The 57671-nt window shown below is 42.5% G+C and carries 58 protein-coding genes and 1 tRNA gene; 33 read left to right on the forward strand and 26 right to left on the reverse strand.

Going from position 1 to position 57671, the window contains the following annotated elements; translation table 11 throughout:
- Positions 1-279: hypothetical protein (locus QZT26_RS02535; RefSeq protein ID WP_295100373.1), on the forward strand; the 279-nt coding region annotated here is incomplete at its 5' end.
- Between the two features lie 24 nt (positions 280-303).
- Here QZT26_RS02535 and QZT26_RS02540 read toward each other — a convergent pair.
- The 7 genes from QZT26_RS02540 to QZT26_RS02570 form a co-directional block, all read right to left on the reverse strand.
- The gene (locus QZT26_RS02540; protein ID WP_099326992.1) at positions 304-483 is read right to left on the reverse strand and encodes a CsbD family protein; all 180 of its coding nucleotides are present in this window, start codon (positions 481-483) and stop codon (positions 304-306) included.
- A gap of 140 nt (positions 484-623) precedes the next feature.
- The gene (locus QZT26_RS02545; RefSeq protein ID WP_295100377.1) at positions 624-935 is read right to left on the reverse strand and encodes an antibiotic biosynthesis monooxygenase family protein; all 312 of its coding nucleotides are present in this window, start codon (positions 933-935) and stop codon (positions 624-626) included.
- Positions 936-1143: 208 nt separating this feature from the next.
- Complete coding sequence (locus tag QZT26_RS02550; protein WP_295100379.1) at positions 1144-3060, reverse strand: sigma 54-interacting transcriptional regulator; 1917 nt, start codon at positions 3058-3060, stop codon at positions 1144-1146.
- A 59-nt stretch (positions 3061-3119) separates the two neighbouring features.
- On the reverse strand, positions 3120-3479 hold the full coding sequence (locus QZT26_RS02555; protein WP_295100381.1) for a circadian clock KaiB family protein: 360 nt from the start codon (positions 3477-3479) through the stop codon (positions 3120-3122).
- A gap of 133 nt (positions 3480-3612) precedes the next feature.
- Entirely contained in the window at positions 3613-3945 is a 333-nt protein-coding gene (locus tag QZT26_RS02560; RefSeq protein ID WP_295100382.1) for a circadian clock KaiB family protein, read from the reverse strand.
- Complete coding sequence (gene kaiC / locus QZT26_RS02565) at positions 3942-5690, reverse strand: circadian clock protein KaiC (RefSeq protein WP_295100384.1); 1749 nt, start codon at positions 5688-5690, stop codon at positions 3942-3944. Before kaiC ends, QZT26_RS02560 begins: the two co-directional genes overlap by 4 nt.
- 38 nt (positions 5691-5728) lie before the next feature.
- Positions 5729-5980 carry a transposase gene (locus QZT26_RS02570; protein WP_295100386.1) on the reverse strand — a complete coding sequence of 84 codons (252 nt, stop codon included), beginning with the start codon at positions 5978-5980 and terminating at the stop codon, positions 5729-5731.
- A 1903-nt stretch (positions 5981-7883) separates the two neighbouring features.
- Here QZT26_RS02570 and QZT26_RS02575 point away from each other — a divergent pair.
- The 5 genes from QZT26_RS02575 (at position 7884) to QZT26_RS02595 (ending at position 12855) form a co-directional block, all read left to right on the forward strand.
- Positions 7884-9374, forward strand: coding sequence for a SulP family inorganic anion transporter (locus QZT26_RS02575; RefSeq protein WP_295100388.1), 1491 nt, complete (start codon positions 7884-7886; stop codon positions 9372-9374).
- 11 nt (positions 9375-9385) lie between these two features.
- Complete coding sequence (locus QZT26_RS02580; protein ID WP_295100390.1) at positions 9386-10237, forward strand: universal stress protein; 852 nt, start codon at positions 9386-9388, stop codon at positions 10235-10237.
- Between the two features lie 208 nt (positions 10238-10445).
- A complete protein-coding gene (locus QZT26_RS02585; RefSeq protein ID WP_295100391.1) occupies positions 10446-11765 on the forward strand; it encodes a TIGR04282 family arsenosugar biosynthesis glycosyltransferase in 1320 nt (439 codons plus the stop codon).
- Positions 11762-12604, forward strand: a complete 843-nt coding sequence (locus QZT26_RS02590; RefSeq protein WP_295100393.1) for a sterol desaturase family protein — start codon at positions 11762-11764, stop codon at positions 12602-12604. Before QZT26_RS02585 ends, QZT26_RS02590 begins: the two co-directional genes overlap by 4 nt.
- Positions 12605-12699: 95 nt before the next feature.
- On the forward strand, positions 12700-12855 hold the full coding sequence (locus tag QZT26_RS02595; RefSeq protein ID WP_157820413.1) for a hypothetical protein: 156 nt from the start codon (positions 12700-12702) through the stop codon (positions 12853-12855).
- Positions 12856-12885: 30 nt separating this feature from the next.
- On the opposite strand, the gene QZT26_RS02600 is transcribed toward QZT26_RS02595, so the two are convergent.
- Positions 12886-13824, reverse strand: a complete 939-nt coding sequence (locus QZT26_RS02600; protein ID WP_099324495.1) for a tetratricopeptide repeat protein — start codon at positions 13822-13824, stop codon at positions 12886-12888.
- A gap of 339 nt (positions 13825-14163) precedes the next feature.
- Here QZT26_RS02600 and QZT26_RS02605 point away from each other — a divergent pair, with 339 nt between their 5' ends.
- On the forward strand, positions 14164-15462 hold the full coding sequence (locus QZT26_RS02605; RefSeq protein ID WP_295100397.1) for an amino acid permease: 1299 nt from the start codon (positions 14164-14166) through the stop codon (positions 15460-15462).
- Between the two features lie 66 nt (positions 15463-15528).
- On the opposite strand, the gene QZT26_RS02610 is transcribed toward QZT26_RS02605, so the two are convergent.
- The 5 genes from QZT26_RS02610 to QZT26_RS02630 all read right to left on the reverse strand — a co-directional run bounded on the left by QZT26_RS02610 (position 15529) and on the right by QZT26_RS02630 (position 19329).
- On the reverse strand, positions 15529-15786 hold the full coding sequence (locus QZT26_RS02610) for a hypothetical protein (RefSeq protein WP_295100398.1): 258 nt from the start codon (positions 15784-15786) through the stop codon (positions 15529-15531).
- 116 nt (positions 15787-15902) lie between these two features.
- Complete coding sequence (locus QZT26_RS02615; RefSeq protein WP_169703559.1) at positions 15903-16475, reverse strand: peptidylprolyl isomerase; 573 nt, start codon at positions 16473-16475, stop codon at positions 15903-15905.
- 81 nt (positions 16476-16556) lie between these two features.
- Positions 16557-16916 (reverse strand): PilZ domain-containing protein, encoded by a 360-nt coding sequence (locus QZT26_RS02620; protein WP_099324492.1) that lies wholly within the window; start codon positions 16914-16916, stop codon positions 16557-16559.
- A gap of 139 nt (positions 16917-17055) precedes the next feature.
- Positions 17056-18258 carry an HD domain-containing protein gene (locus QZT26_RS02625; RefSeq protein ID WP_099324491.1) on the reverse strand — a complete coding sequence of 401 codons (1203 nt, stop codon included), beginning with the start codon at positions 18256-18258 and terminating at the stop codon, positions 17056-17058.
- Between the two features lie 69 nt (positions 18259-18327).
- Positions 18328-19329, reverse strand: coding sequence for a peptidylprolyl isomerase (locus QZT26_RS02630; protein ID WP_099324490.1), 1002 nt, complete (start codon positions 19327-19329; stop codon positions 18328-18330).
- Positions 19330-19835: 506 nt separating this feature from the next.
- On the opposite strand from QZT26_RS02630, the gene QZT26_RS02635 reads away from it, so the two are divergent.
- The 15 genes from QZT26_RS02635 to QZT26_RS02705 all read left to right on the forward strand — a co-directional run bounded on the left by QZT26_RS02635 (position 19836) and on the right by QZT26_RS02705 (position 33621).
- Positions 19836-21116 (forward strand): adenylosuccinate synthase, encoded by a 1281-nt coding sequence (locus QZT26_RS02635; RefSeq protein WP_164994586.1) that lies wholly within the window; start codon positions 19836-19838, stop codon positions 21114-21116.
- Entirely contained in the window at positions 21113-21829 is a 717-nt protein-coding gene (locus tag QZT26_RS02640) for an isoprenyl transferase (RefSeq protein WP_099324488.1), read from the forward strand. Before QZT26_RS02635 ends, QZT26_RS02640 begins: the two co-directional genes overlap by 4 nt.
- A complete protein-coding gene (locus QZT26_RS02645; RefSeq protein WP_295100401.1) occupies positions 21826-22671 on the forward strand; it encodes a phosphatidate cytidylyltransferase in 846 nt (281 codons plus the stop codon). Before QZT26_RS02640 ends, QZT26_RS02645 begins: the two co-directional genes overlap by 4 nt.
- Positions 22672-22673: 2 nt before the next feature.
- Complete coding sequence (locus QZT26_RS02650) at positions 22674-23666, forward strand: PhoH family protein (RefSeq protein WP_099324486.1); 993 nt, start codon at positions 22674-22676, stop codon at positions 23664-23666.
- A gap of 67 nt (positions 23667-23733) precedes the next feature.
- On the forward strand, positions 23734-24168 hold the full coding sequence (gene ybeY, locus QZT26_RS02655; protein ID WP_099324485.1) for an rRNA maturation RNase YbeY: 435 nt from the start codon (positions 23734-23736) through the stop codon (positions 24166-24168).
- A gap of 15 nt (positions 24169-24183) precedes the next feature.
- Entirely contained in the window at positions 24184-24957 is a 774-nt protein-coding gene (gene recO, locus QZT26_RS02660; RefSeq protein ID WP_099324484.1) for a DNA repair protein RecO, read from the forward strand.
- Entirely contained in the window at positions 24954-25880 is a 927-nt protein-coding gene (gene bamD / locus QZT26_RS02665) for an outer membrane protein assembly factor BamD (protein WP_164994583.1), read from the forward strand. The genes recO and bamD overlap by 4 nt, the downstream gene beginning before the upstream one ends.
- A gap of 46 nt (positions 25881-25926) precedes the next feature.
- On the forward strand, positions 25927-26451 hold the full coding sequence (locus QZT26_RS02670) for an LptE family protein (RefSeq protein ID WP_169703561.1): 525 nt from the start codon (positions 25927-25929) through the stop codon (positions 26449-26451).
- Positions 26452-26659: 208 nt separating this feature from the next.
- Entirely contained in the window at positions 26660-27544 is an 885-nt protein-coding gene (folP, locus tag QZT26_RS02675) for a dihydropteroate synthase (RefSeq protein WP_295100408.1), read from the forward strand.
- Positions 27537-28358 (forward strand): diadenylate cyclase CdaA, encoded by an 822-nt coding sequence (gene cdaA, locus QZT26_RS02680; protein WP_164994580.1) that lies wholly within the window; start codon positions 27537-27539, stop codon positions 28356-28358. The genes folP and cdaA overlap by 8 nt, the downstream gene beginning before the upstream one ends.
- Positions 28359-28360: 2 nt before the next feature.
- Positions 28361-29371: a CdaR family protein gene (locus QZT26_RS02685; protein WP_099324480.1), complete on the forward strand. Its 1011-nt coding sequence runs from the start codon at positions 28361-28363 to the stop codon at positions 29369-29371.
- On the forward strand, positions 29368-30117 hold the full coding sequence (locus QZT26_RS02690) for a pyridoxine 5'-phosphate synthase (protein WP_099324479.1): 750 nt from the start codon (positions 29368-29370) through the stop codon (positions 30115-30117). The genes QZT26_RS02685 and QZT26_RS02690 overlap by 4 nt, the downstream gene beginning before the upstream one ends.
- Before the next feature lie 130 nt (positions 30118-30247).
- Entirely contained in the window at positions 30248-31117 is an 870-nt protein-coding gene (gene dapA / locus QZT26_RS02695) for a 4-hydroxy-tetrahydrodipicolinate synthase (RefSeq protein WP_099324478.1), read from the forward strand.
- A gap of 11 nt (positions 31118-31128) precedes the next feature.
- A complete protein-coding gene (folE, locus tag QZT26_RS02700; protein WP_099324477.1) occupies positions 31129-31692 on the forward strand; it encodes a GTP cyclohydrolase I FolE in 564 nt (187 codons plus the stop codon).
- Between the two features lie 261 nt (positions 31693-31953).
- Positions 31954-33621 (forward strand): TolC family protein, encoded by a 1668-nt coding sequence (locus QZT26_RS02705; protein ID WP_169703562.1) that lies wholly within the window; start codon positions 31954-31956, stop codon positions 33619-33621.
- Between the two features lie 223 nt (positions 33622-33844).
- Here QZT26_RS02705 and QZT26_RS02710 read toward each other — a convergent pair.
- Positions 33845-33930 (reverse strand) — tRNA-Leu (locus QZT26_RS02710).
- 381 nt (positions 33931-34311) lie between these two features.
- Between QZT26_RS02710 and QZT26_RS02715 the strand changes: the two genes are divergently transcribed.
- The 9 genes from QZT26_RS02715 to QZT26_RS02755 all read left to right on the forward strand — a co-directional run bounded on the left by QZT26_RS02715 (position 34312) and on the right by QZT26_RS02755 (position 41833).
- Entirely contained in the window at positions 34312-35049 is a 738-nt protein-coding gene (locus tag QZT26_RS02715; protein ID WP_295100414.1) for a hypothetical protein, read from the forward strand.
- Between the two features lie 395 nt (positions 35050-35444).
- Positions 35445-35708, forward strand: coding sequence for a hypothetical protein (locus QZT26_RS02720; RefSeq protein WP_295100416.1), 264 nt, complete (start codon positions 35445-35447; stop codon positions 35706-35708).
- A 92-nt stretch (positions 35709-35800) separates the two neighbouring features.
- Entirely contained in the window at positions 35801-36199 is a 399-nt protein-coding gene (locus QZT26_RS02725; RefSeq protein WP_295100417.1) for a hypothetical protein, read from the forward strand.
- Complete coding sequence (locus tag QZT26_RS02730) at positions 36189-38249, forward strand: AAA family ATPase (protein ID WP_295100420.1); 2061 nt, start codon at positions 36189-36191, stop codon at positions 38247-38249. Before QZT26_RS02725 ends, QZT26_RS02730 begins: the two co-directional genes overlap by 11 nt.
- Entirely contained in the window at positions 38249-38593 is a 345-nt protein-coding gene (locus QZT26_RS02735) for a hypothetical protein (RefSeq protein ID WP_295100423.1), read from the forward strand. Before QZT26_RS02730 ends, QZT26_RS02735 begins: the two co-directional genes overlap by 1 nt.
- 37 nt (positions 38594-38630) lie before the next feature.
- On the forward strand, positions 38631-38816 hold the full coding sequence (locus QZT26_RS02740; RefSeq protein ID WP_295100425.1) for a helix-turn-helix domain-containing protein: 186 nt from the start codon (positions 38631-38633) through the stop codon (positions 38814-38816).
- Positions 38809-39255, forward strand: coding sequence for a helix-turn-helix domain-containing protein (locus tag QZT26_RS02745; protein ID WP_295100428.1), 447 nt, complete (start codon positions 38809-38811; stop codon positions 39253-39255). The genes QZT26_RS02740 and QZT26_RS02745 overlap by 8 nt, the downstream gene beginning before the upstream one ends.
- Positions 39252-40079, forward strand: coding sequence for a DNA adenine methylase (locus QZT26_RS02750; protein ID WP_295100429.1), 828 nt, complete (start codon positions 39252-39254; stop codon positions 40077-40079). Before QZT26_RS02745 ends, QZT26_RS02750 begins: the two co-directional genes overlap by 4 nt.
- Positions 40080-40648: 569 nt before the next feature.
- Entirely contained in the window at positions 40649-41833 is a 1185-nt protein-coding gene (locus tag QZT26_RS02755) for a site-specific integrase (RefSeq protein ID WP_295100431.1), read from the forward strand.
- Positions 41834-42013: 180 nt separating this feature from the next.
- Here the strand turns inward: QZT26_RS02755 and QZT26_RS02760 are convergent, their stop codons facing one another.
- Genes QZT26_RS02760 through ricT form a run of 3 tightly spaced genes read right to left on the reverse strand, consistent with a single transcriptional unit; the run spans position 42014 to position 45226 of the window.
- Positions 42014-42835, reverse strand: coding sequence for a M48 family metallopeptidase (locus tag QZT26_RS02760; RefSeq protein WP_295100433.1), 822 nt, complete (start codon positions 42833-42835; stop codon positions 42014-42016).
- Between the two features lie 17 nt (positions 42836-42852).
- Positions 42853-44415 carry a methionine--tRNA ligase gene (metG, locus tag QZT26_RS02765; RefSeq protein WP_230405741.1) on the reverse strand — a complete coding sequence of 521 codons (1563 nt, stop codon included), beginning with the start codon at positions 44413-44415 and terminating at the stop codon, positions 42853-42855.
- On the reverse strand, positions 44408-45226 hold the full coding sequence (gene ricT / locus QZT26_RS02770) for a regulatory iron-sulfur-containing complex subunit RicT (RefSeq protein WP_295100437.1): 819 nt from the start codon (positions 45224-45226) through the stop codon (positions 44408-44410). Before ricT ends, metG begins: the two co-directional genes overlap by 8 nt.
- A 667-nt stretch (positions 45227-45893) precedes the next feature.
- Here ricT and QZT26_RS02775 point away from each other — a divergent pair.
- Positions 45894-46439 carry an FxLYD domain-containing protein gene (locus tag QZT26_RS02775; RefSeq protein ID WP_295100439.1) on the forward strand — a complete coding sequence of 182 codons (546 nt, stop codon included), beginning with the start codon at positions 45894-45896 and terminating at the stop codon, positions 46437-46439.
- A gap of 118 nt (positions 46440-46557) precedes the next feature.
- Here QZT26_RS02775 and QZT26_RS02780 read toward each other — a convergent pair whose 3' ends face one another.
- Complete coding sequence (locus tag QZT26_RS02780) at positions 46558-47553, reverse strand: GDP-L-fucose synthase (RefSeq protein ID WP_295100440.1); 996 nt, start codon at positions 47551-47553, stop codon at positions 46558-46560.
- 134 nt (positions 47554-47687) lie between these two features.
- Positions 47688-48299, reverse strand: coding sequence for an adenylyl-sulfate kinase (gene cysC / locus QZT26_RS02785; protein WP_164994576.1), 612 nt, complete (start codon positions 48297-48299; stop codon positions 47688-47690).
- Between the two features lie 446 nt (positions 48300-48745).
- On the opposite strand from cysC, the gene msrA reads away from it, so the two are divergent.
- A complete protein-coding gene (gene msrA / locus QZT26_RS02790; RefSeq protein WP_099324467.1) occupies positions 48746-49378 on the forward strand; it encodes a peptide-methionine (S)-S-oxide reductase MsrA in 633 nt (210 codons plus the stop codon).
- A 43-nt stretch (positions 49379-49421) separates the two neighbouring features.
- On the opposite strand, the gene glmS is transcribed toward msrA, so the two are convergent.
- The 7 genes from glmS to plsX all read right to left on the reverse strand — a co-directional run bounded on the left by glmS (position 49422) and on the right by plsX (position 57148).
- Positions 49422-51248: a glutamine--fructose-6-phosphate transaminase (isomerizing) gene (glmS, locus tag QZT26_RS02795; RefSeq protein ID WP_295100444.1), complete on the reverse strand. Its 1827-nt coding sequence runs from the start codon at positions 51246-51248 to the stop codon at positions 49422-49424.
- A 20-nt stretch (positions 51249-51268) separates the two neighbouring features.
- Complete coding sequence (gene lpxD, locus QZT26_RS02800; RefSeq protein WP_099324465.1) at positions 51269-52276, reverse strand: UDP-3-O-(3-hydroxymyristoyl)glucosamine N-acyltransferase; 1008 nt, start codon at positions 52274-52276, stop codon at positions 51269-51271.
- 355 nt (positions 52277-52631) lie between these two features.
- On the reverse strand, positions 52632-53876 hold the full coding sequence (fabF, locus tag QZT26_RS02805) for a beta-ketoacyl-ACP synthase II (RefSeq protein WP_099324464.1): 1245 nt from the start codon (positions 53874-53876) through the stop codon (positions 52632-52634).
- Positions 53877-54110 (reverse strand): acyl carrier protein, encoded by a 234-nt coding sequence (acpP, locus tag QZT26_RS02810; protein ID WP_099324463.1) that lies wholly within the window; start codon positions 54108-54110, stop codon positions 53877-53879. It lies immediately after the preceding gene.
- A gap of 44 nt (positions 54111-54154) precedes the next feature.
- Positions 54155-55075 carry an ACP S-malonyltransferase gene (fabD, locus tag QZT26_RS02815; RefSeq protein ID WP_295100450.1) on the reverse strand — a complete coding sequence of 307 codons (921 nt, stop codon included), beginning with the start codon at positions 55073-55075 and terminating at the stop codon, positions 54155-54157.
- A 6-nt stretch (positions 55076-55081) separates the two neighbouring features.
- Entirely contained in the window at positions 55082-56077 is a 996-nt protein-coding gene (locus QZT26_RS02820; protein WP_099324461.1) for a beta-ketoacyl-ACP synthase III, read from the reverse strand.
- A 39-nt stretch (positions 56078-56116) separates the two neighbouring features.
- A complete protein-coding gene (gene plsX, locus QZT26_RS02825) occupies positions 56117-57148 on the reverse strand; it encodes a phosphate acyltransferase PlsX (protein ID WP_230405740.1) in 1032 nt (343 codons plus the stop codon).
- Positions 57149-57671 lie beyond the last annotated feature (523 nt).

Raw genomic sequence — 57671 nt, forward strand, 5'->3', positions numbered from 1 at the left:
GCCGCCTTAACCTTGGACGTAAGAACAGAACTATCGACATATTCCCCTACGCTTTCACGCGTTGAGGTACCTGCACAGCCTGGACTGCCGGCAATCCACCCAACCAAAAAAAGTACTGCAAAAAAACACTTGATCAAATTTGTTTTATCCATAATTTCTCCTCATGATAACAATATAAAGAACTTCGCTGAAATGATGGGTGTAATGCCTTCCCTTACCCTCCAGCGGTATAATGGTATCAACGTCTATCCGACCTCATCCGCGGCTTCAAAGGTGTGACGACGCATGATACGCGCCACACTCTTACTTCCCCATGACTTTCTTGACCTGGCCGATCTTTTCCTGAACTTTACCGGCTCTCTTTTCGTCTTTGCCTTCGGCTTCCAACCCGGGATTCTCACTGACTTTCCCGGCTATCTCCTTGATCTTGCCCTTCACTTTGTGAAACTTGCCTTCTACCTGGTCATTCGTACTGGATTTCATGGTATTCCTCCTTTTGTTTTCGGTTTGACTGCTGGCACTCTGCCCCCAGTCTTCCCCGTAATTAAACTGCTGGCTATGCAAAAATTCTCTTCCCCGGACACACGTCAATCTTCCGGCCAGGATCCCTTCGCCAATCCTACTCAGTCGCACGATCGTCCGATCTTCGGGTAAATCTCCTCCATCCCTTTCGGGTGAAAAACGGCGTGGAACATCATTTCATAAGGCTCTCTGAGAAGGCACATCGCTCCCAGGATCACCTTAAAACGTTCCGACTTCAGGTGGGCCATAAGGTTCTTCCGGGTATCCCATTCTTCAAGAAGAAAGAGTCGATTTTCATCCTCGATACTCTGGTAGAAGTCGCAGCTCTCGCATCCCTTCTCCATCCTTATGAAACCGGATAGTGACGCGATCGTCTGTGACAACTCCAGGCGCTTCTCTGAAAGGACATTCATTCGTATGCTTAAGAGGATCATAAGGATACTACTGGCAAATGGTCTGCCAATAGCCGATGGAAAATATGAAGTGTGGATTAATCCTTTAATAACAAGGGGGTTAGGTTAATAGTAGAGGACGGCAGAAAAGTATGAAATGATTCGTTTAGCCTCAATATTTGGCGGGACATCAACATGTTGAGGGATACCTTGTGGAGAGGTGGACAATCTAATTGGGTTCTTTTGTCTCCGGTCGGACTATCCCGAGTTTATGCATCCTCGCTCTTAAGGTACTCGGGTGGATGTCCAGAATCGTTGCGGCCCCGTCCTTTCCCTCGATGCGCCATCTGGTTTCAGAAAGGATTTTAAGAATTTGGTCTCGCTCCGTCTCTTCCAATGTCCTCACGGTGGATGAAAATGCGGGTGATGAAATCTCCAGTTTATCTGCAAGTTGCAAAACCGGCCCGGGGCACAAGATCACGGCTCGCTCAATGATGCTCTCCAGCTCCCGGACGTTCCCGGGCCATGGATAATCCTGCAGCGCCTTCATCGTCTCCTTCTGGATCGACGTGATCTGTTTGCCCAATTTCCTGGAGTATTGCTCTACGAAGGCGTGTACCATCAGTGGGATGTCTTCTTTCCGCTGCCGCAGTGGTGGGACAGTGATGGGGAAGACGTTGAGCCGATAGTAAAGGTCCTGCCGGAAACGGCCATTGCGGATCTCTTCCTCAAGGTTTCGATTGGTCGTTGCCACTATCCGTACATCAACTTTGATGGTATGGGGCGACCCCAGGCGCTCAAACTCGTTATGCTGAATCACCCGGAGTAGCTTTGCCTGCAACTCCAGCGGCAGCTCCCCGATCTCGTCCAGGCAAAGGGTGGAACCATTGGCGACCTCGAACCGGCCGATCCGCCGGGTATCAGCCCCGGTAAATGCCCCCTTCTCCCGACCGAATAATTCGCTCTCAATTAAATTGCCCGGCAGGGCAGCACAGTTGACCGTGATCATGGGGCGTTCCTTGCGGGGGCTCATGTCATGGATGGCGAAAGCGATCAACTCCTTCCCCGTACCGGTCTCACCAAGGATGAGGACAGTTGCGTTCGTGGGGGCAACTTGTTCCGCACGATAGAGAACATACTTGAGACTATCGCTTTGCCCAAGAATTTGGGCAAAGTGATGTCTCCTTTTGTTCTCGTGACGTAAGTAAATATTCTCGGCCTCGAGTCGGTCTTTCAATGTTTTTATTTCAGAAAGAGCCGTCCGAAGTTCGAGAGTCCGCCCCTCCACCTGCTGTTCGAGTTTGTCATGATCTTTTTGCCGTGCGTCTTCCATCTTCCTGCGCTCGGTGATGTCCACCATTACGACAACAATACCGATGGCACCTTTATGAGTAATAAGTAGGTTTGCGCTCAACAGAAAGGAATAAGTCTCGTTGTCCCCATGCTTGAAATTGACCTCAACCGCGTGAAGGAATTTCCCACTCATTGCAGAGAGAAGGATAAAGGGCGTCCCGTCTGGATAGAGGAGGTGAAATGCCTCGTCAAACACCTGCAAGAGTGGGCTTCTACCAAAGAGCCTACTGGTCGACTGACTTGCACGGAGTATACGGCCATGGGGGTCACAGAGAACAAATATTTCCGCAGCTTGATTGAGGATTTGAGTTGTCAGTTTTTCCTCCGCCAACATATCTTCATTGCGCTTTTGTTCCGTCAGGTCGGTAACCACCATGCACACCACAGCGGGCATATCTGTGTGCTGAAGGGTGCTTATGGAAAGTAAGGCAGGTGCAGCGTTTTCACCTCCGGTCTGTAAGGCCAGTTCCGCCTTACTGTTCCCCTTTAAACCCCGCTCAACCAATGCCTCAAATAATTGGCGGTCTGTTGATGAAATGTATTGGTAGATTGAAGATCCCATTACTTTTCCCAGAGATCTTTGGACGATATCTGCAAAACGTTGGTTACAGAAAAGGATCGTGCCGTCGGAGGCCAGAGTGACGGCCCCTTCGTTCATGGTTTCGACCATGACTCTGTAAGGATGCTCGGCGCCCGATAGTGTAAAGACCCGCTCTCCTTCCGCCGTTGAGACAACCAGTCCATCCACCTCACCGCCCCGGATAGCGTGCAGAGTTTCCTCCGCTTCCATCATCCGCGACGTAAGTTCCTGCAACTCATCCAAAAGTTGTTGTCTTGTTATATACGATTTGCTCATTGGTTCGTACTCATGAATTCTTTGGGTTCCAGACCGATGCCAGCAAGAAGCCTTTCCGTATCCGACATGTCGCCGATAAATCTCCGGAATGGCAGGGGGAGTTTTTTGATGAGCGTTGGGGTGGCGATAATCTGCTCTTCCTTGGCCAGATTGGGCTGCTGGTAGATGTCTATCACGTTGAGTTCGTAGCGGCCTGCCAGGTATGTCTCGCAGAGTTTCCGGACATTGGCGATTGCCCGGGTTGACTTTGGGGTCATCCCTGTAATATACAGCCTAAAAACGTGCTTTGCCTGGCCTAACTTCGCCGCTACTTTTTCGAATTTCTCAGTGCTCGTTTTACCTCTGTTCCTCTCCATCGCTGTTACTCCAAAATTGATACTTCGACGTTGCCAAGCCCCGGCCTTCAGGACGGGGTAAAAAATGCTGATTCGTATCAACCCTGAGCAAACCCCGGGCTTGAGACCGGGGATAGTCAAAAGGTTGATTTTATCATCCGGAGACAGAACGAATGTCTAGTCCCACCAGCACGCGCTCTGTGTTAGCCAGATCTCCGATAATCTTTTTAAGCGGTTCAGGGAGCTTCCTTACCAGTGTCGGTATGGCAATAATCTGGTCACCTTTAGCAAGCAGAGGATTCTTTAAAAGGTCTATCACTTCAATGCAGTATTTCCCCGCAAGGTGCTCTTCGCATATCTTCGTTAAATTAGCAAAGGCCGTAATCGATTTCGGGGTCTGACCGGCTACATATAACCGGAGATTCCAGGTTTCTTCTGTCGGATCGGTCTTTGCTTTCTTCCCCTTTCTTGGTGAGACAGCCTTCACCTTACCTTCCTTTCTCTCTTTTTTTTAGAGCGCTTCGCCGGACTGCTGAATGTCCCCTCCTTGCGAAGATGCGCCATTTCTAAACGATCTTCTGCCAGAACAGCTTGTCTTTTTCGCTCTCCTTCCGCCATCAAATGCAACTCTTCAGATTCCGCATCAAACTCGGCACGGAGGGCTGCGATTTTTGCTTCCAGGACATTCCTCTTGCACTCCTGCTCGCGGAACCTGCGATCCGCCTCATGCCGGCGTGCCAACTCAGCGGCCTTTTCCCTGGCTTCCTGGGAGGCCCTGGCACTGCCGGTTAATACCTCGCCAAGACCGGTATAGATATCGACAAGGTCAATGCCCTGGTTCGTGAGCAGGAACTCCTGAATCTGGTTGGAGTGGGCCATGCCGCGTGACTTCAAAATGTAGATGCCCCGGTTGCGTTCACCATTGAGTTCGATATCCCGGAGGAGAAGCCATGTATCGATCAGAGAGGATATCTCCTCGCTTGTGTGTTCAAGGCTGCCTCCAAAATGGGTGAGGTCGGTAAGGAAAGTAGATATCTTTTTCATTTTCAAATAGTCGATCAGGCGCGTTAATATAGATTTAACCTCCGATGCTTTTCCCGCAGCGCTCAGGTTGCTGATCGGGTCTACAATGAAAACCTGGGGATTGAACTCATTGATCACCTTGTGGAAAGTGACAAGATGCATCTCAAGGCCGTAAAGCGAAGGCCGGGCTGAATGAAACTTGAGAAGCCCCTTCTTCACCCACCGGGCGAGATTCATGCCGATTGAACCCATGTTCCTGATGATCTGGCTGGGCGATTCCTCGAAAGCAAAATAGAGACAGCGCTCACCTCGCCGGCAAGCGGCATCGGCAAAGGCAGCAGACAAACTTGTTTTGCCTGTACCCGCTGTACCTGATACGAGGATGGTACTGCCCCGGTAGTACCCCTTCCCGTCAAGCATGGCATCCAACTTGGGGATGCCAGTGGAGATGCGCTCCGTGGAAACGGGGTAGTCGAGCCCCAGGGAAGTGATTGGCAGGATAGAAACGCCGCTCTCGTCTATCAGGAAAGGATACTCATCGGAACCGTGAGACGAGCCGCGGTACTTTACAATACGCAGGCGACGGGTAGAAATTTGCTCCTCGATGCGAAAGTCGAGGAAGATCACGCAATCGGCGACGTATTCTTCGAGCCCGTAACGTGTCAGCATCTTGTCGCCGCTTTCCCCCGTGACGATGGCCGTCACACCGCGCTCTTTCAACCAGTGAAAAAGCCGGCGAAGCTCTGCCCGAATGATAGCGGCATTAGACAACCCGGAGAAAAGCGCTTCTATGGTATCCAGGACAACCCGCTTCGCGCCGATGGAATCAATGGCGCTGCCCAGGCGGATGAACAATCCTTTCAGGTCGTATTCACCCGTCTCTTCAACCTCACTTCGCTCGATTTTGACGTGGTCCGTTGCGATGAGACCACGCGACATCATGTCCGGGAGATCAAAACCGAGTGAGACAAAGTTCTTCGCGAGATCCTCCGGCGTCTCCTCGAAGCTCATGAAGACCCCGGGTTCTCCGTAATCCCTGACGCCTCGCATGAGAAACTCCATGGCGAAAAGTGTTTTGCCGGAACCCGCACCGCCGCAGATCAGGGTTGTCCTGCCTCTCGGAAGCCCTCCCTTCGTGATCTCATCGAGACCCCTGATGCCCGTCGGGCATTTTTCAAGAACAGCAACATCATGTTTTGCCTTAACCATCGTAACCTCCCAGCGCCTTTCTTAATCTGAAGTAATGCCTATAAGCAGGTAGGCTCTGCCTTTTTTACAAGCCCGTCTTTTACTGGATTTCGTTCTATGTATCTTATCACCGCCCATAAGTATGGCATTTTTTCTATTATCGTGGAATAAAAGCGATTCTGCCATAGCCTGCCGCTTCTTTTATATTTGTGGTTTATGTATTGTGTGTATACCAGATTTGTCCCGCCTATCCCTCTGGCAAGGGATTCTTCTTGTTCAGGCGTCACAAGTATATGGATGTGGTTTGTCATAGACAGGATGCCCAAATATCCAAACCCAATTTTTTACTATAGCAACGGAGGATCTTTAGATAAAACGCCTTATCTTCGTCACCAAAAAAGACGTCTCCCCCATTGTTTCCATGCTGGGTGATATGGTGCGGATAATTTACAGCGCATACTCTTGCTATTTTTTTTGGCATACAGGGCATACAGAGAAAAAAATCACACCTTAACGTGCATATCGAAAAATATGGGAAGCGCCCCTCCAATCTCCAATAAATATCTCATCAATAATTAAGTATGGTGTCCCCTGAATAAATATGTATGTATGACATATGTCGCCAGGGGCAGTGAGTCAAATCCTGGCAAGCACAACATTAGAGTCTTTAGTAAGCCCATTTACAATATTACGAAAAACCACATCCAATGAACGTTTGTTTGATACGGAAATAGCGATAGATTGGAAGAATTCCAGATTCATATTTTTAATAAACCTTTATTTATCCGAAAACAATGCATTTCCCACACTATCGTTAATACTCCAAAAATACACCGGTTGTTCAATTGGATTATAATATTTTGGATTTGTTTGAACGTCAATTTATTTATGCTTATTAAATCCCGTAAATAATAACGAATTATCGTAAGCACCTACGTACCATGAAGGGCGTTGTTTGTAGTCGTATAAGCCGTAATTTGCCTAAACAAAAGGATATACGGATTTTTGATGCCATTGGCACAACGATTGTTATTTAAAAATATAGATTAAGTAATTTTTTAGACAACTCTATTTCTATTTGTAAAAATCAATTAAGAAGGAGGGGGGGAAATAATTTTGAATAGAATATAAGACTTTAAGAAAATTATGGTAACACTTTAGTTCTATGAAAAAAAAACGCTCGTTCCCAAGCTCCGGCTTTGGAATGCATTTGTTTGAGAAACTCCGGTTTCTCGCCTGTTTGCTGATAGATAGGGAATGAAATCACAGGGTTAAGACAGTTTGTAATTTGTCAAGTCAGACCCTCACTGGAAACAAAGTTTCCAGTGCAACTCGTTCCCAAACTGGAGTTTGGGAACGAGTTGCACTCTGATCTCTGGTAGTTTAATAAATTACGCTGAATAGTTACGATAACATACTGAAAAGTACAAGCTGACATGGGCCCATTCTCTTTTCCATTCGAAGCTGGAGCTTCTCAAACAATCCCGTTCCCAAGCCGGAGCTTGGGAACGAGCGTTTTTTTTATGACATTATTTACATTAACAAAACAAATTGTATCAGGAGAGATTGCGATGAAGAAACACGTTTTATGAATAACAGCTTTGTACTTTATAACACTTACATTTACCAATGTTTTTGCTGCAAACGGTATCAAAGGTGATTGTGGTTTCGGAACAAAGGCATATAAATATGCCTTAATAGAAGGGGAAGTTACTTCTATAGATCCCGACAAAAAAAATGTTAACTGTCAATGGTTTTGACAAAATTTATCCTGCCTTTAAAAAAGACATTTAATGTGAGAATATCAGGTTCATTTATTGTGGGTCTTAGCACAAAAAAACCGGGAATACTCCCCCTTTCGAATATGGATATGTGATATGGGAAGTGTCCCTCCAATTTTGTTTGATATTAATTTTATTTTGTGTTATCTTTACGCCCTTGTTGTGCCAAGCACCATATACTTTTACTTTTGCTTGTGAAACCTATGCCATCATTCATGCCTGGTCTCTTTCCTTCAAAGGTTGCATGCCGTTTTTTATGTTGACTACGTTTTGAACATCATCTGCAAGGTGTGCGTCTTGATTAAGACGTAAATCTGCCTGATTATAACAAAATAATAAAAAAATATTTTATTGCCACGCTTTGCTTGTTCGTATCCAGCGACGTCAGTGTTTGGTTTGTCACATGTTTCATTTACGGGAGAAATAGTTCTACATGCTAAAAAACTGGAAAAGAGAGTGGTTTTCAAACGTACGGGGTGACCTGCTTGCCGGTATTGTTGTAGCGCTTGCCCTTATCCCAGAGGCAATTGCATTCTCAATTATTGCCGGAGTTGACCCAAAGGTTGGTTTGTACGCCTCATTCTGTATTTCTGTGATCATTTCCTTTGCAGGCGGCCGTACCGGTATGATCTCAGCGGCAACGGGTGCAATGGCGCTGCTCATGGTCACTCTGGTTAAAGAACATGGTCTGGAATACCTTCTTGCGGCAACGCTATTGACGGGCGCCCTCCAAATCATCGCCGGATTTCTCAGATTAGGGAACCTGATGCGTTTTGTGTCAAGTTCCGTAGTAAAGGGCTTCGTCAATGCCCTTGCTATTATGATTTTCATGGCGCAGTTGCCTGAACTTATGCATGTTAATTGGTATGTATATTCATTGGCGGCTGGCGGTTTGTGTATTATCTATCTGTTCCCTTATATACCCGTTTTGGGTAAAATACTGCCTTCTCCCCTTATTTGTATTGTAGCGCTGACTGCAGTATCTGTCGGTATGGGACTGGATGTCCGTACTGTTGGAGATATGGGCAAGCTTCCCGATACGCTCCCCATATTCTTATTGCCGGAAGTCCCGCTGACGTTTGAGACACTGACCATTATTTTCCCATACTCCTTTGCGCTAATGGTCGTGGGTTTGCTGGAATCTATGATGACGGCCACTATTGTTGATGATTTAACCGATTCAAAAAGTGATAAAAACCGGGAGTGCAAGGGGCAGGGCATTGCCAATATCGGAGCAGGGTTGATGGGAGGAATGGCAGGTTGCGCCATGATTGGACAGTCTATTATCGCTATAAAATCGGGCGGACGCGGGCGTCTCGTAGCTTTTGCGGCGGGGGTGTTTTTGTTAAGCATGGTTGTCTTTGCTGGAACATGGGTAAAGCAAATCCCAATGGCCGCCCTGGTGGCAGTAATGATCATGGTATCTATCGGGACATTTTCATGGGGCTCTATCCGAAGCCTGAAAAAAAATCCGCTGTCGTCCAGTATTGTAATGGTATCCACGGTTGCGGCGGTGGTTGCAACACATAATCTTGCTATCGGCGTGCTCATCGGCGTTTTATTGTCGTCATTGTTTTTTGCTAACAAAATCAGTCGCATTTTTGTGGTAAAAAGTCATATCAGCAAAGCTTTGCCATGGCGTATTTATAAAGTAATAGGTCAGGTATTTTACGCTTCAGCGGATAGGTTTACCAACTCATTTGACTTTAAGGAAGCGCTGGAACGTGTTACCATTGATTTGTCTGAAGCGCATTTTTGGGATGTTACATCAGTTTACGCACTGGACAAAGTTGTAATTAAATTCAGACGTGAGGGAGTACATGTTGAAATTATTGGCATGAATGAAGCAAGCGCCACGATTGTAGATCAATTCGGAGTGCATGATAAACCCGAAGAAGTCGAGAAATTGCTTGCCGGTCACTAAGGAGAATAACGATGACAAATATCATAACCTGTATTGGCCGCTTCCACGTCTCCGCAGCAGTATGTGATGCCGGGGCGTGGGCCAGCCAGCGCTTAAACGCACATTTGAAATTGCTTCATGTACTCGATAAGTCTGAATATCCCATCAAGAGAGACCTCACCGGAAAAATCGGACTAGGCAGCCAGGAGCATTTACTTGACGAACTAACCGTGCTGGAAGAAAAGCATAGTAAATTGGCGAGAGAGCACGGAAAATACATGCTGGAAGCCGCTGAGCGCCGTGTCAGAGAAGACGGAGCAAAAGATATTTCCACACTTCAGCGACACGGTAGTCTTGTAGAAACCCTGATGGAGCTTGAGGACGAGACGAGACTCCTGGTTATGGGACGCCGGAGTGCGGAACACGACAACACCGCTCACCCGATTGGCAGTAATCTTGAGAATGTGATACGCACGATACACAAACCTATTCTGATTGTACTATCAAAATTCTCCCATCCAAACTGCTTCATGATAGCCTTTGATGGCAGCCCGACCGCCCAAAAAGCGCTTGATATGGTGGCCGGAAGCCCGTTGCTGAAAGGCCTGCCCTGTCATCTGATTATGGTATGCAGTGGTACAGATGAGCGGAAAGCGCAACTGGAATCCGCATTTGACAAGCTGGTTTCGGCTGGTTTTGACGTGACTCAAAAGACGCTCGAAGGCAAGGTACAGGCGGCGCTTGGTACCTATCAGAAAGAAAATCAAATTGACCTGATGGTAATGGGGGCATATGGACATTCACGTATCAGGCAGTTTCTGACCGGAAGCAATACAACCGCTATGCTGCGTACCAGCGATATCCCTCTGTTGCTGCTGAGATAACTGCCCATATTTTATCCCTGCTTAAGCCGGCATAGCCAGAACCAAACAAGCACGAGATAAAAAATGCGAAGCACAAGACACGAAGGTAAAAATATCATGCGGCCCGAAATGCTTTTAAAACAATTTCAAAAAATGAAAATAGCACATCAACATCAAGAACACAAAAAGGCCGCTACACCAATTGCTGTTAATAGCAGGCAACAAGTCCATGCACACCAATAACAAGGCAACATTAATCCTGGAATTTGCAAAATATCCACAACCTGGCCGTGTTAAAACGCGTTTAGCTGCAAAACTGGGGGACGAAAAGGCATGTCGTATTTACGATTATATGGCTCAAAAAACCCATTATGAACTACTCACCTTGCAGGGTCAAGGCAGTGCAAAGGTGATTGTGTACGGAAACGGTGCAGGCCGGAGGCCGATTTCCCGCTGGCTGAAGGACTCATATGATGTATGGCTGCAACCGCAGGGCGATCTTGGCCAGAAATTGAAATACGCATTTCTTAGGGCATTCAAAAATGGATTTCAGGCAGTTCTTGCCGTGGGTACGGACTGCCCAGACTTGACGGCCGAAAAGATACAGGATGCAATCGAACAACTCATGCACGCGGACGTTGTAATAATACCATCAGTGGACGGCGGATACGTTTTGATTGGCGCCCGTTCGATACAAACATGCCTGTTTGAAAATATTGCATGGAGTTCTAATCTGGTACTTGAACAAACCGTAAGGCATGCACATGAGAATAATCTGTCAATAGCGCAGTTAAAACCGGAGATTGACGTTGATACCCTGGACGATTTGAAAAAGGTTGCATGTAAGGCAATGCCCGCGGTATCTATCATTATCCCAGTACTCAACGACAAATATCATCTGGAAAAAACCCTCGTAACGCTATCCTGCATGAATACTCTGGGGGAGTTTGAAATTATAATAGTTGACGGCGGTTCAACTGATGGTTCTGACAACGTTGCAATTGATTTTAATGCAAGGCTGCTGAGAAGCACACCGGGACGCGCCAGACAGATGAATCTCGGCGTAAGTAATGCCCGCGGACGCTGGTGCTGGTTTCTCCATGCAGATTGCCAGCCTTGCCCGGAAGTAATGGCAAATTTACCATCATATTTACTTTCCACGCGACTTGTATGGGGATTTTTTCGACAACGGATAACAGACCCCTCTCCCTGGTACCGACTGATAGAAATGGGAAACAGGCTGCGTGGCCGGATATTAGGACTCCCTTATGGCGATCAGGGGATTATAGTTCGAAAGGACATATTCCATAAGTGCGGCGGTTTTGCAGAAACGCCCTTTTTAGAAGATGTTGTTTTATCACGCACCCTATCAAAGATATGCCGCCCAAAAGTGGCACCAGGTGTGATAAAGATGCCACCACGCCACTGGAAACCGCTTGGCCCTTTCATTGCAACTATCAGGAATATGTCTACTGTATTTCGGTTATTAATGCTTAAGCAGTCTCCGGCAGATTTGCTAAAGCGCTTTCAGCAGTGGAGAAAAGAATGAATTTGAGCGAATATGTTTTGCAACACGAGATGGTCATTCGAATAGAATTTTTTTTCGGGATCTTATTGATCATGGCATTGTGGGAACGTTTAGCTCCCAGACGAAGGGCTGACATCTCAAAATTAATACGTTGGATTAATAATCTTGGCGTAGTGTTTCTTAGCAGCTTCCTGTTACGCCTGATATTTCCAGGGGCTGCTGTGGGTATGGCAGTATTTGCCGGAGAACATGGCTGGGGACTATTTCATTATTTCTCAGTACCATACGGTTTGGCGGTTATAGTATCGGTGGTTGCTATGGACTTTGTTATTTACCTGCAACATGTAATATTCCATGCCATTCCTGTTTTATGGAGGATACACCGCATGCACCATGCAGATTTGGATTTTGACGTCACCACCGGCATACGATTTCATCCTTTTGAGATTATTCTATCCATGTTGATTAAGTTTGGAGCGATTGCGGTGATAGGCGTGCCTGTATTCGCGGTAGTGTTATTCGAGGTGCTACTGAATGCGACATCCATGTTCAATCACGGCAACGTTCGTATCATGAGCCGTTTAGATCGTGTATTGCGCTGGATTGTTGTAACGCCGGAAATGCATCGGGTTCACCATTCGTCACGCTATGATGAAACCAACTCTAATTTCGGTTTTAACCTGCCGTTGTGGGATCGATTTCTGGGCACATACCGCGATCAGCCTCGTATGGGACACGAAGGCATGACCATTGGCCTCGAAAATTTCCGGGATACAAAACACTGTGTAATACTGACAGGTATGCTGGCAATCCCATTTATCGGCAAGTTATCCGGCTACACAATTAATCGCCGGAAATAGGGGATCAAACCAATGAAGGCACCCAACGACATTCTCTTTCTAAGGAGAACAGGGTTTTAACTGCGGTTGCTTGCAGCAAGCGCTGCAGCGCCCCGATGGTGAAATTTTTGGATGGTACTCATGAAATATCAGCATACCGTATCGGCGATGCATCTTTACTGGTAACACTCCGCTTTAGTTTTTTTGAAAACGTAAAACTGCTCATTCCCAAGCTCCAGCTTGGTAACGAGCAGTTTTTTTCACAGAACTAAAGTGTTACGAATGCTCTAACTGTAAGTATATTAGTGGTGGGCGCTGTAATTGCTTTTGTATATTTCAGCATGGCGGTCGGCTTCACTATGCATGCCCTGTGAACGATAGAGTTCCTCAAGCACTTTGTGTACATCGTAAAATTCGGGATCAACTTCAAGCGCTTTATTAAGGAAGGATTCGGCGCTTTTAGCATCCCCTTTTTCTATGTAAACAAGTCCGATCAAATAGAGAAAACTTGATATTTCTTCAGTATTTTCCAATGCGTTTTGCCACACAGCAATAGCGTCTTCCAGCTTTCCTAATTTTGTGTAGGCAATCCCAAGGTTATAATGGAATTCTGTTCTCTTAGGATTGATCTTAATGGCCTTTAACCACTCAGCAATCGCCTCCTCAAATTGCCCGTTTTTCGCATAGAGAATGCCCAAATTATACCGGGATTCAACAAGGTCCGGATTTATCGCAACAGCTCTGTTAAAGAGTCTGATCGCCTCATCCGGCCCTCCCTTATGAACATGTACAAGACCTAACCCCTCATAGGCTTCTGCGTTGTTGATATTTATGGCAAGCGCCTTTTCAAATGCGGTGATTGCTTCGTCAGATTTTGCCTTCTTATTTAATACTTTGCCTAGACCTACTAAGGCTTCCTCGGAAGAAGGATTTAGTTCCGTTGCCTTTTTGTATGCGTCCACCGCTTCGTCAAGCATCCCTTTTTTATCAGAAAGAACGGCTAAATTGTAATACACAGCCGGGTCGTTCGGGTTCGCTTCAACAGCCGCTTTTGCCGCTTCTATCTCTTTGTCCGGTCTTGAGGTACCGTGCATGCCCTGTACTTTTCCACCATGCATCGAACTCTCTTTTTGCTGAACGGCTGACGTTAAATCCTTTTCTTCTTTTCCACAACCGATAAAGTGAAAAAGAAATACATGCATCAGGATGAGACAGGTAATATGTTTGATTCTATGTATCATAAATCGTCCTTTTCTTTTGTTATGATGTTGTTTAATAAGTATAATTCAGAAGTACAGACTGGTCAAACAGGCAACTGTTGCCTGCTTCCCGATAATTGTTCCCCGTTTTAATGTAAAAACAGTAATAAGTAGAGATAGGAAATGAAACAGGTATTTTGTGAGGATTGTTCCCTATTTTTGAGACAACAAAATTCATTTGGCCCGGTCTGAGGAGTTTGTGAATAAGCATTGGTCGTTTACTGAAAGATAATTTTCAAAAAGTCATATCTTCGTCATTCATTATATAACGTAACAAACATTCGTCAATCCGAAATTATGGACATGCGGGAAAAATCAGTTATGGAAGAACATCGCGGCCTTGCAAGGGAGTTAAACTTCTTTGATGTTGTTTGCATGGGGTTTAATTGTGTTGTTGGCGCCGGCATTTTTTTGCTGGCGGGGCAACTTGATAGTTTGGTCGGTATTGGTGCTTTATTGGTCTTTCCCCTATGTGGCCTGCTTTGCTTCGCCGTTGCACTGTGCTTTGCGGAAATGGGAAGTATGTATGATAAAACAGGCGGGGCGTATCTTTATACCAAAGACGTCTTTGGACCATTTGCGGGGTTTTTGGTGGGCTGGATAATGTGGCTTGCCTCTATCATTGGCTGGGCGTCGGTTGCCAGTGGTTTCGGACTCTATTGCAACTATTTTCTGCCAAAAGATCAGCAATGGCTGAGTAAGGTTATTATAACGACGCTTGTGATCGGATTAAGCATAACAAATTACTGCGGGGTAAAGCCTGGCGCAAGAAGTATAAATTTTTTTTCTATAGGAAAATTCACGGCGCTCTTCATTTTTATTGTGGCCGGAATGTTTTTTGTAAAAAGAGAAAATTTTGGACAATTGCACAGCAGCGGAAGTTTTAGTATGGCAACTACGCTGGCGCTCTATGCGTACACGGGATTTGAGTTTCTGGTTGTGCCGGCGGGAGAAATGAAGAATCCTCAAAAACATATCCCGCGTGTAATTATGGTGGTATTCATGATGGTGACTGCCCTGTATGCTCTCATACAATATGTTGCAATGGGGACATATCCTGATTTGGCAGGGTCAGACAAGCCACTGGCAGACGCAGCCTTTTATTTTCTGGGACCTGCAGGGGGGATCATTATTGGTATTGGGGCATTGCTCTCTATTGGTGGAGTGAATGCGGGCATTGCGCTCACCAGCCCGCGAAGCCTTTATGTACTGTCCGCAGACGGATTCTTTCCGCCCGTCTTTGCCAAAATACACCCAAAGTACCACACGCCCTATTTGGCAATAGCGGTAAACACGGTGCTGACGTTATTACTTGGGCTGACAGGGAGTTTTCGCTACTTAATAGCCGCGAGTGTGTTGGTAAGCATATTACAATACGTTCCCACCTGCCTGGCAGTTATTGCACTGAGACGAAAAAGACCCGACCGGAAACGGGGATATAAGATTCCGGGCGGATACGGTATTCCCGTCCTGGCGCTGATTATTTGTGGATGGCTGCTTTGCCATGTGGAGCTGAAAATAATCGGCGCAACGGCTTTGGCAATAGCGGTATCACTGCCGTTTTATTTCAGGGGCAGGTTTTTCCGGAAGAACCCCTGTCCGTACAAAAAGCAACCCTGAAATTTTTGCCTACATAGTGCCGTCAAAAATATTTTCTAACGATTACGATGAAAGATTTTATGGAAATCAGATCAGATAAATCCACAAAAAGGCCTGGATAACAATAATGGCCACGATGCTAAGAAAATATCTCTTTTTGAATAAAGACCTTGAAGGGCGCAGAACGGATGGTTCCGTTTCGGGAAGGTCAAGCCCGTCATACATCGTATCCTCTGACCATCCGGTATTTTCATCTGACCCGCATTCCTGGCAAGCAAGCGCCTTTCGCGGCGTCTGCGACCCGCAATTTGGACAAAAGAAGTATCCATGCATTTTTTCAGACATTATCGTAGGCTTTTTATATCGTGTTCAGGGCAAAATAGCAAAACACCTCTGCGATCGTTCGACTGATCTCACGACGAAGTCTCGGCGTTCTCTGCTGTAACGCTTAACTGTTATGTTTATTTTATCTCAATGGCTTTTTTCAGAACTACTGTAGAGCGGGGAACATCGCTATGTCCCTCTTTTTTTGTGGTAGGCATTTGTTCAATAGCATCAACCACTTCCATGCCTTTTATCACTTTTCCAAAGACACAATATCCCCACCCTGTTGCAGTTTGGCCCTTAAAATCAAGAAAACCATTATCCACCGTATTAATGAAAAACTGTGCAGTGGCAGAGTGCGGGTCCATCGTACGGGCCATTGCTACGGTACCCCTCAAATTTTTGAGTCCGTTATACGCCTCATTTTTAACGGGATCCAGTGTGGTTTTCTTACTCATACCTTCGGTCATACCCCCGCCCTGTATCATAAATCCCTTTATTACACGATGAAAGATTGTGCCGTTGTAAAAACCATCCCGGACATATTTGAGAAAATTTTCTACCGTCTCCGGGGCTTTTTCGGGATAAAGCTCTAGAACTATTTCTCCCTGATTGGTTTCGAGCAAAACTTTCGGATAAACCGTATTTGCCCGGGCATTTTGTATGAAGCAGGTTATTGCAATGGCAGCACAAATAAGTATTGTTTTCAAATCATTCTCCTCTCACTCAAGATGTTATTCAGAATAAATACATTATCACAATTTTTCAAAAAACGAACCTGTTACCGGCGTTTATTCTTTCAACCAGTATGCCAACTCATTTGTGACTTGTTCGTGGTCTCCGATATTGAGTTCAATCATTTTTCTCAAATGTGTTATGGTGTCAATATCTTCGCTTACAAATTTAAAACCAAAGTGGCCTGAATGAATATGGACAGGTTTTGCTTCAAAATTTAAATTAACATTCGACGAAGGAAGGTGGATTATTATTTCACATTTCTCACCTTTTATGAGGGGAATATTTTCTTTAAATTGCAGCAATGCGCCCTTCAGAGAGATGTCAAGCAGCTCTCCTCTGTATGTTTTGTCCTGATATTTTAATTGCGTATGCGCCACAAAATTAATGCGGCTGAAATGTCTTTTACCATCCATTGCTATTTCCTACCCTGAAAAATGTTTCAAACCATCCATACCTGTTTAACCGGTGGAAAAAAGAATAACACCATTAAATATTTTGTCAAAAAGCACGCACTGACGAATAGAAGTGTGCAAATAAATAACTTTCAAGGTACTACATCGCAAAGGCTGCAAATAAAGCCTCTATAGATATCCCTGCAATAGTGCTGTCTTTATATTTTTCTTCAATTTTTCGTCGTCCGTCCTGCAAATGTTTTGAATTCAGCCCAAGATCATTTGCCGTATACGCCTCTAAATACGCCGACAGGTCATCGGCAATCTTGATAAATTCTCCATCTATCGGGGCATAACCATCGCTATTGTATTTCTCATTTATCTTTTCGGTGGTAACATGCTTCACTCTTCCCTTTATTTTAATCTTGCTTTCATACTCATTCCGGGTGAAATATTTTATCTCCTCAAACCATCCCTCTTCTAACAATGGAGAGATCTCTTTTTCTGCCAACTCTTCTTCGATTTTACTGATGGCCTCCGGCATACCTTCCACAGACCTTTTAATCGGGGATAATATGTCCCTTGTCATTGCTTCAGGCAGATCATGAAACAACGCGCTGAAAAAATTATTATATAATCTTTTAGAACAGGCATTTACCTCTCTTGCAAAAAGATAACAAAATATTGCCACCAAAAGCATGTGTCCCAGTACGGATGTTTTTGGCAACCGGGGCGTTTGGCTCCATCGTATTTGAAACCGTAACTGTCCGCAGAGATCAACAAAGTTTAATATTTTCCCTTTGCAAATAATCTTTCGCATCCCGGCAAGATCCAGGAAGGGTTCCAGATCGTTTTTTAAAACCCTTTCAATTTCTTCTATTTTATAACCGGAAGGATGTACCTTCTGAATTATCTGAAATTCCCAGAAACTCGAATAAATATGAGACGCCTCCAATATTTTTTTTGTTAAATCATCGCCCTTGTTTGTATCAAACAAATAGTGCTTTAGTTCGGCATTCATTTCTTTTGGCAGTCCTTCAAACATTGGTTTGAGTTGTTCATAAACCCATTTGTTGAGCTGCCGGAAGACGTCCGGGTGTAGTTTTTTGATTTTCCTGTATATCGGAGATTTTATATCGGAGATAACAATGCGCCGTAATAGTTCAAATATCCCCCCCGTTATTATGGTATCCCAGTTAACCTGCCGCCCTTTTTCTTCTTCATACTTACCAAGACAATAAGCGATGATCATTTTATGCGCATGTTTATCCATCTCCGTTAACTCTACAGGACGTATCATATCGTTCCATCTCTGCATGGAAAAGGCTTCAAATAATTGTAGCGCCAGCTCACGCCTCAGCACCTTTTTAGTCTCCCGTTATATGCACGTAGAACCGTCAAAACGATAGAAAACACGTATAAAATGTTCCTCTCAGTGTTTAATAACCTTAATAAATGCATCTTCCCTTAAGTCGAGAATATATTTTTTCTTTAATCTTCCAATCTCTTCACGGTACAACTTCTTATATATTTCATCCTGCACGTCTTCAAATTTTTTTACTACTTCCGGTCTGATGAGTTCCACTTTGAAAATATGATATCCGACAGGAGACTCTGTTATCTTGCTGTACTCATTATCCTTCAGACTATTAACAACATCCCGGAGTTCTTTCCTCAACCCTTGTATCTCGTCAAAACTCCATTCGCCTCCTTTTTCAGCGTTGGGGCCTTCTGAATATGACCGTGCTACTGATGAAAAATCTTCCCCTGTGGAAAGAAGCGTCATGATTTTTTCAGCAAAGGCATATGTCTTTGCTTTGTCATTGTCGTGTGTGGAAAATTTGATCATTATGTGCCGCAGTTTTATTTCTTTTTTCTGGCAGAATTCATCCATGTTTTCCATATAATAGCGTCTTAATAGCTTTGGCGGGACTTTTACCTTATTATTAACGTTTTCTTTGATTATTTTATCAATCATAATATCTTCTTTAAGCTCAGTTTTCCTTTCTATAGGATTTATTCCCTGAGACTCTGCTATTTCATAGAACTTTGATAAGGAACCAACATTTTCGACGGCGCCTTTCAAAAAATAATCCAGTTCTTTCTGAACCTCATCCATCATTGATATATCCGTACCAAATACCTTCTGCGCTTCTTTCACCAACAGTTTCCTGTCTATTAATTCTTCAAGGGTATATTCCAGAATTTTCTCAATATTTTTTGCGAATTCCTCCTCGCTATATTTACTCCTTGCCTCCCTTATGGCTGCTGCCGAACGTTTAATGACTTCATCCTGGGTTATTATCGCCTCATCAACGACCGCCCGAATAAACCCAAGATTGTTTTTGTTCAGGACATCTTCTCCGCAAAACAGGTATGAACAGGAAAGCATTACCGGAAATAACAAGGCATAATAAATGTATTTTCTTAACATGTATTTCTCTTTTGTAAATTTTTTTCCGCAAATAAAACAGAAACCAAAACACTCGCCTTCTTTTTTCAGGGCCTTAATTATCGTAACTATTCATCGTAAACGATACACGGCTCGTTCCCAAACATATACTTCACTATGTTCAGTACAAGGTTTGGTAACGAGTTGCGCTCTGATCTCCGGTAGTTTAATAAATTACGCTGAATAGTTACTAATTATCTTTCTATCTCATAAGATTTTATCAGTAATTGCAAGTGATTCAAACAATTTAATTTTGCTATACGCTAATTTATGTCAGGGACGGTCAAAACCCAGCACTCCAGATATGTGGAAATTCGTAACACTTTAGTTTTTTGATAAAATCTACTAACGTTTATACCCGACTTGCCCTGTTCGGAAGTGTATTAGCTTGACATTAACTATTTCATTTTCTATAATCCTTTAAATGCTTGATATTTAAGGGATTCTGATTATTTTTGTTAATTTTTTCGATAGGAAAATTTTTTGCTATGGGATCAAATACCTGTCTTGTTGGTTTGCAGTGGGGTGATGAAGGGAAAGGCAAGATTATAGATATACTTACTGAATCGTTTGATATCATTGTTCGTTATCAGGGCGGTAGCAATGCCGGGCATACGATTGTTATTGATGGTGAAAAATTTGTATTACATCTTATTCCTTCCGGCATCCTCAGAAAAAACAAAAGTTGCGTCATAGGCAATGGAGTCGTCCTTGATCCCCTCCAGTTACTCCAGGAAATCGATGAGTTACGGGGAAAAAATATAGCGATCGGCGGGAATCTGCATATCAGCGAGTTGGCACATCTTGTGTTTCCCTATCATAAAAAATTGGATGAATATTCAGAAGGTGAAAAGGGGGGAGAGAAAATAGGCACAACCCGAAGGGGGATTGGTCCCTGCTATGCGGATAAAATGGCACGAAGCGGAATCAGGGTATCGGATCTTTTTTGCCCGGAATATTTTAAACAAAGATTAAAACAGGTCGTAGATGAAAAAAACAGGATTTTCGTACATTTGCATGGCGCAGATGAATTGTCATGGGAGGCGATTTATGACGAATACCTTGGCTATGCGGAACGCATAAAACCGTTTGTTTGTCAAACGATTGAGTTTATGGATAAAGCAATAAAGGCAAAAAAGAGAATCCTGTTTGAAGGAGCGCAGGGTGCATTGCTTGATGTAGATTTTGGGACATATCCCTTTGTAACGTCTTCAACCGTCGTTGCAAGCGGCGCCGCTTCAGGCGCAGGTATTTCCCCCAGGCATATTCATAAGGTTCTGGGGGTAATGAAAGCCTATACTACAAGAGTAGGTAATGGTCCGTTCCCTACAGAGTTAACGGATAAAACAGGTGAACATTTGAGGGAAAAGGGCGGCGAATACGGTGCTACTACGGGAAGACCAAGGCGCTGTGGGTGGTTTGACGCGGTATCCGCTAAGCATTCGATAATGGTAAATGGCGCGGATAGCGTTGTTATGACTAAATTGGATGTATTGGATAACCAGAAAACAATAAAGATTTGTGTGGGGTATAAAATAGACGGCAAAGAGCATAAATACTTTCCCGCTGATTTGGTTGCAAGGAAAGAATATGAGCCTATTTATGAGGAATTGCCTGGCTGGCAGGAAGATACCTCCAAAATGCGTAATGTAAAAGACATTCCGTCCCGGACGTCAGATTACATAAAAAGACTTGAAAAGATTTTAGACGTGAAAATTGAAATGCTTTCTGTTGGCCCGGATCGTGGACAAATAATCAATTTAGTATGAAGAAAAACGGATCACTGCCTGAGCATATTGCAATTATCATGGATGGAAATGGCCGGTGGGCGCGGCAAAAGAAATTGTTACGGATTAAGGGACACGAGACGGGCGCCAAAGCTGTTCGTGAGATTACACGTGAGTGTGCAAAAAAACATATAAAACAGCTTACGCTGTATGCCTTTTCTCAGGAAAACTGGAAGAGGCCTAAAAGGGAAATAGATTTATTAATGAAACTCCTTAAGAATTTCCTTATTGGCGAACGGGAAGAAATCCAGAAAAACAATATCCGCCTGACAGCCATCGGCAGAATCAAAGAATTACCGGAATTTGTCCAGAGGGAACTCTCGGTTTCAATAGAAGAGAGCAAGATGAATACCGGAATGGTTCTTTGCCTTGCGCTAAATTATGGAGGGCGGACAGAAATAATCGATGCGACAAAAAAAATTGTTGCGGAATTGAAAAAGGGGAAACTGAAGATAGATGAAATTACAGAAGAGTCTTTTAAAAAATATTTATACATGCCCAATATGCCAGATCCGGATTTGCTGATAAGAACCGGCGGAGAAATGCGCATTAGTAATTTTTTATTATGGGAAATATCTTATGCGGAGCTGTGGGTAACAGACACGTATTGGCCTGATTTTAAAAAGCCACACCTTGAGGAAGCTCTTTTAGCATATGCGAACAGAGAGCGCAGATACGGGGGTTTAAAAGAGTGAGCACGCTTAAAACAAGGGTAACGCTTGGTGTAATTTTATTTGCGGTGTTTTTTGGAGTAATGAGCCTTGACGTCATGTTTTCCACAGACATTGGGTTCGGCTGTATTGCAATGGTTGCGGCAGGGATGGGATTGTATGAGTTTTACACTATTGCGGGTAAATGCGGATTTCGTCCATTTCGCGTAGCCGGCATCGGCATCGGGATATGGCTGTTTGTAAGCTATTGGGTATCCATACATGGGGACGCCGGCGCAGAGTCCCAATTTTTCAGAAAAGACATTGTTCTCGTACTCATTTTTTTGCTATTGCTCCTACAGGCGGCCACACGCGGCGCAAAAGATGCGATTAAAAATATTTCCGTAACGGTCTTTGGCATTTTTTATGTTCCTTTTCTGCTTGGTTTTGCGATTGCTTTACGCCATTTTCCCAATGGAACATGTGTGGTGATAATGGCCCTGTTGGTTTCAAAATTTGGAGACATTGGCGGGTATTTGTTGGGCAGGAAGTATGGAAAGCATAAGCTTGCAAGGAGTATAAGCCCCAATAAAACGGTTGAAGGGGCTTGCTTCTCTGTTATAAGTAGCATTTTAGTAGCAGTGATATTTAATAGTATTCCGCAAACCAGGGTAATCAGCCTGCCATGGTCGGTTTTATTTGGAGCAGTTGTGGGTTCTTTCGCTATTTTAGGCGACCTGGCAGAGTCATTGATAAAAAGAGATGCGAATGTTAAGGACTCGGGGAATCTGGTGCCCTCCTTTGGCGGCGTATTGGATATTATTGATTGTTTGCTGGTAAGTCTGCCGGTGACATATTATTTTTTACTTTTTTTTAAGTTAATCTAAGCATGAATCAAGGAGTTGAAACACAAAAATACGTTGCAATAAAGGAAAATATACAGGAATTTTTACCCGCTAAAGATGCAATAATCCTTGAAAATGATGATGAAGCGTCCCTTTTATATGGAAACCATGATAAAAATTTGCGCCTGATAAGGGATGCTTTTCGGGTAAAATTAGTAGCACGTAACGGGGTATTGAAGATGGCGGGCGAAAAAGAGGGTGTCGAAGCAGCTAGAACGTCCTTAATTAAATTGCTTGAAATAATTAGATTCACGGGGAATCTGGGAGTGAAGGACGTGGAGCAGACCATTATGGATGTACAAAATTATGATGAAGGGGCACCCGCACAAGCAATCAATCTTTTCCAAAAAGAGATGTTCACAAGGCCCAAGACAGAGGGGCAGGCAAATTATATTGCGGCCATCAGAAACAATGATCTTGTTTTTTGCATTGGACCTGCCGGAACAGGAAAGACCTACCTGGCGGTGGCGATGGCGCTTTCTTTTCTCAAAAGCGGAGACGTAAAAAGGATTGTGCTTGCAAGGCCTGCGGTAGAGGCAGGAGAAAAACTTGGATATCTGCCGGGAGATATCAAAGACAAGGTAAGTCCTTATTTGCGGCCGCTGTATGACGCTTTAGCGGATATGATGGACGTCGGGCAGGTGAAAAAATATCTGGACAGCGATCTGATAGAGATCCTGCCGCTTGCATATATGCGCGGGAGAACCTTAAACAGCGCCTTTATTATTCTGGATGAGGCGCAAAATTGTACGGTAAAGCAGATGAAGACATTTTTAACAAGGCTTGGTACGAAATCAAAGGTTGTCGTTACCGGGGATATCACACAAGTTGATTTGCCGGGCGGGGAGTTATCGGGTTTGATTGATGCCCAGGAAAGATTTATGAATGTAGACAATATAGCATTCGTATATCTTGCCAAATCCGATATTGTCCGCCATAAGCTGGTTCGGGATATTGTTGCGGCATATGAATTATAGTATTTATAAGGTAAAAAATCTTTTTGGTTGCGGCTATGCTGCGCTATGATAGAAGAAAAAGGTTCTCATGAAGCTGGAAGTTGTAAACCGGCAGAAATCCTATGCTATCGATGAAAAACGCATAGTAAAATTGATAAAAAGGGTGTTAAAAAGTGAAAACAAAGACGCCAGCCTTAGCATTGTCGTCACTGATAACAAGGAAATAAGGAGATTAAACAAAGCTTTTCTGGGGCATGATTATGCAACGGATGTTTTGAGTTTTATTTATGATGCATCGGAAAATCATGTCGCTGGAGAAATCATTGTATCCGCAGAGATGGCATATAAAGTTGCAAAGGAACATTGCCATGATGCGGAAGGAGAAATAGCCCTGTATCTCATACATGGCTTGCTGCATTTAATTGGTTATAATGATAAAAAAAAAGGTGATGCAAAAGTCATGCATCGGAGGGAAAAGGAATTATTGTCAAAGCTTGGGTACAATATTTCTGTCCCGGATTAATTAACATACCATAATATGTCCATCTTAAAAACAGATGCAATTACCTTGGGAAGGACAGATTATAGCGATTCAAGCCAAATCATCATTTTCTATACCAGGGATTACGGGAAGATAAATACCATTGCAAAAGGCTTCAAGCGCTCTTCAGGCAAGTACAACTCAAAAGCAATCGATCTTTTAACGCACTACCGGATTCTCTTTATTAAAAAGGAACATTCTACCCTCCATACCCTCACCGATGCGGTATTGCAAAACAACTATCCCGCATTCCGGCATGACCTTGATAAGTATTTCAGGGCTTCCTGTATGGCAGAACTTGTCAACGAATTTACAGAAAAAAACGACCCCAACGAGCCGCTTTTTGATTTATTTCTTAATACGCTAAATCACATTGCCACTGACACAAACACCACAATATGGTTATTGGCCTTTGAGTTAAAAATGCTAAACATTTTGGGATACTTACCGGAATGGGAGCATTGCATTCATTGTAAAAAGAAAATACCCCACCATGAGATGGTTACTTTTAATGCAGTGGAAGGCGGCGCGAGATGTGTGGGGTGCCCTGGAGAATTGAAAAACGGAATGCTGATTTCTGCAGGCGCTATGTTTATTGCAGGTAGGTTGGCGAACCTTAATTTGCATCGGTTGGAACGTGTCCGGGTACAATTATCTATTTGTGTTGAAATAGAAAAGGTGCTGAGATATTATATTGTTTCGTTGTTGAAAAAAGAGTTAAACTCGTGGAAATATGTTAACTTTTCCCCGCAAGAAGGCATAAAAATATGAAATTGCGCTCAGGTTTTTTTCCAATAATAGTGCTTGCTGTTACATTTTTAATATCAACGGCGTCTTACGGAAAATGGGTCTGGAACAAAGATACCGGGTGGATGCAGCCGCCGACTGGCGACGTCGGATCGCCGGAACAGCGCTATAAAAATGCACTGTTCATGCTGGTGGAACAAAAATATGTTAGCGCCATAAAAGAGTTTAAACTAATTATTGACGGTTATCCGGACTCAGCGTATGCGGAGCTTTCTCAGATAAACATAGGATGGGCCTATTATCTCAATGGAGATTATAACCGGGCATTAAAGGCATATGATACGGTTTTGAGGGAATATCCGGGAACAAAGAGGACAAAAGAGGTGCATGAGAAGGTGTTTCAGGTAGGTATTGCGCAAATGGAGATGGATGAGAATGCCGCGATAAGGGTATTTGAAAAGATTATTGAAAATCACCCGATGGGACCTATTGCCCCTGAATCGCAAATTAAAATAGCAGATTGCTATTTCAAGCTGGGATATTATGAAGATGCGGTGGATGCCTATAAGAAATTTATGGAAAGCTATCCAAGAAATGAATGGATTCCCTATGTGCAGTATCAAATACCACTTTCAAAATTTTACTTCGAAAAACAGCAGGAGCGCAACTATGGTTTGCTTGTATCCGCAAGGGAAGGTTTTGAGGAATATCTCGTAACAAATCCCCATGGGGTGTATGTTGAAGACGCCAGCAGAATGATAGAAGAAATAAGGGTTATTGAAGCAAGGCGTGAGTTTGAAATTGGCGAGTTTTATTTGAGGAGAAAAACCCCGTCTTCCGCGTCAATTTATTTTAAATATGTTATAAAAGATTTTCCTGATACTATTTGGGCGGAAAGGGCTATGGAAAGATTGGAATTTCTCAGGATGATTGAAGCGATAAAATAACCCTATGAGAAAAAGATAAAATATTATGCCAAGGTGTTTTTATAAAATGACAATACCCTGTGTTTTTAAAAGAAGGCATTACACCCTTTCTGCTCTGGTGTTTCCAATGATCTTCTTTTTTATAACGGGATGCGGTTACAGCTCAAAGTCATTGCTTCGTTCAAATGTTCGAAGCATCTATGTCCCCATTTTTGATAATGATACCTTTCGCAGAGGATACGAATTCGATTTAACCAGGGCAGTACGCGACCAACTGTTGTTAAGAACAAATTTGCGTATTGTTGACAAAGATGAAGCAGATTCCATTCTGTTTGGAAAAATTTCAAGTGTAAATGAAAATGTATTAATTGAGGACAGAAAAGACAATATTGTGGAAAGTAGGGTAACTATCAGGGCGGACATTCGATGGGTTGATACACGGACGGGAAGGGCAATCGTTGAACGGAAGAATATAAAAGGCACGACAGAGTTTATTGTTTTAAGAAATGAAACGCTCACTTCTTCCAGTAACGAATCATTTGTAAAATTGGCGCAAAGTATTGTGGAATCAATGGAGGAAGATTGGTGGTAACACAGCAGTAATTTCTTCGCACTTTTGGCAAAATATTTAATGGCTCCTTATGCAATCTACAATCAGCCGTCGGCAGTCGGCAGTTGGCAAATTGCAGATTGAGGACTGGGGATTGTTTTCAGGTTTGTCAGATTTAGGATTTTACCGTTTAATGTACGGGAGTGTTTTATAATCATGTTGTTTATGTAATACTGTACCACCAGATTAAATGCAGGAAGATACGAACGGAAGCATTCAGGAAAATTCAGGCAACGGGCATTTTGAAATTGATTACCCTCGGGGAAAGTTGTGCCTGGGCAGGAAAACGCTCGTTATGGGTGTCTTGAATATAACGCCCGACTCCTTTTATGATGGCAATAAGCATTTTGTTCACGAAGATGCAATTGAATACGCGCATAAGATGGTAGCTGAAGGAGCGGATATTATTGATGTTGGTGGCGAATCTACCAGACCTGGGGCGAGTCCGATATCTGAGGAAGAAGAATTAAAGAGAGTGATTCCGCTGATAAAGATACTATCAAAAGAGATCAATAAACCTATCTCCATCGATACATACAAGGCAGTTGTAGCAAAGAGATCAATTGAAGAGGGTGCGTCAATGGTAAATGATATTGGCGGATTGATTGACGACAAAAACATGTCAAAGGTAATTGCCGGGGCAAGAGTGCCTGTTATCATAATGCATAAAAAAGGGTCTCCTGTGACAATGCAAAAAAATCCCATATGTAAAGATCTGTTTCCGGAAATAATGTCCTGTTTGAAGAGATCCATTTCTACCGCAATGGAAGCAGGAATTGAGAAAAGTAAAATAATTTTGGATCCGGGGATAGGTTTTGGCAAGACTATGCAGCAAAATCTTGAAATACTGAAAAAGCTATACGAGTTTAAGAGAATGGGATATCCTTTGTTAATAGGCACATCACGGAAAAATTTTATTGGAGCGCTATTGAATGTTTCGGCACAGGAGCGGTTATACGGAACGCTTGCCACCCTTGCCGTGTCAATTATGAATGGCGCAAATATCATACGGGTACATGATGTGAAAGCTGCTGTCCATGTGGCAACAATATGCGATGCGATAAGGAATGCTTAAGATGTTAGAAAACCTGTCAGTATTATTCGGAGATATCAGCGGGCGTATGATTCTACGGTCAGCGGGGGAGATATTTCTTATTTATATAATGCTTTATGCCGTTCTCAGAATCATGCAGGGTACTAGTGGTACAAGCATTTTAAGAGGTGTGGCGTTTATTATTGTTTTAATCTCCGTAGGTATATTGTTTTTTATAAGGAAACTGCAATTATATACAATCAATTGGCTGGTAACGGAATTTGTGCCGGTGTTTATTGTGCCAATGATTATTTTATTTCAACCGGAATTCAGGCGTGCATTGTTTAGGCTTGGTCAGAGCCCTGTTTTCAGCGTCATGGCGAAACCTGATTACCGTGTAGTTGATGAAATACTTAAGGCTGTCGGGATTTTATCAAAAAAGAGAATAGGTGCGCTTATTGCTATAGAAAGGGAAGCAGGCCTGAACAACTTTGCAGAAACCGGGATTAAACTAAATGCTGATGCCACCAGTGAACTGCTATGTTCTATCTTCTGGCCAGGTTCTCCATTGCACGATGGCGCGGTTATTATTCAGGAGCAGAAAATAAGCGCTGCCGGATGTTTGTTGCCGCTTACCGGAAATAAAGAATTATCAAAAGAGGTGGGAACACGTCACAGGGCGGCTGTCGGGCTTACAGAGGAAACGGACGCAATTGTGATTGTTGTATCTGAGGAGACGGGCAATGTGTCTGCGACATACAAAGGGACATTGAACCGGGGGGTTGATGATAAAGAATTGAAAAAGATTCTGAGTGAACTGTCCTCTGAAAAGTTTAGCCTTTCCAGGACTAAATAGTCGTGATTAAAGAAATAATTACCGGCAATCTTCTCACAAAATTTATGGCATTAGTGATGGCAATCGCCCTCTGGCTGTATGCAATTAACAGGCATACGGAAGATTTGACAGAAGTTGTGAGGCTATCAGTTTCTGTCCCAACAGGAATTACGGTGCTTGAGCAAAGTGCGGAAGATATTGTGGTGCATCTCAGAGGCCCTCAAAATGTGATTGAAACTACGAAGGGTCTGATCAAAGACCAAAAAGTTCATGCAAAATACGTTATCCAGGAATCTCCGGAGGGAATTGAGGATCAAATCAAACAGACGGTAATTATTGGCAGAGAACATCTCGGCCTGCCTAATTCCGTCAAATTAATATCCGTTTACCCTGAAAAAGTAAGCATCTTACTGGGAAAATTGCAAAAAAAAAGGCTTAAGGTTAATTTGCAAAAAAAGGGGGAGCCTGCTATCGGATATACCATTGCGAATGAATTTGTTTTTCCCGCCGAGGTAGAAGTTGAAGGCCCTTTGAATGCTTTAAAAGAGGTTGTCTCCATCAACACGATACCAGTCGATATTGGAGGTATTACCGTTGAACAAAACCGCACCTTTCCCTGGCGAATTGAGATTGATCAAAAAGTAACCGTTAAACATGGAGATAAAAGCATTACGGTACCAGTTGTCTGCGATCAGGATATACGCATGTGGCTGCAAGTGGTGGAAAAACAGGAAACCAGGGTTATAGAAAAGTTAAAAATAAAAATACTGATGCCGGATAATTATCCGTATGTTATTAAATTGAGAGATGAGTACGTCAATATAAAAATAAAAGGTTCAAAGCTTTTGCTGGAAAAGCTGAATCCGGAGGATATCTTGCCCTATGTTGATGTTACTTCATTAAAACCCCCGGGACCCTACAAACAGCCGATTAAATGCCATTTAAGCAAAAACCTTGAAATTGTTGATAAATTGCCCGATGCCCACCTTGATATCAGGGAAAGGGAGAACCCTTCAGAAAGCGGAAAACAATGATAAAGTTAGGCGTAAACATCGACCACGTTGCTACCCTCCGTCAGGCAAGAAAGACGTATGAACCAGATCCTGTGACTGCCGCCTCTTTTGCAATTCTTGGCGGCGCCGATATTATTACCGTTCATTTGAGAGAAGACAGAAGGCACATACAAGACCGGGATATACTATTACTCAGGGAAACGGTTTTTACCAAACTAAACCTTGAGATGTCCATTGCGGATGAAATTGTAGACATAGCAATTAAAACAAAACCCGAACAGGTCGCCCTCGTACCTGAAAAAAGGCAAGAGGTTACCACCGAGGGCGGACTTGATGTGGCGTCACAAAAAAGTGTTATTGGCAGGGTGGTAAAACGACTTGCCGATGCAGGCATATTGATAAGTCTTTTTATAGATCCTGAAGAAGAACAGATTATTGCTGCAAAAGAGGTTGGGTCACAGTTTATAGAACTGCATACGGGTAATTACGCAAATGCGAAGGATGTGAACTTAAGGGCGAAATGGACGGAAAAACTCAGACAAGGCATTAAGATTGCGCATGGTTTAGGTTTAAGGGTAAATGCAGGGCATGGGTTAACTTATCAAAATGTTGGACATATCGTGGAATCACTGGATGTAGAAGAGTTGCATATCGGGCATAGCATCGTTTCCCGATCTGTTTTTGTCGGAATAAAAAAAGCCGTGCAGGAAATGAAGGATTTGATTTTCAGGCACAGTATGGCAAAGCCGGGGACTTCGTTGGACTAACCTGTAATTTATATAGGAATTTTCGCCGAAGGCCTGACTTAAATAAACGATTGCATTTCAAAAGGTAGAAAGCGTTATTTCTTGCGTACCATAATTGTGTTTTTGTTATTTCTGAAAAAGGAGCTTGATTATGTTTAAAGGTTCCCTTGTGGCCTTGGTAACCCCCTTTAATAATGGGCAAGTTGATTATAAAAAATTAAAAGAGCTTGTTGAATTTCATATTGAGAACGGAACAAATGGAATCGTTCCCTGCGGCACAACCGGCGAGGCCGCAACGCTTTCTTTTGAAGAACATGAACAGGTGGTAAGCGAGGTGGTAAATTATGTATCCGGCAGGATACCCGTTATCGCGGGAGCGGGTTCGAACAATACCAAAGAAGCCATCCATTTGACAAAACATGCCAGAAAAACAGGGGCAGACGGTGCTTTGGTCATTACTCCTTATTATAATAAACCAACCCCTGAAGGGCTTTACCGGCATTATAAAGCAATAGCAGAAGAGGTTGATATTCCCATTGTAATATATAATGTACCTTCCAGGACGGGTATTTCTATTTTGCCCGAAACCGTGGCAAGGCTTGCTGAAATGAAAAACATTGTTGCAATAAAAGATGCTAGCGGAAATATCGATCAGGCAACTAAAATATCGCAACTGTGCAATATAACAGTTCTTTCCGGAGAAGATTCCCTTATCCTCCCTATTATGTCCGTGGGAGGGAAAGGGGTAATATCGGTAACCGCCAATATAGCCCCGTCCGATACCGCCGCTCTCGTCAGGCATTGCTTAGAAGGCAATTTCGGAAAGGCGTTGGAATACCACTACAAGCTCTTTCCGTTATGCAAAGGGATGTTTATCGAGACAAATCCCATTCCTGTCAAGACGGCTATGAAATTATTAGGGAGGCTAAACGGTGAGATGCGTTTGCCACTGTGCGAGATAACGAAAGAAAATGAGGAAAGACTAAAGACTGTATTAGAAGATTATGGATTATTGTCATAAAGGAGCTTTTTTTGATAGATAAGGAAAAAATTCAGGCTGCTATACGTTTATTTATAGAAGGCATCGGAGAAGATCCCAACCGTGAAGGATTGCAGGAAACACCTGAAAGGGTTGCCGAAATGTGCGAAGAGATATTTGCAGGTATCGGGCAGGATTCTCACTCTGTAATTAAGGTATTAAAATCTGAAAAATACGACGAAATAGTTCTTTTAAAAGACATACCTTTTTATTCCATGTGTGAACACCACCTCCTTCCTTTCAGCGGAGTTTCCCATGTTGCCTATATCCCCCAGGGGAACAGGGTAACAGGCATCAGTAAGCTTGCCAGAGTGGTTAATATTGAAGCAAGGCGGCCACAGGTACAGGAAAGGCTTACGACAGATATTGCCGAATCTATCATGAAGGCATTAAAACCCAAGGGTGTTCTCGTCATTATTGAAGCAGAGCATCTCTGCATGACCATGCGAGGAATAAAAAAACCCGGCACAAAGGTGCTGACCTCCGTGGTAAGGGGCATATTTCGCGATAACCCCGCCACCCGTGCAGAAGTTATGGCATTAATCAAGGGACATTAAAAATCCGTAATATTTTAGTTTTTTGAAAAAGCAGAATGCTCTTTCCCAAGTTCCGCAAACTGGGTCAAATGTTCAATATTCAATTCTCAAATTGTTGCTCATTTGCCTCTATTCTTTTACATTGAATATTAATTTTTAAAAAGGTACTATGGCTCAATCCTCACAGATACAAATATCAATTCCGGGGCATTGCTTCCCGTAAAATTCATTTGATGTAAATGACAATGTTAAGGAAAAATTTTAATAGTTAATCGGTATATTATGCGAAGAAGAAATATATTTGACAAAATAGCGGCCGTCGTGCGTGGAACAGAGAAAAGATTTACAAAAAAACTGGACATATTTACGGCACTTTATCGTTTGCTCATCGTGTCAGCCCTTTTTTTTTGCAACGGAAAGATGGTCTTCGGAGAGGCAAAAAACGTGGACGAAAAATTGCCCCAGGCGGCATCGTCTTCATCAGTTGAAATGCATTCAAATCTGAAGTTTATGAATATCGGCCTGAAAGACAGCATTGTATATGCATTAAAAAATAATTTTGATATTGAGATATCACGGTTAGATACGAAGGCAAGAGGTCACGACATTGCAATAGAAAAGTCGGTATTTGATCCTACCTTAGAGATAACCGGAGGCATTAATAACAAAAAAACCCCCATCAACAGCGCACTGGTAAGTGGAGAAACAACCACTACCGAGACAACCCCTTTCGTTTCTGAAGGAAAGACGGGTAATGCTGTCTTGCGATCACTGATACCTACAGGCGCGACTCTTTCTTTAGAATACAATTTATTTCGGGAATTTGTAGATCCGCAGGCGTTTACGTTGCTTACTCCAACGTATGCAAATTACATAGAAGCAAAGATTACTCAGCCTTTGTTAAAAGGCGCCGGCTGGTTTTATAACCGAAGCCCCATTTATATCGCCAGAAATAATAAAAAGATATCATTCGCACAATTTAAAAGCACTGCTATTGAAGTTTCTAATGCTGTTCAAGAGGCATATTGGAATTTCGTAAAGGCAATTGAGGACTTGAAAGTGGCAAAAAAATCTCTGGAACGAGCGGAAGATTTACTGCGGAAGAATAAAATAGAGGTAGAATCAGGAACCCTTGCACCCATCGAAATTATTGAAGCAGAGTCGGGGGTGGCGTCACGGGTTGAAGCAATAATTTCTGCCGAAAATGCAATCAGGGACAAAGAAGATGAATTGAAAAGAATACTGAATCTCGCAGACAGTGAGATTATTTCTGATGTGGAAATTGTTCCCGTTGACAAACCAACATTCGAACCAAAAGAAGTTCCGCTGAAAGAGACTATTAAAATTGCAATGGAGAAACGTCCTGAATTAAAGGAATTGCAAATAGAGGTCGAAAATGCGGGCATGGAAGTACGAAGGAAAAAGAATGAACTATTTCCTAAATTGGATCTTACCGGTGGAGTTCGTTATTCAGGGCTTGGGGGTACCATTGATGGTGCCCATGACTCTACATTTTCAGGGGATTTTCAGGGAGAATTTATCACCCTGACCTTTGAAGTTCCTATTGGTAACAGGGCAGCCAGAAATGACTACAAAAAAGCAAAGCTTGGTAAAGAACAGTCTGCCCTGAATGTGAAAAAGAAAGAACTGGATATTGTTGTAGAGGTGAGAGGGTCGGTTCGTGAAGTAATGACGAACATTGAAAGGGTTATGGCCACCAGAAAGGCGAGGGAATTAGCACAAAAAAGACTGGAAGTCGAAGAAAAGAAATACAGCGTGGGACGATCAACCAGTCTGGAAATTCTCCGCGCCCAGGAGGATTTAGCTACCGCAGAAGGGAATGAAACAAAGGCGCTCACTGATTATGAAATATCTCGTGGTAGTCTCGAAGCTGCAAAAGGAACGATTCTCGATGCCTATAATATTCAGGTAGAAGAGGACATTACATGATATAAGGCACATAGAAAAATTTAATGTGCCTGTAATTGTCCTTTCTGCCAAGGCGAGAACACCTAGGATTCCTCACTTCGCTCAGTCTCCGGCAAAAATAAGGAACGGGAACTAAGGCTCAGGGTAGTTTACTAAAATACCTTTTTTAAATGCTGCGTTAAAAAAACGCGGGAAGGTTAAGGTTTTGGAAGACATTTGAGCAGGGATATGCATTTTAAATAAATGCCAGAGGTGGGACTCGAACCCACACCACCGGTGAAGATGACCAGATTTTGAGTCTGGCGTGTCTGCCAATTCCACCACTCTGGCATATTTTTATCCAGTATAATATTTTCCCGTAAATTATCAATGGTAATTTCAAAGATATTTTTAGCTTTTTTGATATGTTCTTGTTTCTTTTAATATGCTATTATTTAGCCAGCAAAATCAACGGTTAGAACGCTGTGTGTTATTTGTGTGGTCTGTTTTGTTTTCGTTTCTTTTTGTTCGGGGTACGACTGAGGTACGACCGGCAAGAGACTCCTTTTTCGGGGTAGGGGGGTATGCCAAGGACTTGGCATTGCAATCACACAATTGATTCCACTATCTAACTTTTTTTGCATAAAGGGCTAGGGATGATCACCCGAAAGCCGCAATCCTGAGCGGTTGCCCTTTTTCTACTTTCAGGGTTATCTGCAGGAGGGTAACGCTATGGCTGAAACAACTGAATATGACACCTTTTTAAAGGAAACATTTCAAAGTTACTATAAATTTATTACTTATTATAATTGTTATAGGAATGGTGATTCTATTAATGAAACGGCTCGCAAAAAGATTAAGGAATTTGCGGAGATTTTATCACCGGAATGTCTACTCTTAGCTACTCCAAGTGGTAAGTTAATTACTTCTTACGAAGATGTAAGAACATTAGAGAGGGAAGTTTTTAACGACAAGAAATATCCGCCTCATTTATCCGTAGATAGAGAGGAAAACCTGTGTGAATATTTTTATGTTCAATATGGGTTAATTTTAAAAAGGTTAGCGTCAAAAGAGACACTTGAGAAAAAAACACTGAATGACACGGTATTCTTTGACGTAGAAAACGGATATCTATGGCTTGATAGTAATGAAAAAGAAAAGATTGAGCCTGAAGATGCAAAAATTCTTAAAGCTATAATAGACATTTTCACCAGTAACAATCGTTCGGCCTGTAGAATCGAAGAGGTCTGTTCGAACGCTTTCCACGGAAAGCTCTCTACGAAGGATAAAATTATAAATAATCCAATGTATGGCAAGTATAGATCGGCGGCAAGCGCCATTAACAACAAATACAGGAAATTACTCAAAACAAATGATAGAAATTACAAGCTGATACGAGCAAATGGAAACCGAAATATAAAACTTTCAAAAAATGTAGTGTTCCGAAATATGTTCCGAAAACAGACCTGAAAGCCTTGTTTTTGCTGAATTTCTGACTAGGAACACTTTTCGGAACGTTTACAAGTTTAAATATTGAAATAAAATAAAAGCCGTAGTGAGACGGGAAACCGCCTTCTACGGCTTATTTTTTTGGGTTTTTTAGGGAGGAAAAATCGTGACATCTTATCGACACATTAATGTGCTTTTAGACATGTCCTTGTACTTAGAGTTGAGGGACTTGTGCAAGAAGTTGGAGAGGCCGTATTCGCAAATCGTTCGGGAGTCTTTGTATATTTTTATTGAAAGCCAAAAAAAGATAAAAAGCGCAGGCGTTTGAGAGCGTTTGAGCATTTGTATAGCGTTATACTCGCACGCATGGGGTATGTAAATCTGATAAACTTTTTTTGCGGAATGGAGAATATAGCATGCTTAACAAACAAAAAATATTAGAAGCACTTAAAGATGAGGGTTTGATTGTAAACAGAATTGCAGGCAAGTACATTGCAGTCGAACTCAGCGAAGATGATGAGAGTGTTCTGCAAGATGTAGTACCGGTACTCCAAACAGCCATAATTAAAATCGGGATTGTTAAAACTGGCGATGCTTTCACATCAGATGCAGAAGTCTCACATGCGATTGCATGTTTAGGCTATGACAAGGAAGGGGGTGATATTATGAGCGATTGGTAGTACGGCTATTGGGGGTTAGCTGGTTTCAAAATCTTAGGCAAAGGAGCTTTAGTAAATCAAATAAACCAATAACCTGTTAGAGGATTTCAGAAATGTATATTGAACCGGATGCACGAACAGATAAAGAAAAAAAGCAGTATGTTTTACGGCGTCAACGAGCCTCTCGAAAAAAAGAACTGCAAGATGCGCTGGACATGGCGCAAAAAGCAATATTGACACTGAGACTTACGCCGCAGCTTGCGAATGACGAAAAGAGTTTGCGGGAACTCTTAGAAATCATTCAAACGCCAAAAGCCATACAGGCTGAGACACCTATGGAAAGGCTTGAAAGAATATCGCAGAGACTACACCATAAAACAAACTGGCAACGAATCGATAGCCACGTAGACTGTATATACCAATGTTGCAAAGAATACAGAAATGCCGGAGCCAGAATCAAAAAACGCATAGAATCAGCCGATAGAGGGAGCTTAGCAAAATATGGAACATAAATCAATCAATAAAACCGAAATACTCAAACGGCTAGACAAGACAAAAATCATTCAATGCTTAATACCTTCGGCGAAAATCAACGGCAAACCTGACGTGTTGGGGCTTTGTCCAAACCATAATGACACAAATCCGTCCTTAAGTATCAATACCGAAACCGGGCTTTTTAATTGTTTTTCATGCGGATTCAAAGGGGACATACTTACGCTATACCAAAAGGCAAAGGGCGTTGACTTTCCCATAGCATTGAAAGAATTGGCAGTTATTGCCGGTGTCAAAGGCGACAGCATACCAAAAGTCGTTGCGGCGTTTAAGTACGTAGATTTGTGCGGAAATTTGCTCTATACGAAGGAACGGGTAGAGCCGGGGCGTAATGGTAAGTCTAAGGAGTTTTTCTTCAAGCATTCAAACGGGAAGGGTAGGGGTTGCGACCCTGTACCTTACCGCCTGCATGAAATCATACCAGCAAAGGAAGTTTATATCGTAGAGGGCGAAGCGAAGGCAGACCTCTTGCACGAATGGGGACTAACTGCGACCTGCCTTGATTCAGGCAGTAATTCACCGTGGCGGGCTGAGTATTCAGAAGCCTTTAAGGGTAAAGAAAAGGTGATTATCCTGCCGGATAACGATAAACCGGGTCGTGACTATGCCTTGAGAATAGCCAATGCCTTATACGGCAAAATTGACAGCTTAAAAGTCATTGAACTGCCGGGGCTTTCAGAAAAAGGCGACATTATTAATTGGACTGCAACGCCGGGGAACGACAAAAACAAACTGTTCGCTATTATCGAAAATACGGCGATATGGACACCGGCGGGAGCTACCAAAGCGGACGGACTAACAATGGGCTTAACACATGCCAAAGACCTTCTGAATGAGGTTGAAGATGAAACAAACTGGCTTGTCGATGAATTATTGCCGTCTGGGGGGTTTTCAGTGATAACCGCAAAGCCGAAAGTGGGGAAATCGACCCTTACGAAGCAAATGGCGCTAAACATTGCCAGAGGTGAGCCTTTTCTTAGTAGGGCGGTTACACAAGGCGCAGTGATATATCTTGCATTGGAAGATAAGCGAGCGGAAATACGCAAACACCTAAGAGCGATGGGAATGACCGGCGATGACCCATTCTACCTTTACGCAGGCGGAGCGCCATTGGATGCCATAAAAAGGATAACGGCAGATATCGCAGCCATTAAACCGGTTTTGCTGGTGATTGACACCCTGTTTAGGCTTGTCCGGCTGAAAGACGGCAACGCCTATAACGAAGTTACTAACGCACTTGACCCATTAATTCGGCTGGCCAGGGATTCAGGGGTATCAATTCTTGCCGTCCATCATTCAAGAAAGGGCGATAGTGGTATCGACGATTGTTTATTAGGCAGCACCGCGATACTCGGCAGTGTTGACACGACCATTCTTCTGAAGCGTTATGAAGGCTACCGGACAATTCAAAGCAGGCAACGCTATGGCGATGACATGGAAGAAACCGTATTGGTTTTTGACAAGGCGACAGGGACGACTGGTATCGGCGGAGCTAAAGAAGGACAAGATATCCGTCTAATGGAAAATACCATTCTTGAATTTTTAGAGAAACAGGCCGAACCGGTTGACGAAAAAACCATTCATGCTGAAACGACCGGTGGACGTTTGCCAAAGCAAAAAGCACTTCGAGAGTTGTTGGAATCCGGCAAAATAGTACGAACAGGCGAGGGCAAAAGAGGCAATCCATTTCTGTATTCTGGTACTCTGGTACAAAGTGGTACGCCAGAAAAAACAGAAACTTCGTACCAGCTTTTTGACCAAAAAAATGACCCTAAAAAAGATTCTGGTACTCTGGTACGCAGGTATACATTAGTACCAGAAAAAAGAAATGATAAATCCGGCTGTGAACCGCATGGTTGTAAGGAAGATTCTGGTACTCTGGTACACGCATACGAGGAACATGAAAAAAACAATCACGTACCAGTATTTTTGGATGAAAAACCAACGCCAAATTCTGGTGAAAATCCGGATGATGAAATCCCTGAAATTGAATTTTTAGAGGTGAAATAATGTACAAAGTGAAACGTGAATTTAAGGTAAAAGTGAAAGGCGAAGTGATGGTGATGGTGGTCGGCAGTGTAATTGATTTGCCAGATGAAGCCGCAAAGATGTTTCTCGAACAGGGCAAAATTGAGCCGGTGGATAACCTAGCCGAACGTATGGCAATCATGGGTGAAAATACACATCCTGATGAAGTGTTACCTTATGTTACAGGATTCAACAGTCTGGTGATACCGTTTGCTTCACCAGCACGTTACCATTATTGGCAAGGTGGTCAATCACCATGCGATACCTTAAAAGAATTAGGTAGGTGCGACCTACTAGATAAATACCGACATGTTTCGGGTAATTAAGGCTTTTTAACAATTTTAATGTAGAGGAGACAGAAAAATGAGTGAAACTGTAAAACTTTTGTTAGGCATGGATGAAGCAAGCAAGCTTTTAGGGTTAAAGAAAAGCACGTTATATCAAATGGTAATGCGGAAACAAATCCCTGTGTGTAAGGTCGGCAAGCTGAACCGGTTTCGCATGGAAGATTTACGGAAGTACATCGAAAGGAACATGGTCAATGCCTAAAAACAGCGCACTGAACCCTTTACCGAAAAAAAACTTTAAAATTGACATTGGGCGAGCGTTGGAGTTGCGTTTCAAAAACGGAATGTCATATGGTGAAATTGCAAGGCATTTCGGAGTTTCTAAGTCTTACGTCCACGGCATTTTACAGAGATTCACGAACCTTATCAGGGAGCCAGAGGAATTGGAGTTTTACGAGAAGTACAAGACGAAACTCCTTTCCTCTGCGGAACTTAAGATATTAGAAAAGCTCATGGACGATGAAACTATAAAAGGGGCAACGCTAAATAATGCCGCATACGCTTTCCAGAACCTGTTTAACGCCAATAGGTTAGAACGTGGCAAGTCGACCGCAAATATCGATATTCACCATACACAGGAAGAGGTTGAGGCGCTTGACGCAGAGTACGAAGAATTGAAAGGACTGCTGGAGAATCGATGAAAACGGCGTTGAAATCGCCTGTCAATCGTATTGGCGGCAAATACCAGTTAACCGGCTGGTTATCGCAATTCATGCCGGGGCATGTTTGCTACGTTGAACCTTTTGCCGGTGCGGGGCATGTGCTATTTAGCAAGCGTCCTTCACCGGTTGAGGTTATCAACGATATTGACGGCAATTTGATAGGCTTCTTTCAGGTGGTAAAAGATACTGAAAAGAGGTCAAAGCTTATAGAAACACTTGAATTTATGTTGTATTCAAGGCGTTTGTGGCAAGATATCCGGTGCAGGTGGAAAGCTGGTAATTTACCGCAAGATGAGATTGAGAGAGCGGCAGAATGGTTTTACCTTAACCGTTCAACCTATGGCGGTGACATGCAGGCAGGCGGCTTTGCTTTGCCGTCTACAACAGGTCGTAACCCGGCACAAAGTTATCAAACTGCAATATCGGGGCTTGAGCATGTTGCTAGCAGGCTAAGAGGTGTCACCATTGAATGCTTACCTTATAATGAAGCTATCCGGCGTTATGATTCAGAAACTACTCTGTTCTATTGCGACCCGCCTTATTTGAATGCAGAAGGGTACTATAGCCAGAATTACTCCAAAAACGACCATTTTAAGCTGTCTGAATTGCTTCACGGTGCTAAGGGTAAGGTCATGATATCGCATTACCAGAACAGCCTTTACGATGGTTTATACAAAGGCTGGCAGCGTTATACGTATGAAAGCTTTAAGGGTAGCCACAAAGCATATCCAGGAGCCGAAAAGCCTGTTACTGTGGAATGCCTTTACGCCAATTTTAAACCTTGCCGGAGCTTGTTTGGGTGACATCACTTCAAGTAATGTCACTGGAAGGGGTGTCGGTTGAAACGACCCCCTTGTCCGATTAAACCAATTACAGAAAGCAGTATGAAAAGAATTACGAGACTATCCATTGTATTTCCCTTTCTGAGCGGTATGGGTGTTTTAGCGGGTATGCTTCTTTTCTTGGTAATAAACAATTCCAAAGCCTGCAATAGCAAGAGCAAGTACAATCAAAAATAGTAATGTTAATGAGTCCATTTTATTCCTTTTGGTGAAATTATTCCACCGATTAAAAGTCCTGTATAGGTGAGCTTTGCTATGTCATATAAAAACTTAATAACATCTTCTCTTTGCTTATCATTCATGGGTTTATACTAACAATTAGAACAAATTACGTCAATGCAAAATAAAACAGATAAGAACACAATAGAAATACATTGACAATAAATTGAAAGTACGGTAGTACGTACGTAAATACTGGTGTTGACGGACACCACAAGATATATGCCTGATAAAACAGGCTGCGAAGGCAACGACATTCTTGAACCGTCATTCAAGGGTGTTTGTTGCCTTTTTTTGTTCAGGGGGTGAGTATGGGAGTCAGGTTTAGAAAGTATTTCCCACAATGCAAGGGCAAGCGTAATGCTGGCGATAAATACGGCAAGGTTGTTGAGAAAGGTATTGAATGCGAGGGGAAGCGTGGCAAGCATTGTCCGGAAGGCGTATCTTTGCCTTGTGGAGCATGGGCAATTGATTACAGGGAAACGGACGGCAGATGGGTTTCAAAGGTTTTTCCCGGCATATCACGGACGGAGGCAAGGGAGCGGCTGGAAGATATCCGGAGCAATATCAGAAGGGGTATGATAGGGCTACCACAAACACGAAAGACACCTTCGCTGAAAGACTACACCAAAAAGTATTTAGAGTTTTCTAAGGGCGATAAGGAGAATACATTATTGGCAAAGAAAAGAGCTATTAACGTATTGGCGCAGTATCTTGGGGATTACAGGCTGGACAAGATAACTACGTTTATCATTGAGAAATTCAGAATTGAACGCAGAGAAAAGGACAAGGTGAAGGATTCGGTTATAAATCAGGATATTGCAATATTAACCCATTTGTACAATACGGCAATAAAAGAGGGGGTAATTGATAAAACTCCATGCCAGAACGTAAAGAGACTCAAAACAGCACAAACAAAAGACCGGATATTGTCTCAGCCTGAAATTGCTTTATTGCTCGAAAAACTGCAAGGCAAAGACCGTCTAATGATATTGGTAGGACTCTTTACCGGGTTACGTTTAGGCGGTGTTTTAGGGCTTTCATGGGCTAATATAGACCTCAATAAAGGTTTAATCACTTCTAATCATAAGACCGGCAAGATAATATCAATTCCAATATCTGATTACCTTGCAGGTGAATTGTTGAAGTGGAAAGAAGCAAACACCGGCGACCGGCCATTTACCAATGGCAAGATAACGCAAAATACGATTATCCGGCATAGTGAATACTTCAGTAAGCTATTCAATGGCTTAGGCATTCAAAACTTTACATTCCACAATTTACGTCATACATTTGCAAGCATTCTACAGGCTGAATTAGGCATTGGCGCCATAGTAGTGCAAGGCATGACCGGACATTCAAGCTTAGGAATGTTGCAGAAATATTCACATACCGGCATGGACTCAAAGAAGATAGCTATCAATGCCCTGACTGAACATGTGTTGAATCAGAAGGACAAATCAACGCCAAAGACCGTTTTTGCTATAGCACAATAAAGTACGACTGAGGTACGACCATGCCTTTAGGACACCAACAACGAATTACCTTGTAAGGCTACAACGGTAAGGCTTTCAAGGTAATGGACAGAAAAAAACGTAAATTATCAATGGATATTTTTTGTTTTGTGCACTTAGATTGCTTCGTTGGAATCCTTTCCGGTTTGACCGTGACCCCCTCTATTGCTCCATAGGTTTTTTATAATACTGCATCGCCTCGGGTATTTTTTCTCTTATCTTCCTTATTCTGGTATCGTCAGAAGGATGGGTACTCATAAATTCAGGAACTGTTTCGCCATTCTTCGTATCTGCCATTCTCTGCCAGAAGTCTACCGCATGATGAGGGTCGTATCCCGCCATAGCCATAAAAATCAGCCCAAGATAGTCTGCCTCGCTTTCATGAAGGCGACTATAAGGAAGCAGAATGCCGTATTGACTGCCATACCCATATGCGGCAGAAACAACTTGTTTTGTCATATCCGATTTGCCGCTTAAAGCAACAGAAACCGCTGTTTCTCCCATTTGTGTCATTAATTCCTGGCTCATTCGTTCATTACCATGTTTTGCAACTGCATGCGCCACCTCATGTCCCATAACCACCGCGAGGCCGTTTTCGTCTTTTGTTACCGGCAATATTCCCGTATATACCACTACTTTTCCGCCTGGCATTGCCCATGCATTCACATCGTTACTTTCCACAAGATTAAATTCCCATGCATAATCCTTTAATTCATGAGACATGTTGTTTTGTGCAAAGTATTGTTCTACAGCACCTTGTATCCTTTTCCCAACCTTTTTCACCATGTTGGATTCTTCCTGGTTTTTACTCAACGCATTGGTTTTAACAAATTCCTGATATTGCTGGAAACTCATGTTAAGTATTGTTGATTCGGGAATAAAGCTCACTTGTTTTCTGCCGGTGATGGGTACAGAACTACACGATAAACAAAAAAAGGAAATAAGTATTAAGAAATAAGAAATGTTTTTTTTCTGAAAGTGCATTTTTCCGCTCCTTGTTATTAAACTTTATTATTCATCGCTATATTTTTCCCAGGATTTTCAGTTTCTTTTTCAATCCTGGGGAACAATGGCTTCCCTTTTTTTACGATAACGCCGCTTTTTATGATCTGCTGATATTCCAGGCAAGGGGATTCATTGTTTTCCAGAATACCAAGTTGTTTTTGTATTTCAATGCAGGTGTTTGGCATAAAAGGGTAAATAACTATTGAAATATCTTTGATTGCCTTTGCCAGCGAGCTGATTACATTTTTCAGTTGCGGTTTGTAGGCGCTCGTTTTTGCAAGCACCCATGGTTTTTTTTCTTCAATACATTTATTTGCGCTTCCCACAAACTCCCAGATTGCTTCCAACGCTTTGCTAAATTGAAGATTGTCCAATTCCTTGTTTATTTTACTGAGGGTGTTTTGAGAGATTTCCTTTAATACATCGTCTTTCTCTGAATATTCAGGTATCACTGCATCGAAATATTTTTCAATCATGGTGAGTGTACGTTGTAGCAGATTACCCAGGTCATTGCCAAGGTCAGAATTAATCCTGTTTGTTAAAGCGGTGTAGGAAAAATTGCCGTCGGATCCGAAAGGAACTTCTCTGAGGATGAAATACCGGTAAGCATCCGTACCATAGATTTGGATAATGTTTAATGGGTCTATTGCGTTTCCCAATGATTTGGAAATCTTTTGCCCTTCAATTGTCCACCAGCCGTGGGTAAAGATTTTAAAGGGTAATTCTATTTTTAATGACATAAGGATTGCCGGCCAGATTGCCCCATGAAACCACAATATTTCCTTTCCTATGATATGTACATTTGCAGGCCAGTATTTCTGGAATAGCTCCATATCATCATCATAGCCCAGAGCCGTTATGTAGTTCAAAAGTGCGTCTATCCAAACATATATTGTTTGCGTAGTATCCATGGGCACTTGAATTCCCCAGGTTACTGCAGATCTGCTTATGCTGATATCTTCAATATGAGAGGTTATTCTTTGGAGTATTTCATTTCGTCTTGATTCTGGTTGAATAAATTCCGGATGCTTATCATAGTGTTCAATAAGCGGTTTTTGATATTTTGATAACCGAAAGAAATAATTTTTTTCTTTTACTTTTTCTACATTGCGTCTGCATTCCGGACACCTTCCTTCATCGAGTTGCGTTTCTGTCCAAAAGCTTTCACAGGGGACGCAGTATCTCCCTTCGTATTCTCCAAGGTAAATATCGCCGTTTTCGAATAACTTCTGAAATATCTTTTTGACACGTTTAACATGCCGTTCGTCGGTGGTGCGTATGAAGTCGTCGTTGGAAATATTAAGATTTTCCCACAGATCTTTGAACTTGCCTACAACCATATCGACAAAATCATTAGGTGTTTTGTTGCAGGCTTCGGCAGCCTTTTGAATTTTCTGCCCGTGTTCATCTGAACCGGTCAAAAAAAATACGTCATATTGCTGCAATCTTCTGTACCTGGCTAAAACATCTGCGGCTATGGTAGTGTAAGAATGTCCGATATGAGGTATATCATTTACGTAATAGATAGGTGTGGTAAGATAAAAAGACTGTCTACCCATGGCCACAATCCTCTTTGCAGGATTGAAGACAATCGCTTTTCCCCTTCTGGGCGGGCGGTGCAGGTTTATTTTGTACCACCCGGGTTATCTCTTTTGTGGAAACGGTAAACCGGCTTCCATTTTCCAATTCCACAGTAACCTGTTGCTGCAAAATATCGTGGTTGATTATTTCTCCGATGCCTTTTGCGGTTTTCACGGAAGTTCCTTTTTTAGGAAGTCCTTGTTTTAACTCTTCATAAACGCGGTCCTCGTAACGCAGACAACACATCAACCTGCCACATCTCCCCGATATTTTAGAGGGGTCCAGGGTAGCTTTTTGGTTTTTTGCCATTTTCATCGTAACCGGTTCCAGGTTTTTCAGAAAAGACCGGCAGCATAGTTCCTGCCCGCAGTGTTCGTAATCCGCCAAAAGCCTTGCTTCATCGCGTACGCCAATTTGTTTCAACTCTATTCGCGCCTGATATTCTTTTGCAAGGTCCTTTACCAGTTCTCTGAAATCAACGCGTCCATTGGCAAGAAAATAAAAAATGATTTTTTTACTCCCAAATAAGTGCTCTACGTATGCAAGTTTCATGAGGAGTTTATGTTCTTTCATCTTCATTTGGCAAAATTTCGATTCGCTTGGGATGGTTTCCTGGTCTATTTTTTTCTGCTTTTCTTTATCCTCAGGTGTTGCTTTTCTCAAAACTTCCCCAAGATATTCGACGGATGCATCATCTTCTATTTCACGTACTTTGGCAATAACAGTGCCAAATTCTATTCCTCTGCTAGAGCGGATGATCACCTCGTCACCCCTTTTTATTGAGTTCATTGGCGCAAAAAAATCTCCGGTATTTTTTAATACGCCGTATCGAATGGTTAAAATTTGTCGCATATAAATCTATCGGGACAAAGCCTCGTACCTATAAAAAGTGTGTGAAACCACAGATTTTACGGATTACACAAATTATTGAGATTTTTCTTTGTGAAATCAGCGCAATCTGCGGTACCCGTAATTTCTTCTAAAACGTAACTCTTTTGTGAATACAAAACGCAGATACCGTTTTTAAATAGAAGTCTGCATTCCGCAATAATGAAACATCCATAGCCTTAAGGCGCAAATGGGATAAAATTTTTCGTATCACTTGAATTTTCTGGCAACAATTTCCACTATTACGGAAACATTCAGATAAAACGCATAAATATGAGTGAATAGTAGCAATTGCATTGCCTAATGTCAAGCTATAACGCTTTATTTGATTTTATGTAATTACTTAATAGAAACACACTTGCATTAATTATTTTAATTATGATATGATAATTTTTTGCAAAAAAAACCTGCAATTTCACAACAACGGGATTTTCAGGGTTTTACCTTCTCACACATGGAGAGTGGTATGTAATAGAGGGCAGTGCTATTGAATCAAATATAGAAGAACGAGTCGTGAATAGAAAGATGTGATGAAAATAATTAGTGATTTTTTTGAAAGGAAACACCGATGAAAAGATTTTCTATTTTTATATCATTTATAACGTTCGTCATTATCAGTAGCAATACTTTATTCGCTCAGGATGTATCAAATAAGGTGCAGTTGCTGGAAATTGTCATTTCAAATCTGGTATCCCGGATAGAATCACTTGAGAAGCGCGTTAATGTGCTGGAAAAACAGCTTACGGGGACTGCTGGTGTAAGTGAAGCGCCTAAAAAAAAGATGGATGCTAAAGTGCATCGTGAGGATTTTGTTGCCGCACCTGTTATGGTGGGGTATGAGGATATTGGGGACGGGTTTTTTGCCAGAAATGTACGTTTTAGTCCTTTTGGTGAAAACGTGTTATTAACAGGGGAAATCACAAACAAGTCCGGCAAAAATTACCGCTTTGCAAAATTTAAATTAAGCATTTACGATGATCGAGGCGTTTTTTTAAAAGAAGAGGAGTTTTCTATTCATGATATTCCGAACGAAAGCACAGAATCTTTTGAATCGATGATTGTCGGATTACCATCTGCTTTTATAAGTAAATATGAAATACGGTTCGCTAAATAAAATACCTCATTGAATAGCTCCGTCAGAGTAAACATTCATTAGCCGAGGGCACACAAAAGGGCATGAAAACATTTACTTATTTGGACATTTGACCCTACTTCCGTACCGATACTATACTCTAAAAACGGTGGGGTCGTCTATTTTTGATATACCAGTCAATTGTCTTTTGCAAACCTTCTTCAAACAGCATCCTCGCTTTAAATCCGAATTCTTTTTCAGCTTTAGACGTATCCAACCTTCGCCTTGGTTGACCATCGGGTTTTGAAGTATCCCAGACAATCCCTCCTTTGAAGTCTGTTAGTTTAGTAATCAATCCTACCAGATCTTTTATGGAAATCTCAAATCCTGCCCCAAGATTAACCGGGTCTGGTTTGTTATATTTTTCAGTGGCAAGGACAATCCCTTCCGCAGCATCTTCCACGTAGAGAAATTCCCGGGTGGGAGTACCTGTGCCCCAAACGGTAATAGACGGTTGAGGTTGAGAACGTGAGGGTTCAAAGTGCCCGGCCTCCGCCACCGCCGTAAAATATTTTGCCTCTATACATTTTCTTATAAGAGCCGGGATTACATGAGAAGATTCAAGATCGAAATTATCTCCAGGTCCGTAAAGGTTTACCGGTAAAAGATAAATAGCATTAAATCCATATTGCTGTCTGTATGCCTGCGACTGAACCAAAAGCATTTTCTTCGCCAATCCATAAGGTGCATTTGTTTCCTCCGGATAACCATCCCATAAATTCTCTTCCTTAAATGGTACAGAGGCAAATTTTGGATAAGCGCAAATCGTGCCAATGGATACAAATTTTTCTACCCCGGCCCGTCTTCCAGCCTCCAGCATTTGTACGCCCATCATCAGGTTGTCGTAAAAGAATTTCCCCGGACTCGACTGGTTAGCACCTATGCCGCCGACCCTTGCTGCAAGATGAATGACAATGTCTGGCATGGCATCCTTGTAAAGCCTTTTACAGGATTCATTTTCAACAAGATCGTAGTCTTTACTCCTTGGTACGAATATCTCTTTGCAGCCGCGCTCTTTTAGTTTTTCAATAACAAAGGAGCCGAGAAATCCGGCGCCGCCAGTGACAATTGTTCTTTTATTTATCCAGAAATCCATAATACTAGGAATGGTGTATGAAGAGTGGGTTGCCTTTCCATTCAGCCTCCCTTGAAATTAATGTGCTCTTAAGTGAAGGAGCAGAATCAGCATAAAGTTATGCTTTTACGTAAAAAGAAGATTACACCTTTTTTTCAGAATCGTACATACCTGTTTTCTTCGAGGTATTTTAAAATAGCTCTGGTTGATTCTTCTACCGGCATTACCGATGTATCAATGGTCAGCTCGGGGTTGGAGGGTTCTTCATAAGGCGCAGATATGCCCGTAAATTCTTTTATTTCTCCAGTCCTGGCTTTTTTATAGAGACCCTTTACATCGCGTTGTTCGCACACGTTAAGCGGACATTTCACATAAATTTCTATAAATTCCCCTTCGTTCTGCAATTTCCTCGCATTATCTCTGTCTTCTTTATAGGGAGAGATAAAGGCGGTTATTGTTATTATATTTGCGTCAGTAAAAAGTTTGGCGACCTCTCCAATACGCCGAATATTTTCTGCGCGGTCCTCGGGGGAAAACCCAAGATTCTTATTAAGGCCGTGGCGTATATTGTCGCCATCGAGTATATATGCCTGATGTTTATTTTCAACAAGAGCGTGTTCAAGCTCTACGGCAATGGTGGATTTCCCAGACCCTGAAAGACCCGTGAGCCAGATAGTGACTCCCTTTTGTTTCATCAGATCGATTCTGTGCGCCTTTGTAATCTTGCCATGATGCCATTTTATGTTCGTAGCCTTCTGGTCTGACATTTCATCTCCTTATTGATAAGCGAAAGTATTAAATAATTAAAGTATGCGCCCCCTGCTGGCGACCAAATAACTTCATGGGTTCGGGTGACAAACCTGAGTCGCCGTGATTGATTCATTTGAAAATGTTGCATGACAGTTGCCCTTGTTGGCAATAATTCCATGTTGCGCGGTTGAAAACAAATTTCCAAACAAGATAAATATTTTATGGAGTATATAATTGATAAAATAAAGTTTTGTAAATACTATAGAACCTATTGTAAAAATGCAAACTTTTTCCACCTGTATTTGTCGCATAATAATAAGAGTTGGAGGATTTTTTTGTGGGATGTCCTCTTTCATTCTGACAAATATTTGATACTATGAGATTACGCTTCGTTTTCGGTAAAAGCAGTAAACGTGTATTAACGAATATCTTCAAAATTACAGCATGTAAGGGGGGCGCTGGTATGAATAATTATTTGATTCCATTATTTATATTAATTGTTTTAGGAATAAATGGCGCATTGTGTGGTGAAAGTAAAAATAGCGATAGTGATACGACTCATAAAAAATATGAAATGGCTACCTTTGCCGGGGGTTGTTTTTGGTGCATGCAGCAGCCCTTCGACCAATTAGAGGGCGTGATTTCCACTGCTGTCGGATATACCGGCGGCAATGTTGAGAATCCTGCCTATGAGGATGTATATTCCGGCAGGACGGGCCATGCAGAAGCGATAGAGATATGGTATGATCCCTCGCTCATTTCTTACGCGTCTCTTTTGCAAGTATTTTGGAGAAATATTGATCCTACTGCAATGAACAGGCAATTTGCTGACGTAGGGTCTCAATACCGAACGGCAATCTTTTATCATACGGAGGAACAGAAAAATCTTGCCGAGTCGTCAAAAAAAGAGTTGGAGAAATCAGGAAAATTTAATAAGCCAATTGTCACGGAAATTGTGCCTGCTTCGGCATTTTACAAGGCGGAAGAGTATCATCAGAAATATTATGAGAAAAACCAGACACAGTACAACAGGTATAAATATGGCTCGGGAAGGGAGCGGTATTTAAAAGAGAAGTGGGAAAAGGACGCAAAGTAAAATAGCGTTCTCTGTGTTCTTATATGAAATAGTGTTTTTTGTTTTATTCTACCGTGACGCTTTTTGCCAGATTTCTTGGCTTGTCCACATCGCAACCACGTAAGACTGCCATATGGTATGCAAGTAATTGGAGGGGAATTACCGAAAGAATTGGTATCAGAACGCCTGAAGTTTCCGGGATATGGAATACATGATCGACCTTTTCGGTAATTTTTCTGTCTCCTTCCGTTGCAATTGCAATGACTTTTCCACCCCTTGATTTCACTTCTTCAATGTTGTTGAGTATTTTTCCGTACGTACTGTCTTTTGTTGCGATAAATATTACCGGCATATTTTTGTCAATAAGGGCAATGGGGCCGTGTTTCATTTCAGCCGCGGGATAGCCCTCTGCGTGGATATATGAGATTTCCTTTAATTTAAGGGCACCCTCAAGCGCCACGGGATAGTTGAATCCTCTGCCAAGGTAGAGGGCGTGGTTCGTGTCTTTGTAGATTTTCGCGATTTCTCCTATTTCCTTTTCCCTGTCGAGAATGGTTTGTATCTTGTCAGGGATAGTCCTGATAGCAGAAATCATTTCAGGCGGAATGGCATAGTCTTTGTTTTTCAGAAGCAACAGGTAAAGGGAAAACAAATAGAAGGCGGCTATCTGTGCAGTAAATGCCTTTGTAGATGCAACCCCTATTTCCGGGCCGATATGCAGGTAAATTCCCGATCCGGCCTCACGGGCAATACTGCTTCCGACAACATTGCAGATTGACAACATTGCGGCCCCCTTTCCCTTTGCCTGGCGCATAGCCGCCAGTGTATCCGCTGTTTCTCCCGATTGACTGATGGCGATTACTATGGTGTTTTTTTCGATAATGGGGTTACGATAACGAAATTCAGATGCATATTCCACTTCGACGGGAAGCCTGACCAACTCTTCCAGCATATACTCTCCGACCAATCCGGCATGCCAGGACGTTCCGCACGCAATAATGATAATCCGTTTTGCTTCTAAAAGTTCTTTTTCCCGGTTAATGAGTCCGCCTAATTTTATCGGACCGTGGTTTCCGTCCACCCTTCCTCTCATAAGGTTGAGAAGCGCCTGGGGCTGTTCGTGGATTTCTTTCAGCATGAAGTGTTTGTAACCGCCTTTTTCGATCATATCAATATTCCACAACACCTCTTCTGTTTTTTTATATGTAGGGATGTTTTGTATGGTCTTTGTTTTGTAACCTTCGGGGGTTAGGATTGCTATCTCATTGTCGTCCAGGTACATTACCTCCCGTGTATGTTCCAACGAGGCAGACACGTCAGAAGTAATGAAATATTCATGGTCTCCAATCCCCAGTATTAACGGTGATCCATTTCTTGCTGCTACGATTTTTTCGGGATCTTTTGAAGAAATAGCTGCAAGCCCATACGTTCCTTCCACTTTCTTCAGAGCTTCCATGACAGCGGTTTCAAGATTATCCCGGTAATGTTCCTCGATAAGATGCGCCAGCACCTCGGTATCTGTCTGGCTTCTGAACGTATGGCCGTTTTGCTGCAATTTTAATTTCAAATAGTCATAATTCTCAATGATCCCATTATGCACCACTGCGATTTCGTTATGGCAATCAAAGTGGGGATGCGCATTTTCAAAAGTAGGTGTACCATGGGTCGCCCATCGCGTATGAACAATCCCTGCATGTGAAATACATACATGACCGCTTAATTTTTCTTCCAGCATTGCAATTTTTCCAACCGCCTTCTCACAGCGCAGGGAACCGTTTTCAAAAAAGGCAATCCCGGAAGAATCGTAACCACGATATTCCAGCCTTTTGATACCATGCATCAAAACATTGAGGGCATTTTTAGGTCCAATATACCCGACAATTCCACACATATACGATTTCCTCTCCCGGTTTATGATGTATGCATTACTTTTTTAATCGCCTGATACATTTCGGGCAGTTTTCTCAATAACACCTGTATTCGCTTTTCTTCAGATATCGGCTTTGCCGGAGCGCCCCAGACAATAGCGCCTGGTTTGAGGTTTTTGTGGACCTTCGATCCTCCGCCTATAACGCAATTATCCCCGATTGTTGCATGGCCAGTAATGTCTACGTCTCCGGCAACCATAACATTTTTCCCGATTTTTACGCTGCCGGCAATTTTTGCATAGCCTACGAGCATTGTATTCTCCCCAATTTCCACATTATGCGCGATATGCGAATGATTGTCTATTTTTACGCCGTTTCCGATGATTGTTTTATCTATGGCCGCGCGGCAAACAGTTACCATTGATCCGATTTCCACATCATCTCCAATTTCCACCGTTCCTATTTGGGGGATCTTGATGTGTTTTTTTTCCATTTGGAGGTAACCGAAACCATCATCGCCAATAACACTGTTACAATGAATAATTACCCTTCTGCCAATACTACATTTTTCCCTGATAGTGACATTCGCATAAATAAGGGCATTGTCTCCGATTTTGCAATCCTTTCCAATGAACGTACCGGGATAAATGACAACATTGTTTCCAATTACAGCGTTATCTTCTATTACAACGTACGCGCCAATAGAGGCATCCTTGCCAATTGCAGCGCTGCTGCTGATAATTGCGGAAGTATGGATGCTTGCCTGACGGGCAAATCTTTTTTTTGCAGCATCGCCCATGAGGAGGGTAAACGCAAAAAACGGATTTTGTAGTATGATACAGGGTTTTTTTAATGCAGAAATTTCCTGGTGTACTATAAATGCAGAAGCCTGAGAAGAAAGAGCCTGCCGGATGAGCGTATCATTTTTAACAAAAGAAATATCCCCTTCACCCGCATTTTCAATGCCGGCAATACCGGTGATAACGGTTTCCTCATCGCCAAGGATTTTGCCACCTATGATTGCTTGAATTTGGTGTAGGGTATATTTCATGGTGTATGGCCAAAGAAGCCTATTTTTCTAAAAATATTTCAAAACTTCCGTTATTAAATTATTTCACTAATTCAATGAAAACACATGACGTGATGAAAAATCGGTTGAAAATTGATGTAAACAAAAAAACGAACCAGATTGGCAGGAGAATGATTGCGTAGTGTTGATACGTTCATATGACAATTGATAATTGCCCAAACAACTTCTAATGACAAGACATAAAATGCAAATCATTTTGTCATTAGAAGTTGTTTTCGTATTTCATCCTTAAATATTTTGACAAAAAGCACGCACTGACGAATGGAAGTATGCAAAGAAATAACTTTTAAGGTACTATTGTCCCGCCCTTAACGCATTATACTTTGCCAAGGATGATGGTTGCATTATGTCCACCAAAGCCAAATGAATTAGAAAGTGTCTTATGAATCTTTTTTTCGCGTGCTTCGTTAGGAACAAAATCAAGTCCTGAGCACTGTGGATCAGGAGTTTCATAATTTATTGTTGGGGGAATAACTCCTTCATTCAGTGCAAACGCACAAATGATAATTTCTACGCTTCCCGAAGCTCCAAGCTGGTGTCCGAGCATAGATTTGGTAGAACTCACTGGAATTTTTGAAGCATGGTCGCCAAAAACCTTCTTAATAGCCCCCACCTCTATCTGATCTCCAAGCGGGGTAGACGTCGCATGGGCGTTTATGTAATCTATCGTTTCAACGCCGCATCCGGCGTCGTTTAAAGCATGCGTCATGCATCGTATTGCACCCTCGCCGTTGCTATTGGGAGCGGCAATATGGTATGCATCGGCAGTCATGCCATATCCCAATATCTCCGCATAGATTGTTGCCCCTCTTTTTTTGGCAGCCTCCAGTTCTTCGATAACGACTATTCCCGCCCCTTCAGAGATGACAAAGCCATCACGGTTTTTATCAAATGGACGGCTCGCTTTCTGCGGTTCACTGTTGTGGGTAGACAATGCCTTCATTGCGCCAAACCCGGCTACGGCTAAAGGGGTAATAACTGCCTCAGAACTTCCTGTAATCATGATGTCTGCGTCGCCTCTCTGAATTACCCGCACTGCTTCCCCTATGGAGATTACCCCTGTTGTACAAGCGGCAACTACTGCAAAATTAGGGCCTCTTAAACCATACCGGATTGCTGCATGTGCGGAAGCTGCGTTCGCCATTAGTTTAGGAACCATAAAAGGGGAAACCCTTGATGGCCCTTTATTTAACAGATTTTTGTGTTGCGCCTCAAATTCCAAAAGGCCACCCATACCGGATCCTATAAAGACACCAACACGCGCGGTATCGATTGCGTCAAAGTTTAAACCCGCATCTGTTACTGCAATATCGGTCGCCGCTATCGCGAATTGTGAAAATCTGTCAAGTCTCCTGGCCTCTTTGGTATCAAGCCACTCTGCCGGGTTAAAATCGCTTACTTCGCCGCCAAATTTCACCTCAAATGCGGTAGTATCAAAAGAAGTAATGGGTTTAATGCCGCTTTCACCGTTGCACAATGCAGACCAGAGTTCCTTTTTTTCCCTCCCCAGAGAAGTTATTGCTCCGGTACCCGTAATGACGACTCTTTTTCTTCCGTGCATTTATTTGTGTTCCTCTATATATTTAACTGCATCTCCCACCGTACGTATTTTTTCAGCATCTTCATCAGGAATATTCATATCAAATGCATCTTCAAATTCCATAATTAGTTCCACTGTATCGAGCGAATCTGCGCCTAAATCATTGACAAAGGATGTTTCATGTGTTATCTGTTCCGCTTTTACCCCCATTTGTTTTGTGATAATTTCTCTTACTTTTTCTCCGACGGACGTCACGATTTTTACCTCCTTGTTAAAGACAATTCAAATTTACTGCGCAATTAAAGATCTGCTATTGTGCTAAAACTTTTGACTTGCTGAGCAGGATCAATTTTTTTCATAAGTCCCGACAAGGTTTTTCCAGGCCCTATTTCATAAAATTGAGAAAATCCATCATGTATCAGTTTCTGCATAGATTGATACCATTTGACAGGACTGTTTAGCTGTTTTATCAGAGCTGTTCTTATTTCCTCCGGATTGGAAACATACTCTGCGTTAATGTTTGCAACTACGGGAACTCCGGGTTTTGAGATAACCGTTGATTCCAGTTCGGAATAAAGCTTGTCACTGGCAGGAGTCATTAAACCGGAATGAAATGCACCCTGCACTTTTAGCGGGATTACCATCCTGGCGCCTCTTTCTTTTGCCAATAGAACCGCCCGTTCCAGTACATTTGATTCTCCTGATATTACTACCTGTCCGGGGCTATTATAATTTGCGGCGCAGATAACACCAAGCGGGTTCAATTCCCTGCAAATATGTTCTATTTTCTTATCTTCCAGTCCAATGACAGAAGCCATTCCTCCGGAACTTTTCTCACAGGCCTCCTGCATATATATACCACGCTTATACACCAGTTTTACCGCATCTGCAAAAGCAACAGAACCAGCCGATACATGCGCAGTGTATTCTCCCAGGCTCAGCCCGGCAACCGCATCACAGGTGGTTTTCTTAAAAAAAGAAATTTCCTTCAACACTTCAAGTATTGCAATGGAAGTCACCAATATAGCCGGCTGGCTAAGAGACGTCTTGTTTAATTCCTCCTGATTTCCCTCAAAACATAAAGATGCAAGGTCAAACCCTAACGCATCATTTGCCTGGTTGAAAATTTCGCGAGCTTCTTTGTATTCTTTGTAAAAATCTTTCCCCATGCCCACCAATTGGGTACCCTGACCTGGAAAAAGAAAGGCTGTTTTCCGCATAATATTCTACCACCTAACAACACATGATCCCCAGGTCAATCCGCCCCCGAAGGCTACCAACATCACTAAATCGCCTTTCTTGAGTCTTCCTTCCTGTTGCGCCTCATCAATTGCTATTGGAACTGAAGCAGAAGATGTATTCCCATATTTATCAATATTTACAAATGCCTTTTCCATGGGCAGTTTAAGTCTTTCCATGGTCGCTTCAATAATTCTCAGGTTGCTTTGGTGAGGGATAATTAAATCGATATCCTGAACGGCAAAACCATTTCTTTGTGCGGTTTCTATCACCAGGTTGGTAATGGTATTAATTGCGAGCTTAAACACCTCCCTTCCTTTAAACCGAATGTAATGCAACCTTTCCTGCACCGATTCTATGGTGGCAGGATGTTTTGAGCCGCCGCCGGGTATTATAAGTACGTCCGTATACGTTCCATCAGAGACCAATCGTGTGTCTAATATCTGATGTTTTTCTTTATTGTTTTGAAGTATGACGGCACCGGCACCGTCTCCAAACAAAATACAGGTTGCCCGGTCTGTATAGTCGGTAATCTTTGACAAACATTCTGCGCCCACCACCAAAACAGTTTTTGCGGCACCCGAATTTATAACACTTTGCCCGATGGAAAGCGCATACACAAATCCGGCACAAGCCGCTGAAATATCAAATGCGCTTGCATGGACAGCACCAATTTGCTTTTGTAAACAACAGGAAGTAGAAGGAAAAAGGTAGTCGGGGGTAATGGTGGAAGTAATAATCATATCGATCTCTTCCGCGGATATCCCGGCATTTTCTATTGCTTTTAACGAGGCGATGGCGCCAAGATCTGATGTTGTCACTCCATTTTCAACAATACGACGCTCTCTTATTCCTGTCCTTTGCAGAATCCAATCGTCCGTAGTGTCTACCAATTTTTCCAGAGCATGATTGGTTAATATCTTTTCAGGGAGGTATGACCCTATCCCTGTTATCGATGTTATTTGATTTTGGCGTACGTTCAATTTCTCATTGCCCAGAGAAGGTGTAAAGCCTTTAAAAACTTAAGCAACTTCTGCCGTAAGTGTATTGGATTTCTCCAGTTCTGAAATAATATACTCATTAATTTCCGTTTTAGTTAATTTTAATGCCGCTTTTATGGCATTTTGTATAGTCCGTGCGTCAGATCTCCCATGGCAAATAATACAAATGCCATTTATCCCCAGCAAAGGAACACCTCCGTATTCGGCAAAATCCATCTTTGTTTTTATCGATTGGAAAACCGGTTTGCACAAAAGCAGTCCAAGTTTTGCCCAAAACCTATTCATTGATTCTGCTTTTATCGTGGTAAGAAGGTTCTTTGCCATCCCCTCTGCAAATTTCAATATTACATTTCCCACAAACCCTTCACAAACGACGACATCTGCCTTGCCATCAAATATCTCACGGCTTTCAATATTTCCGATAAAATTTAAATGTGCGTTGGAAAGAAGCGAAAAGGTTTCCCGAACCAGATCGTTTCCCTTTGCGTCCTCTTCTCCTATATTGAGAAGTCCAACCTTGGGATTTTCTATATTCATTAGGTGCTTGCAGACAGTTGACGCCATAATTCCATACTGATACAAGTGTAATGGCTTGCAACTGATATTGGCGCCTGCATCGATAATAAGACATGATCCATGGAGGGTGGGAAGGGATATCGCAATGCCTGGACGACGAATGCCTTTCAATGTTTTCATGTGTAGCATTGCCGCCGCTACCGTTGCCCCCGTATGCCCCGCACTGACGATTGCATCCGCTTTCCTCTTAGCGACCAACTCAACACTTTGCGTAATGGAAGAGTTTATTTTTTGCCGTATGGAATGTGTTGCAGGATCCTCCATGCCGACTATCTGAGCCGCATGGTGAATGGTTATATTTTTGGGAATGGTTCCGCCAAGACATAATTCGTGTTTAATTCTGTTTTCGTCACCAACCAATATAATCTCAGCATCAGGCACCTGTTGCGCAGCCAGGACAGAGCCTTTGACAATTTCTTGCGGCGCCTTATCCCCGCCCATGGCGTCTACCGCAATCCTCATAAATTTACCTTTCAACAGAAATTACCTGCCTGCCCCGGTAATATCCGCAGTTATGGCATACGGTATGCGGTTGATTTATTTGTTTACAGTGCGAACAAACATAACGTTTGGAGCGGATACGCCCCCCCTTTTCTAAATTTTTATCTAATGGAAAAACGGGAACCGTAAGTTTATCGTGCGTACGTCTTTTACGTGTTCTTGAGTTAGAATGTCTCCTCTTTGGATTGGCCATTTAAAACCTCATTGTTAAAAATTTATTTAATAGTTTACACAAAACTGATCAGCAATGCTGGAGTATACATATGGTTATCTCACCGGGTTTTGTCAATAATACCGGAAATATTTTCTCCCTGATGCGTTCATTTTATAGAAGCAGGATTATACACATTATTTTTTAAATTAACAATACTATTTATAGGCATCCAGACTCAACACCGGCAAAATTTTACCGTTTGGGTAAGAACGTATTTATAGTCAAACAAATCAGGTTTTCGAAATTTGCTCGCCAATAATTTGAAAATTTTCAGTTAAAAGAGTA

The sequence above is a fragment of the uncultured Candidatus Kuenenia sp. genome (genome assembly GCF_900696675.1).
Taxonomy (GTDB): Bacteria; Planctomycetota; Brocadiia; order Brocadiales; family Brocadiaceae; genus Kuenenia; species Kuenenia stuttgartiensis_A.

Coding starts and splice junctions, on each gene's coding strand:
- QZT26_RS02540 (WP_099326992.1), bottom strand. CDS start 483: ATGAAATCCAGTACGAATGACCAGGTAGAAGGCAAGTTTCACAAAGTG.
- QZT26_RS02545 (WP_295100377.1), bottom strand. CDS start 935: ATGAATGTCCTTTCAGAGAAGCGCCTGGAGTTGTCACAGACGATCGCG.
- QZT26_RS02550 (WP_295100379.1), bottom strand. CDS start 3,060: ATGATGGAAGCGGAGGAAACTCTGCACGCTATCCGGGGCGGTGAGGTG.
- QZT26_RS02555 (WP_295100381.1), bottom strand. CDS start 3,479: ATGGAGAGGAACAGAGGTAAAACGAGCACTGAGAAATTCGAAAAAGTA.
- kaiC (WP_295100384.1), bottom strand. CDS start 5,690: ATGGTTAAGGCAAAACATGATGTTGCTGTTCTTGAAAAATGCCCGACG.
- QZT26_RS02570 (WP_295100386.1), bottom strand. CDS start 5,980: ATGACAAACCACATCCATATACTTGTGACGCCTGAACAAGAAGAATCC.
- QZT26_RS02575 (WP_295100388.1), top strand. CDS start 7,884: ATGCTAAAAAACTGGAAAAGAGAGTGGTTTTCAAACGTACGGGGTGAC.
- QZT26_RS02580 (WP_295100390.1), top strand. CDS start 9,386: ATGACAAATATCATAACCTGTATTGGCCGCTTCCACGTCTCCGCAGCA.
- QZT26_RS02585 (WP_295100391.1), top strand. CDS start 10,446: ATGCACACCAATAACAAGGCAACATTAATCCTGGAATTTGCAAAATAT.
- QZT26_RS02590 (WP_295100393.1), top strand. CDS start 11,762: ATGAATTTGAGCGAATATGTTTTGCAACACGAGATGGTCATTCGAATA.
- QZT26_RS02595 (WP_157820413.1), top strand. CDS start 12,700: ATGGTGAAATTTTTGGATGGTACTCATGAAATATCAGCATACCGTATC.
- QZT26_RS02600 (WP_099324495.1), bottom strand. CDS start 13,824: ATGATACATAGAATCAAACATATTACCTGTCTCATCCTGATGCATGTA.
- QZT26_RS02605 (WP_295100397.1), top strand. CDS start 14,164: ATGGAAGAACATCGCGGCCTTGCAAGGGAGTTAAACTTCTTTGATGTT.
- QZT26_RS02610 (WP_295100398.1), bottom strand. CDS start 15,786: ATGTCTGAAAAAATGCATGGATACTTCTTTTGTCCAAATTGCGGGTCG.
- QZT26_RS02620 (WP_099324492.1), bottom strand. CDS start 16,916: ATGGATGGTAAAAGACATTTCAGCCGCATTAATTTTGTGGCGCATACG.
- QZT26_RS02630 (WP_099324490.1), bottom strand. CDS start 19,329: ATGTTAAGAAAATACATTTATTATGCCTTGTTATTTCCGGTAATGCTT.
- QZT26_RS02635 (WP_164994586.1), top strand. CDS start 19,836: ATGGGATCAAATACCTGTCTTGTTGGTTTGCAGTGGGGTGATGAAGGG.
- QZT26_RS02640 (WP_099324488.1), top strand. CDS start 21,113: ATGAAGAAAAACGGATCACTGCCTGAGCATATTGCAATTATCATGGAT.
- QZT26_RS02650 (WP_099324486.1), top strand. CDS start 22,674: ATGAATCAAGGAGTTGAAACACAAAAATACGTTGCAATAAAGGAAAAT.
- ybeY (WP_099324485.1), top strand. CDS start 23,734: ATGAAGCTGGAAGTTGTAAACCGGCAGAAATCCTATGCTATCGATGAA.
- recO (WP_099324484.1), top strand. CDS start 24,184: ATGTCCATCTTAAAAACAGATGCAATTACCTTGGGAAGGACAGATTAT.
- bamD (WP_164994583.1), top strand. CDS start 24,954: ATGAAATTGCGCTCAGGTTTTTTTCCAATAATAGTGCTTGCTGTTACA.
- QZT26_RS02670 (WP_169703561.1), top strand. CDS start 25,927: ATGACAATACCCTGTGTTTTTAAAAGAAGGCATTACACCCTTTCTGCT.
- folP (WP_295100408.1), top strand. CDS start 26,660: ATGCAGGAAGATACGAACGGAAGCATTCAGGAAAATTCAGGCAACGGG.
- cdaA (WP_164994580.1), top strand. CDS start 27,537: ATGCTTAAGATGTTAGAAAACCTGTCAGTATTATTCGGAGATATCAGC.
- QZT26_RS02690 (WP_099324479.1), top strand. CDS start 29,368: ATGATAAAGTTAGGCGTAAACATCGACCACGTTGCTACCCTCCGTCAG.
- dapA (WP_099324478.1), top strand. CDS start 30,248: ATGTTTAAAGGTTCCCTTGTGGCCTTGGTAACCCCCTTTAATAATGGG.
- QZT26_RS02705 (WP_169703562.1), top strand. CDS start 31,954: ATGCGAAGAAGAAATATATTTGACAAAATAGCGGCCGTCGTGCGTGGA.
- QZT26_RS02715 (WP_295100414.1), top strand. CDS start 34,312: ATGGCTGAAACAACTGAATATGACACCTTTTTAAAGGAAACATTTCAA.
- QZT26_RS02720 (WP_295100416.1), top strand. CDS start 35,445: ATGCTTAACAAACAAAAAATATTAGAAGCACTTAAAGATGAGGGTTTG.
- QZT26_RS02725 (WP_295100417.1), top strand. CDS start 35,801: ATGTATATTGAACCGGATGCACGAACAGATAAAGAAAAAAAGCAGTAT.
- QZT26_RS02730 (WP_295100420.1), top strand. CDS start 36,189: ATGGAACATAAATCAATCAATAAAACCGAAATACTCAAACGGCTAGAC.
- QZT26_RS02735 (WP_295100423.1), top strand. CDS start 38,249: ATGTACAAAGTGAAACGTGAATTTAAGGTAAAAGTGAAAGGCGAAGTG.
- QZT26_RS02740 (WP_295100425.1), top strand. CDS start 38,631: ATGAGTGAAACTGTAAAACTTTTGTTAGGCATGGATGAAGCAAGCAAG.
- QZT26_RS02745 (WP_295100428.1), top strand. CDS start 38,809: ATGCCTAAAAACAGCGCACTGAACCCTTTACCGAAAAAAAACTTTAAA.
- QZT26_RS02750 (WP_295100429.1), top strand. CDS start 39,252: ATGAAAACGGCGTTGAAATCGCCTGTCAATCGTATTGGCGGCAAATAC.
- QZT26_RS02755 (WP_295100431.1), top strand. CDS start 40,649: ATGGGAGTCAGGTTTAGAAAGTATTTCCCACAATGCAAGGGCAAGCGT.
- QZT26_RS02760 (WP_295100433.1), bottom strand. CDS start 42,835: ATGCACTTTCAGAAAAAAAACATTTCTTATTTCTTAATACTTATTTCC.
- metG (WP_230405741.1), bottom strand. CDS start 44,415: ATGGGTAGACAGTCTTTTTATCTTACCACACCTATCTATTACGTAAAT.
- ricT (WP_295100437.1), bottom strand. CDS start 45,226: ATGAACTCAATAAAAAGGGGTGACGAGGTGATCATCCGCTCTAGCAGA.
- QZT26_RS02775 (WP_295100439.1), top strand. CDS start 45,894: ATGAAAAGATTTTCTATTTTTATATCATTTATAACGTTCGTCATTATC.
- QZT26_RS02780 (WP_295100440.1), bottom strand. CDS start 47,553: ATGGATTTCTGGATAAATAAAAGAACAATTGTCACTGGCGGCGCCGGA.
- cysC (WP_164994576.1), bottom strand. CDS start 48,299: ATGTCAGACCAGAAGGCTACGAACATAAAATGGCATCATGGCAAGATT.
- msrA (WP_099324467.1), top strand. CDS start 48,746: ATGAATAATTATTTGATTCCATTATTTATATTAATTGTTTTAGGAATA.
- glmS (WP_295100444.1), bottom strand. CDS start 51,248: ATGTGTGGAATTGTCGGGTATATTGGACCTAAAAATGCCCTCAATGTT.
- lpxD (WP_099324465.1), bottom strand. CDS start 52,276: ATGAAATATACCCTACACCAAATTCAAGCAATCATAGGTGGCAAAATC.
- fabF (WP_099324464.1), bottom strand. CDS start 53,876: ATGCACGGAAGAAAAAGAGTCGTCATTACGGGTACCGGAGCAATAACT.
- fabD (WP_295100450.1), bottom strand. CDS start 55,075: ATGCGGAAAACAGCCTTTCTTTTTCCAGGTCAGGGTACCCAATTGGTG.